Genomic DNA, 57,671 nt, shown 5'->3' on the forward strand with positions numbered 1-57,671 from the left:
TGTGTAGGCGTGGAGCTTGCTCACGCAAGAATCTTATATAACGGTGGTGAATATATGTGTAGGCATGGAGCTTGTTCACGCGAGAAGCTTTTAATTATTTAAATCTATTTATCACCCACAAAAAACGGCGCTAAACTAAGCACCGTTTTTAAAATCAATAAAGAAAATATTTACGCTTTTTTCTCTTCACAACTTGCTAGGTATTCGTCAAACGTACCTTGGAAGTCGATTACTTCTTTATCTTTAATATCAATGATACGCGTCGCTAATGACGAAACAAACTCACGGTCATGGCTTACAAAAATAAGCGTACCTTCAAAGTCTTTAAGCGCATTATTAAGCGCTTCAATAGCTTCCATATCCATGTGGTTTGTTGGCTCGTCCATTACAAGTACGTTTACGTCTTGCATCATTAACTTACCAAATAACAAACGGTTTTTTTCACCACCTGAACAGTTACGCGCTTTTTTGTTTGAATCGTCTGCAGTAAACAACAAACGGCCTAACATGCCACGAACCATTAAATCGTTATGCTTAGCTGTACGCCATTGCGACATCCAATCAAACAACGTTAAGTCGTTATCAAAGTCTTTTGTACTGTCTTGCGGGCAGTAACCAAAGCTCGCATTTTCAGACCACTTAATCTCGCCTTCATTACTTTTAAGCTCATTTACTAAACAGCGTAAAAAGGTTGTTTTACCCACACCGTTTTCGCCAATTACCGCAAGCTTCGCACCTGCTTCAAGTAAAAACTCGCCGCCGCTAAATAATGTTTCGCCATCAAAACCATGGCCAAGCTTATTAACTTCAAGCGCTTGGCGATACATTTTTTTACCTTCGTCAAAACTAAGTGACGGGCTCATACGGCTTGACGCTTTAACTTCATCAAGCTTAATTTTATCCATTTTTTTAGCGCGCGAACTCGCTTGCTTAGCTTTAGAAGCATTAGCACCAAAGCGGTTAACAAAGTCTTGTAGCTCGTCAATCTCGGCGCTTTTTTTAGCGTTTTCAGCTAAAAGTTGTTCGCGTTGCAGGCCTGCCGCTTCTAAAAACTTCTCGTAGTTACCAGGGTAAATACGCAGCTCGCCGTAATCAATATCGGCCATGTGCGTACATACCGAGTTTAAAAAATGGCGGTCATGGGAAATAATAATCATCGTACATTTACGTTTGTTAAGCTCGTTAGCAAGCCACGTAATGGTATGAATATCCAAGTTATTGGTAGGCTCATCGAGTAGCAAAATATCAGGGTTTGCAAATAACGCCTGCGCTAAAAGCACACGTAGTTTCCAACCTGGGGCAACGTTCGCCATTAGCCCGTAATGAAATTCTTTATCTATACCCGCTTCAAGCAAAATCTCTTCAGCGCGGCTTTCTGCCGTGTAACCGTCCATTTCAGCAAATACACTTTCAAGATCGGCTACTTTCATACCGTCTTCTTCGCTCATTTCTGGTAACGAGTAAATACGTTCGCGTTCTTGCTTTACTTTCCAAAGCTCCACGTCGCCCATAGTTACCGCGTCTACAACGCTGTATTGCTCAAAAGCAAACTGGTCTTGGCTTAGGTTACCTACTTTTAACCCTGGAGTAATAGACACATTACCCGCGCTCGGAACAAGCGCACCGCTTAAAATTTTCATGAAAGTCGATTTGCCGCAGCCGTTAGCGCCAATTAAACCGTAACGGTTACCGTTACCAAATTTAGCTGAAATGTTTTCAAACAACGGCTCTGCGCCAAACTGCATAGTAATATTTGCGGTGGAGATCAAAAAGTTAGTCCTAGAATGAGTACTGACAGGGACCAACTGCAGCAAAACGCCACAAACAAGACCAAGCAATAGGGTAAATTAGCTGGCGAATTATACAGATCACACAAAGGGAATGAAAGATAAAAGGTCGCCATTTTAAAGGCAATTTATATAAAGCGCTTAGTATAGTGTGTGCGGGTAAGGGGTTTAATTAAAAACAACACAAGCCATTATTTGTTGTTTAGTAATCAAACTACCAACAATAACAACCGCCTTATTTTAACTACAACTATTCAAATAAAGCCTTAAGAGCCGCTTTGTTTTTATTTATATACTTATTAATAATGGTAACTTCAGCCTCCGACACTGTTTTTTTACTGAGCATCAAATGTACCTGGTTTTTATTTACATATTTAATGTTGTCAACTAGCTGCAAATTAATGCCTCGCTTGCTAAAATAATCGCCAACTAGCGAGTCTTCAATTGCAAAATCAATACGCTGTTTATTAAGCATTTCAAAGCGTTTACTGGTTGCGCTGGTATATTCGATTTGTTTTTTGTATGTTGTTTTATACTGCTCAAATTCTTCACCGTAGTAACTTCCAAAGTTAGCGCCAACGCTAAGGCCTTGTTCAAAAATATCAGCTAAACTTTTAATGCTATGCGGATTATTTTTATTTTCGTATAAGCTCATCACCTCAGTTCGATAGCTATCGGTATAGTAAACATATTTTGCACGTTCTTTGGTATAGCTAGCAGCCCAACCTAAATCTATACGGCCGTGCCTAATTTCAGTAAAAGCACGTTTCGAATTAGGCAATAGCTCCACTTTAAAACAAAAAGGGGAGTCTTTAAAAATAATATTAAGCGCGTCTACCTCAGTGCCTTTAAATATATCACTCATTCCCATTACATAAGGCGGCCAAAAAGCATCATGGGAGGCAACAGTAAGCATTCTTTCACAGGCAAATACATTAAATGGAGCCGTCAACAGCAAACACAGTAATACGGTCGTTAATTTATTCATTGCGCCTCATGCAGTGTAATTTTTTGTTTGTTATTTAAACAGTATAAACCAGCTTTTATATAATGGTGCAGGAATGCCCAAAGTTGTTAAAAAATGCATTAAAAAAGCTAGCAATAAACTTCAATGCGAGAAGATTATTGCTAAATTCAATACAAACAGCGTATTAAGTATTATTGAATTTATATTTTAGGTTTGTGTATGCAAGTACAGCCAACAAGATTTATGTTATCTTTAAGCTTCTAAATTAAGGATTAATTAAATGATATATCTTGATTCAGCGGCTTCGTACCCACTACTTCCAGAAGTTAAAACATCTTTAATAGATGCATTCGATAGTTGTTATGCAAACTCTGCCTCAGGCCACATTTTAGGTGAAGCTGCTTTACAAAAAGTAGATAAAGTAAGAGAAGACCTTGCTGATATGATCGGCGCATATCCAAGTGAAATTATTTTTACTAGCGGGGCTACAGAGTCGAATAATATTGCCTTCAAGAGCATATTACTTAATAGCGATCATCCAAAAGATAAAAATCATATTATTATTAGTGCTATTGAGCATAAATGCATTTTTGCTATTTGCGAGTATTTAAAAGGCAAAGGCTTTGAAGTGTCTATTGTAATGCCTAATAAAGAAGGAATTATTGAGCCTAAAAGCATAGTAAGCCTGATCAAATCATCTACAGCACTTGTTTCTGTAATGCATGTTAATAATGAATTAGGAACGATTAATCCCATTTCCGAAATTGGTGAAATATGTTTTGAGCACAATATTCTTTTTCATAGTGATGCAGCGCAAAGCTTCGGGAAAACTGAGATTGATGTAGATGATCTGAATGTTGATATTATGTCGTTTTCAGCTCATAAAATCGGTGGCCCAAAAGGTATTGGAGCTGTCTATATTCGAGACTTGCGAAAACGCTCTCTAACACCGGTTATTCATGGTGCAGGGCAAGAGCAAGGAATTAGAGGCGGAACAGTAGCAGCGCCTCTAATAGTCGGTTTTGGAACGGCAATAAATACATTTCCACACAGTTATCTAAGCTTTGTTGATAAAGGGATACGTAACTACTTATTAAAGCAGCTTACTATTGCTGAAATCCCTTTTTCTATAAACGGTAATGAAAAAGTTTTACCGCATATGGTTTCTTTAACTTTACCTAAAATAAATGTAGGTATTTTGGTACGAGACAATGAAGAGCTCTTTTGTTTAGCTCAAGGCTCCGCTTGCTCTTCTAAAGAAATTGAAGCGTCACATGTTTTAACTGCATTAGGTCTGAGTCGTGAAGAAGCTGAATTTACTTTTCGCATAAGTTTTACGAACGAAATCACCACCGCAGATATTAATCTATTGATTTCAGCTATAAAAAAAGCGGCTATTTAGCCGCTTTCTTATTATTTATAGCATGTTACACAGGCTCCACCGCCTTCTGCTTCATCATAAATATCATCTAATTCGTTGAATTCACATACACCGTTAAAGTCGCCTAACAGTGCATTGCGACGCTTTTTCTTGTTAAAGCGAGCAACTTTCTTCTCGTGATTTTCAATAATTCTTTTTTGTACTGTTGGGTCTTCTAATGTTTCTAATGGCTGGCCTTGGCCCATCCAATAAAAGCGTTCACCTACAGTAGTATTGTTGTCATCGCCTTTTTCAAAAGCTTTGGCTTCTTCAAATAAATCAGGGTGCTTTTCCATAAGCTTAACCCATTCTATTTTTCTTTGATAAAAACAAAATGTACAACCAGAGCGAGAGCGCCATTTATAATATTTAGGCAGTTCTAAACCATTGCGCTGTAATATATTTTCGATGTCACTTCTTACTATGCCGTGTTCTCTGAAAGGAAACACAGACTCGATTGGCTTTTCAATTGTCATATAACCTACGCGTTCAGGCTCATCTGCTCTTATGCCAACATAATTTTTTATTTTGTAACCATCTTTAATAAAGCTATCTAACCACTGTTCAAAGGGTTTTAGCTTCATCTGAACAGTACACCACCGATCTCTTTGAGAAGGTAAGTAATTACCATGCTCTTTTAAAAGATGAGCAAAGTCTTTTTCACCACGCCCTTCAATATTATTTAAAGAGCGCGCATTTAAACGATGAATATAACCAAGCTTTTCTTCAAGTTGATCAATAAATTCATTAGTTTCTGGCAGTTCATAACCCGTATCAGTAAAAAAATATTCTACGTCTAATTCTGGGTAGGTTTCTTTCACAAATAGAGCCAAAGCACTACTGTCTTTACCGCCAGAGAGGCCTAAAACATGTTTAACTTTTTTCGTCATCTAGCACCTCAGTTTCTGTTTGATCCATCAAATTAGTTAACAAACTAGTTAGTGCTGCGAGTTGTTTTTCTTTTGGTATATTAGCAATAGATGTTTGAATATTATCAATCGCGGTTTTTACATCTTTATCTCGCTCTAGCTCGTGCTTAATAAATCCACCAAACTCCTGATGATTCCCTTCATTATCAGTTGTAATAAACGCAAGTGGTTTAGAGTTACCCTGAGTTTGTATATTACCGAAGGATTCAATTCGTCTAAATTGTACACATAAGTTCTGTAGTTCATCTAAGCCACTACGTAAGTGTTTATCTGTCCAATTACGCTCTGGTGTTCCAGCAGCTAAATTAATAATAAACTCAAATTTAGTTTTACCATCTATATGCTGTGAAATACGCTTAGCAAGTTCTTTAACATTAGGGCGCTTAGCAACCTTTTCAACAAAATCACATCGCTCTTTCAAGGCTTGGTTAAAGTCTTCGCCTAACATTTGAATAATAATTTGCTTAAATCCAGTTAGTAAAATATCGTGCTGAGCACTTAAATCTTCAATAGCTGTTTTTAAGTAGTTTCCAAGTTTATCTTCAAGTGTAGGATCATCTTTCTTAAAGCCAAATACTGCAGGTAAGTCATCTAAAATTAATTTGTAAGGGTCATTGGCAGCTATCACTTTATTTCTAAAGTCACGAGCTTGTTTTGTTAAACCGTTACCTTCATCACCTGTAAAACTTTCACCACTGGTTTTTTTAACCCATGTAGGAAGTTTGTGAACAATTCCTACTATGTGTTTAGCAATGTTTAAAATAGCAACATCATTTTTAACTTCACCAAGCGTTGCTTGCGCTAAGTTCTCCAGTAAGTGGCTTTGTATTTCAGATATTTCAAAATAACGAACACCAGCTTCATTCGGGTGCTTATAGATTTTATTGACTAATTCTTCATCTAATTCAGGTATGAAAATAAACTGGTTTGTTGAGTCCCAGTCGTAATAAGCAACTTGCCCTTCAAGAGATTTAAGTAAAGCTAAACCATAAATACGACACAAGCCGGCTGTTAAGCCAAAAGGCGGAAGCATCCAAAAATCATAAAGTTCGGCTAACGTAACTTGCTTGTTTTTCGAATTGTTTTTTATAAAGTTAAAGCCACTTTTAAACAATTCATACATTTCAGGATTAGCGGCTTGTGATTTTTTACTCCACTCGCTAGGGAATAAAAAGCCTTCAGATGTTTCACAGTGCCAACCTTTACTTTTTAAGCAAGAAAGATAAAGGCCTTTTTCAGGCGGAAAAGATTTTTCATCAAAACCGAGATCTTTTTCATCACCTTGGTCAAACATGGCATTCATTAACTTGCGGATAGCACTATTCGCACTACCAGAAGGTTTTGAACGATTTACTAGCTCATTTATGACTACCGGAGATTTACTAAATAGCTCATTTGCAATTTTTGAGGCGATAGATGTTAAAGGCGCTGCGTGTAACTTTTTACCACAATGAAACCAGTCAGCATTTTTATAAACATACTGCAGCTCATGATCTACATTTGTTTGTGCAAATTTAATTCTGTTCTCAAGTTCATTTTTAGCAATGAGGTCATGAGCTATTTTCTTCTCGTCTTTAAGTATCTGCTTTAAAGCGATTAACTCAATGGCAGCATTTTTAAGATTTGAAAAATCTTCAAATTTACCAACAATACTAAAGGGCATTGATTCTTCATGAGGTTTCAGTGCTTTAGCAATATCCTCATTCACACATAGAATAAATGTAGCGAAAGCTTCACCCGTTTTAGGGGGGGTAATAAATGGTTCAATAAGAGCAACATCATACTTGTTTATCAGCTTTGTAGTTGCCCAACGCATAGTGCCTGTTTTATGGTAATGCGCCGTCGCCAAAATATTTTGCGGTATATCACATATTTCTGTCCAATCAACACCATAGCTTATTGCTTCAATACGTTCATTAATCAAGCTGTTAATATCGATGTCACTACCTTGAAACACAAACAAAGCATCGTGTTTTTGTCGGTAAATTATAACCGTCCAAGTCTCAAGATCGGTCAAACATTGCATTATTTCCGCAGCTTGATAACCCCGGCTAACAAAATATTTTTTTATAAATTCGCGTTTAGCATGTAATTGATGATGAAAACCAAAAATAGTGAGTAGAGCGATTAGTTTAGTAATAGCAGTATGTAGTTCACCGCCTTTTTGTTCAGCTCTATAAATGGCATCACAGCCCTCTAACCATGCTTTGCTATCTTGCGAAGTAACAATTAAATGATGTAAGTTATGATGCAAATAGTCCCAATACATTTCAGGGCGATATAAACTTAACTCTTCATTAAGCTCATCATATTCTGCCTCTAAAAACTCTCTGAACCCATATTTTTCATGTGACGCTAAAAAGCCAAACAGGCTTCGTTCGTTCTGAGAAAAGCGACGACGAGAAACAGGGCCAAGCAATAAGCTCACAATTGGGTCGAGTGGTAACGTATTACTTAATGCATCAACATTTTTGTTTTGATTAGCAAATGCAGAGCTAACAACATCAACTAAATTTTCATATTTAGATTCAAGTGCATTAACAACTTTTGGAGCTCTAAAAATTGAATCACCAACCAAAACTAATGATTCATCAATAGAAGGATTAAAACTTAAATCTCTGTATCGGCCTTGAACCTTGCTCCACTCTTGTTGTGTTTTAACGTCTTTATTTTTAGCGTAATCAGAAAATGCTTGGTGTAGAAAACCAACCAGCAACACAGGGCGTTTAGCTTGTTGAACAATATCCGCAAGAGACTGAAATAAATGTAAGTCTTTATTTGCACGCGATTGATAGTCTAACGCTTTGCCCATTTCGTCGAGTAGTATTAGAACGCCGTCTTCATTATCATTCTGTTTTTGTAGAAGTGATTTAATCTTGGCTAAACATTCATCATCATCAAGAGCCAGAATATCGTCAGTATTATACTTAACGTTAAATGCATTCAATAGGCTAATTAAAATACTATTTGCAGGCGCTTCTAGGCCGCAAACATGCTTAATTGTTTTCCAGCCATTAGTAATGTTAAATCTATTATCAAACTCAGTTATTACTTTTTGAGATCGACTTAATTTGCTTAATGCGTAATTACGTTGGTCTGAATCAGTAGAAAGTAAGCAAGATAAAAATAAGGCTACAGTTGATTTACCAGAACCATAAGGACCGGTGATTGTGTATGCTCTTTGCGTACTACCTTCAAATTCACGGCTAACAGTATCAAGTACGTTTATCGCTGTACCATGTACAATAAAATCATCAATAAAAGGTTTTAGGTTTGCACTATCAACATCAATGCGAGTGGAGCTTTTATATCGTTGGTTAATTGCAATAATAGATTCAGACATTGTATTTGCCGTAATAGTCATTTAAGTAATTGATAGTATTGTTTTTTGCAGAATCAGAAACATTAACCTGCCTTAGCCCTAGTGAATCAACCCATGAAATATTTTTGTTAGTATGTTCTTGAGCTTCATCGAGTTTTTGCCCTAATCCAGATTCAGACAACCTAAATATACGTCCAGGTGAACACGGTTTAGTCAGTAATGAATCAAAGTCAATCGTACTCACGTTAGAGTCAACAGTTTCTACTTTGAAAAACTCAAGTAATGCATATATAAATACGTCAATAGGTAGCTCAGGTCTTTCTGTTAAATTACTAACATAAAAAGAACGACCATTGTCTTGCACTAAATTAAGCTCAGCAAGCGGAGAGGTGAAGTGATCTTCATCTATTCTTTTTGTTGTTGTCTTAACTTTCTTACTGTACATATTTAAAAAACAATCGATGTCTTTTTTTATAGTTGTAACATTACCAACTTCACTTTTAACTAAGCGTTTTGCATCTTCATAGCAATCATCAATCAGTTTTGATTTCTCAAAGTGCTGAACATTAGAGTAGTTAAAAAAGTAACGATATGCAGTTAAGTGCTCATCATTAAAGTTTAACCAAAAGTGCAACAACCATATAGAACCCGATAATTCTAAGTAAGGGTCTTTAGCATCATCACCAAACAAATACTGCCCTTTATCTTGAGTAACTTTATGTAGGGTTTTATTGTTTTCTCTTTCGCTTTTTATAATACCGCTCGACTCAGCCCAATACTGAATCGCTTTTACCATATTTTTACCAACACCAAGTTCAACAATAGAGTGACGAATACTTTCTTCGTCAGAACTTGAGAAATTACCATTTGAATTCAAATGATTAACCGCTTTGAATAGCCATCCATAGCGCAGAGGGAAAGTGTCGTGACCTGTAAACTTAGCTTTCATAGCTTTTTGAGTGCCTCTGGAGAAATTGTCCAAGCGACGATATTAACTTGAATTAAGATTAAGAGGAAGGCTTCAAGATAATTAATCAATAAAAAACTGTACTTTTATACAGTTTAATTTAATTTATCTCAATTCCCTTGTGGACGTAAGGTCTTTATTGTAAAGTTTTGAATATAAAGATAAATAATCAAATGATCTAGCCTGGCTTTCTACCTGTAGGCTCTAAGTGAATGGAAGCTATCATATTGATTTACATTAAAGGATTAAATATGCTGGCAAAAATTTTATCAAATTTTTCTGAAGATGAATTATTAAGTTTTCTCCCCAAAAACTCAATAAATTTCGCGTTGCAACTTGATGCGCATGAGAACCAAATTTCTGAAACCAAAGCTTATAATAAAAATAAACTTGCAGGTATTGTTGCCAGTGTTAAGCAGGTCGACTTCATTTTTGATGCTCAATTACGTATAAAACTAATAGAACGATTATCAGCACAACAACTCGCAGAGCTGTTTCCTAGCTTTGAACTTGAAGCAAAACACGTTACTCCAAAATACTATGATGCCATCATAAGTTGGGCTGAAGATAATCCTAAAAAGTTCGCAGCTTTATTAGGACTTTCTGCGTTATATGAAAGTCAATTAAGCCAAGATAATGGATTAGAAAGCATAAAGTGTATTGAGCCAAATTACGGCCTTTATCCATACCAACAAAACATTAGCAAACAGGTGTTTGCTGAACTTGCACAGAATAAAAAACGAGTACTAATTCACTTGCCTACAGGGGCAGGTAAGACACGCACCGCAATGAATATAGCTGCCGAACATTTAAGGCAGTCTGAAAGTAACTTGGTACTTTGGCTTGCAGACCGAGAAGAACTTTGTTCTCAAGCATATTCTGAGTTTGCGACAGCTTGGCAATCCCTAGGTAATCGCTCTACTTCCCTTTATGGCTTTTATTCAAGCTCCACAGAAAGCTTGAGTGGTATTGATTCAGGTTTTGTTGTTGGTGGCTTACACAAGTTCTTGAGTTTACGAAAAAGTGATTCTAGACAGTTACAACTTTTATATAGCAAGCTTGCTAAAAAAGTAACATTAGTAATTTTTGATGAAGCCCACAAAGCAGTAGCTCCTAAATTCCAAGAAGTTGTTCAAGACTTTATTGATGACAAAGCATTTCACGCCGACTTGATCGGTTTAACTGCCACTCCAGGCAGAAGCTACTCTGAGGATGGACTATCTGAAGAAGATGCGCGTCTAGCTACCTTTTTTTATAACAATAAAGTATCAATGCAAATATCAGGTTATCTCTCGCCAATAGATTACTTGGTTGAAAAAGGGTATTTGGCCAAAGCGAACTTTAAGTCGTTAAATTATGATCACTCAGGTATTGCTGCTTATGAGTTAAGGGATGCGGGCGGTGTTGAAACAATGACGACGTTAGCAAATAACATTGAGCGAAATCGTCAGATCCTCAATACTATTATTGATGAATGTAAACTTGAGTCACAAATTATTGTTTTTGCATGTACCGTAGAACACGGCATTAATTTGGCTACAGCGCTTGCCTACCAAGGTATAAAAGCAGCATCAATTGATAGTAAAAATGATACAGCAGAGAGCCGAAGAGCCAAAATTGCGCAATATAAAAATGGTGAGCTACAAGTTCTTGTTAATTTTAATGTATTAACAGCGGGCTTTGATGCACCTAAAACTAACGTTACCGTAATAGCTAAACCAATGAACTCCTTAGTACAGTACTTGCAAATGGCGGGTCGTGCTATGAGAGGCTATAAAAGTGGTGGTAACAAAGAGTGTAATATTTATACAGTTATGGATAACATACCTGAGTTTCAAAGTATTAGCCTCGCATTTGGTTATTGGAATGATATGTGGGCAGAAAAGGATATAAAATAATGAGTAATAGATTTTTAAGTGCTGAAACTGTTATTGAGTCGTTAAGAGATAATGGTTACAACAATACCGCATATGCGCTAGCTGAACTTATCGATAATAGCTTGCAAGCAACAGCTACCCGTGTAGAAGTTGGTTTTATAGAAGAGCAACTAAAAGCCCGTAAAAATTATACCGTATCAGAAATTTCCCTTTGGGATAATGGCGTGGGTATGGATATTGAAACGTTGCGGGTTGCTATGCAATTTGGTGGTGGAACACATCGTAAAGATACAGGTGGTATGGGTAAATTTGGTATGGGATTGCCAAATTCTTCTATCTCTCAGTGTAAACGTGTTGATGTATGGAGTTGGCAGGCAGGTGGAGAGCCTTACCATACTTACTTAGATGTTGATGAAATGAAAAGTGGTGCGCTTGAAGAAGTGCCAATACCCACAGCAAAAGCAATCCCTTCTAAGTACGAGAAAGCATTTTTTACTAAAAAACCGGAATCTGGCACCTTAATTATTTGGTCTAAGCTTGACCGTTTAAGCTGGAAAACGGGCAAATCTATTTATCGCCACTGCGAGCATCTTGTCGGTAGAATGTATCGTAACTTTATTAGTGATGACAACATAAAAATAGACAGCATTACTTACCGTAAATCAGCGGATGACAGGCTTGATGTTTACGATAAAGAAACTTTTAAAGCTAATGACCCAATGTATTTACTCAAGAATACTTCATTGCCGGAGTTACCTGGTAGTTATAAAAATGAAGCTTTCTTTGAGAAGATGGATGAAGAAGTCATTTCTGTTGAATATATAGATGAAAATGGAGAGCCTAAGCGGGATGATGTAACGGTTACCACTTCAATGGCTAAAAAGAATATCACTAATAGAATTATTAAAGATATCACAGGTAAGTTAGGCGCTACTCCGTGGGGGAAACACTGTGGGAAAAATATTGGTATATCAATAGTGCGTGCTAATAGGGAGTTGGTATTGAGAGACTCTTTTTTGAGCTCAGGCTTACGTGAAAGTAAAGGGCGCTTTATTGGTATCGAAGTATCTTTCCCGCCAACTTTGGATGCTGTTTTCGGTGTAACAAATAATAAGCAAGATGCTGTTCGACTTATTCCATATGAAATGAAATCTTTATTTCAACAAGCAGGGTTTGATTCTGAGCAAGAGTACTTAAGAGACTTAGAAGAGAACTCAGACTCTTTACTACAAGTTTTAAAAGTCGTTACGGTTATTAAAAAACACGTTACTATATTAACTAAGTCTTTAGAAACAATAAATGTACAAGGTAAAGCAGTCAAAGGGGAAGAGCCAAAAACAGTGTCTGAAGGTGCGGCATCTAAAGCAACGCAAGGTTCGGCACATCGTGAAACTCATGGTCATAAAACTAAAGAAGAAACACCAAAACAGCTAAAGAAGGAAGATGTTGTTGATCACCTCAAAAAAGCAGGTGGAATGAGTGATGAAGAAGCAGAAGAAAAGGCCGAGCGACTCATCCTTACAGGGAACCGTTTTTTAATTGAAGACGTAGCACGAGATTCTGAAGCATTTTTTGATGTATCAACAAGCAAAGGTTTAACGTTAGTTTTATTTAATACAAACCATGTTTTTTATCAAAAGCTTGTAAGCAAACTCGGTGGTGATGAGCTTGAAATAATGCAAACCACAATTGCTGGCTTTGCACGAGTGATGAATGAAACCACCGATGAACGACGTTTAGCCTATTTAAATACTATTCGTCGAGAATGGGGCTTAGTCATTAGTGAGTTTCTGCAAGGCCCTGAAGATGACGAGTTGGACGACTTTTAATGTCGAGCTTAATCTCAAATACTGAGCTGACACTTCAGCTTGAGGAGTTATTACCTAGTTGCAATGATTTAACTATCATATCTGCTTTTATGACCCAACCAGCGACTCGCTGGTTGGGTCAATTAACTTCTAACAACAAACCTAAAGTTCAATTGGTAGGTCGTTTTACACCGATTGATTTTGCAAAGGGTGCAAGTGACTTAAATGCACTCCGAGATTGTATTAACAACGGCTACCAAGTCAAAGCTCTCGTAAATCTGCACGCAAAAATTTATCAAATAGATCACGATACTATTTTTAATGGTAGCGCTAATTTAACGGGTAAAGGGTTAGCCTTAGTTAACAACGGTAACTTAGAATCATGTAGTAGAGTAAATGCCTGCGAACAATCCAAAGCATTCATCAATAAAATTGTCGAATCAGCCACTGATTTAACATTAAATATGCTTGATAAAATGCAAACTTATTTAGAACAATTTGATGATACTAATGAAACTGAGTTACCCGCTGTATGGCCTGAAGATATACTGCCACAAACAACAGAACTGTTTGTATCAGACTTCCCGTTAGGTAAACCTAGCGTTACTTTGAATGAATACCTACTCAACCCGTCATTACCCTTTGCTCAAATTGAATATGCTAAAGATGAGTTTGTATTAGCATCAGCTTTGTTTAAGCAAACAAAAGCATACAGTTGGCTAAAAACACAAATTATTGAGAATCAATCAGGACGAGACTTAGGTTTTGGGCAAATCTCAAGGTTGTTGCATGGCGCCTTAGCTGATGACCCCGCACCTTACCGACAAGAAATAAAAGATCTCCAAGCAAATTTATATTCGTACATAAAGCTTTATGCAAGTGATGAAATAGAAGTTTACATGCCAGGTAGACGAAGTGAAGTTTTGAGAATTAAAAAGGATAAATAATGGATTTAAAAGGCGCAAAAATTGTAAATTTTTATCAGATTAGTGGTGATGTACAATCTGAAGCATTAGCAGTTAATAAAGTTAAAATTCCTCATTATCAAAGGCCATATAGCTGGGATAACGAGATGGTGAAAAGACTGATTGAAGACTGGCATAGTCAAGATGAAACAGAATATTTTGCAGGCTCAGTAGTAACAGTTGCTGATATGGAAAGAAAAACTCATGACCTAATAGATGGTCAGCAACGCTTCACTACCATTTTTTTGACTAATTATGTTCTTTTCTTACTTTTACGTGTGACTACAAGACAAGCTATTGCTCAATCAAAAATACTGCATTTATCGAAACTTTTCGAACAACTTCAACAGTCTAGCGAATATCTTTTTACTAAAAAAATAGAGCAGTTTGACGGAAATGCTCTACTTGAGGAATTTCAGAGCATAGAAGAAATGGATGGTGAAGATAAGGAAGATGGTAGGAATAATTTTTCAACTAAATATAGAAACCTAGTCTATCTACCAGAGCTAATGGAAGATAGCAGCGATTTTCAAAATGTCCACCGAGATGAATTAACTACCTTTATAACTAAGCACTCAATGCTTTTAACATATGATAGAAAGTCATTTAATTCACAATTCTCAAAAGCTCTATCAAACGTATATATTACTTTAAATGATCAAAACAAGCCAAGGTTACGGATAGTGGAGGAAGATTTAACTAAAATTGAAAAACAATATACAAATGCAATCCAACAAATATTCGACTCTTTCATGGTACTTAACACAAAAGATAAACCTTTTGAAATTGCAAAGTCTCTTATTGATAAGATATCTTCGTTCTTGCACGAGATAAAATTATGTGTAGTACAAACTGGTAACCCGAAAGATGCGTATACTTTATTTGAAGTGCTAAATGATCGCTCAATGGATCTGGCTGATTTAGATTTAATTAAAAATCAGTTCTATAAGAAGTATTGCTTGAAAAGTGAAGAATGCGATAGTGTCATTGACTCAAAAATAGAAACTTTAGAAAACCAATGGGGTGATGAAATATACAGCGATACTGCTGACTATCGTAAAAAGTATATAACGTTCTTCGCCACAGCTTTTATGAGCGGTTCAACATCGATAGGTTATAACCAAAATGATAAGTATAGAGAAGAGGTGAAAAAGTACTTAGAAAATCAAAATGCATATAAGTCACAAGATATAACAATTGATTTTAATATTTTTCAAGCCTGTAGGATAATAGTTAGTACCTTTAACCTTAAAGATCGAGAAAGAGAAAAATTAGCTTTAAAGGCGGAATACAATAAAGATAGAAGCCCTGCTTTTAAATTAATATCACTTTTATGTGCACTTAAATACAATGGTGTTATGGCTGGATATTTTTGTCTTGTTCTTAAATATATACAAGACCATATTTGTTCTAGCTTCAGCCCTAATAAAGTTCAAGCCTTTTTGTATGAGCTTATTGAAAATAAGAATAGAGTAAAGTTTGAAAAATTAAATAGTCAGGCCATAAAGCTGTCTCATTTAGCATTGCTTCATAGAGATTATAAAGGTGCTAGAGAAATGGGCAATCGTTTGTTAAGTCAAAATAATAAAACTTCTTCAAACGTATACTACTCAGATTTGACTCCTCTGAATGATGAAAATAAAGATCTCTTTTATTCTTGGCTAGATAGCTGGCAATATAACTCTTCTGATATTAAAGTTAGGGTACTTTTTGCTAAGCTATTATCAACCTCTCTAGATGCTGACAAGCTAACGGTTAAAAGTATCAATATAGGAATATCAGAAGAGGATGTGTCGAAGTTGCATTTAGATCACATGGAACCAAGGTCTCCGGAACAATCTAACATCACAGCCTATTTTGCAGATGACTCTCGTGACTACCATGTAAATTCAATAGGGAATATGTTTCCATTACCTCAGGCACAGAATATAGATAAATCTAATAAGCCATTTTCCGAGTCGTTTAAATACCTTGAAAATTCAGGACTCGGTGGGCATTGGATTACTCAAAAAACACGAAAAATATTTGATGAGAATAATGATTGCAATGTTCCGAAGCAAGAGTTTTTCACAAAACGGAAAACATTATTAAAAGAAAAGTTTTATGAATCACTAAAATTAGATTAACTTTTAAATACCATAGAAACGATATTGCTTAAGGGTAAGTTTATTTGTTGATAGCAACTCATTTAAATGTATAAAAGATATTGTTTTATCTTTTCTAAGGTTAGATGTTTCTTTATTTAGGCGTTTATTAAACGCCTTTTGTTTTTTATAATCTTCAAACGTATCATCAATATAGTCAATTTTATTGAGGAGGAGCGGTCGTTTTTCTTTAATGACGTAATCAAAAAAGTCTACATCTTGATCTGCCATTTTTATTTTCACACGCTCTTTAAGTTGTGGAAGGGGGGAGTCATAAAACCCTTCGTAACCAAGCAGTGTTACCTTACCTGAATGCATGTGAATTTTAATAAGCTGAATATCATCAAGCTCACCGTACATTTGTAGTGCTGCGCCAATATATACGCGAAGTACTAAAGGTAGTAGGGTTATAAAGTCTTTATGGAGTGTTAATGCATGAGGCTGATCATTCTCAAAGTCGACTTTACCTGCGGGTAATATCTTCTCAGCTTCTAGGCACAATGATTCAATTAATCTACTATCTGCTATTTGAAAAAGTAACTCAGTGGCTTGGTGCTGCGCTATTTTGTAAGTGTCGAAGAATGCTTTTATATCACGTTTTAAGTCTTCAGGTTGTTGTGCGTAAGGCTTTCGCTTTTCAAACATGGCAAGTGCAAAGTAAAGAAGTAAATCTTCTTTACGCATTGTTTCAGCTGTTTTTAGCTCTTCTTCTTCAAACCATTTTAAGACAAGTTGCAGGGCTTTTTTATTTGAACCAATAACTTCTTTTATTTTGTCACTTTGCGTAAACTCATTGCTTGCTGGGCAGCGGCCAAGCGTTAGGCATGCAAGCCAAAACGATTCAAAAAGTTGCTGGTGTTGCGTAAATAAAATTCTCGCCTGTTCTTCATTTACAGGTTCTGGTGCTGTTAGGTGCTGCCACCTATAAGTACGTTTATGGCGATTCTGCAAAAAGTGTTGTTCGAGCTGCTTATCTTTAAATATGTAATAAATACCAGGGGCAACAGCAATGGCGTTTTCGTCAACGCTCATTTCTATAAATGCTTTAAGCTCTGATTGCGTGTAGTATTTTTGAAAGGTATTACGACTCGTAATTACGCCATCTTTATAAGGTTGAAACTGACTTATCAGCGTTTCGTTTCCGAGCATTGCTGATACAACAAGTAACTTTTGTGAAAGCTCCCATGCCCCAAGCAACGCTTCTATTCGCTCATCTCTGTCTTCTATTACATTAATTACAAAACCAATGTTAACAATGTCAGAAATAACTTTATCAGCGTCAGGGCGGTAGTTTAAATCCCAACCTAATGCATCTATTCCATGGGCTTCGAGTTCGCGCAAGTCGTCGCCTCTGCCGCATCCATAATCAAATATTGAATAGTCGCCATTCAAAAAGCCATTTTTAGCTAATGTTTTTAAAGGAGCAGAAAGCTCATGCCGTACAATGGCCGTTAAATGTCGATCTATTGTTTTATCATCATTAGGGCTTTGTACAGCAGAGCTTCGAAATAAACGACCATCAACTAGCTCATATCCTTTTTTAGTAATTAAACGTTCCCATGAGCCTTTAAAACCGATCATACGGGTATTTTCGTATAAGCCTGCTTGCTCACCTTCAGCAGTTAAGTCACAAAATAATTGGTAGTGTTTATTAGTTGGCGAAACCATGGTTTCTTTTCTGTGTAAAATTGGTGGGTTTTCGCTGTTATCGTACTTAGTGATTTTATGACTAAGCTTTGCTAGATCTACAGTTACGCTTTGTTTTAATGCGGGGTAAGAGCCCTGATAAAAAGTTGGGTAGCTTAATAACGAAAGCCTGAAGTCGTTTTTAAATAACTTAATAAGATCGTAATCGGCTTCATCAACCTTGAGTGCTTGAGCAACAACTTTAATAAATTTAACTAAATCGGCAGGTGCATCAGCAAATGCGTCTTTATGAAAATAAATAGCATCAGGTAGCTTTTTGGCTGTTTTTACTTTTTTTACAAGTTGCTTAAATTGCTCTGCGTTCATAGGTTAATAATTTGCTAAGTGTAGTGCCTGCACTTTACAGGGGCTTAATGTATCCAAACTATATAGTTCATCTTGTTGATTTACAATGCAAGGGCACTCAGCAATATAAAAGTCGATCCCTTTTTCTGTTTTTATACTTCTCAAGTAAACAGGGACTATAGGCATAGACGAGGGCAGCTTTTGTAATAGGCTTAAACTGGGGTAAAGCAATTTGTGTTTTGCTAGTGAATCAAACTTATCGCCATGTTTTGCTTCTATCACAAATAAATGTTCTTTACCGTCTCGCTTAGCAACAAATACAGCGTCGATTTCAACTTGGCCATTTATATGCTCAAGGGCAATATCTTCGTTAGCGAGTGGCTTAAAGTTAAACGTGAATGTACTTTGCCCCGTTGCTGGAACAACTATTGTTTTATCATCTTTTAAGTTAAGTGCTTCAGCCATTAACCCTGACGCTATAGCTAAATTAACTACGGAGGTTTCAGTAACTTTAGGCAGGAGCTGAAATGCAAATAAGCTTCTTATTGATACGTTTGGCAAAAATAGCTCTGGCTGTAATTGACCAAACAGCGCTTGATCGTTGAAAAAGAAATCGTTTACATCATTTGATTTTACAAGAGAGAAATAAGTTTGATTATCGCCTAAGCGAGAACCAAGCCTCAGCACCATTGTATTTTGCTCTTTTAAAAGCTTTGGTAGCTTCTTAATAGAATCTATCGATATTGATGCTGCAGTATTTGCTTTTAAATTGTTAGTACTTACGTATTTTTGAAAGCCTTGAGGAGAAGATACTTTTTGCTCTTTGGCTTGCATTTCTTGTAGTAAATCATGAAATATCACTTATTCATCCTTGATTTCAAAATAATAAAAGTACGCGCGACCGCGTTTTTCAAACTTAAGCTCGTCACGTTCTCGGCGATGCATTAACTCACAGTCTGATATTTTTAAGAGCTTCATCGTTTCTTTACTTGAAAACCACTCACCTTGTTGTTTTTGGTTAGACATTTAAGTTACTTAAATTATGTATAAATTTAATATACCTAACTCTAAGTACATCGACAAATTTAGCTTAAACGCGACAGCTAAGGCATCCCCCCGTGATCATACCCGAAATTGAATTAATGATGAGTAATTAACAGCATGGATGCTGTTAAAAGCGTAGCTTGGCCATGGATGGCCTATCTACGCTGGTTACGTTCATATCATTAATTTAAATTGAGGAAACAGTGTGATCCTCGGGGCGCCGTGGGGTTCCAAGGGGCGGTCGGCGGTATCCGCCCCTTGGTTGCCATCGCCAATGCGATATTAGTAAATTAAATTACAAACCAAAAGCGCGAGGTAAACTCCCGCCTACGGCTTTTCGCGCGAGCAAGCTGAGCGCCTACAGGTGTTTAGGTGGGCTTCGTAGCGTGAGTTTGAATAATGCGACATGTACCTTTTTTTAAGGTATAAAGTAAACATTATGATTATAGGAGCTCATCATGGATGATTTATTAAACCAAGGTTTAAGCCTTTTATTTGTTATCGGTAGTGTTTATTCGCTATTAGGTGTTTTGTTTTTCAAAATATGGCTTCATCAGAAGAATGCTAAATTACCTGTAGATCGTAAAAAGCTTAAACGTGTTGCAGCGCAGACACTTAATGAACAAGTTAATGATAAAGTTTTAGATGTAATTGGCTTAGTCTTTTTGTCTGCTTTGATAGTCACAATGCCTTTTGCTATTAAAGGAATCGCTGAAATGTTTGCCAGTGGCAAGCTCAATTACTTTTTAATTATCGTGATCGCATTGGGTTTAATCTATGTGGCACGAAAGCTTTGGGTTAAATCTAATGACTTAATAAAGCTAAAACTAGGGCGTGATGCAGAATTAGCTGTTGCTTCAGAGCTTATAGAATTACAGTCACACGGTTATCAGGTATTTCATGATATACAAGCTGATGGTTTTAATATTGACCATTTAGTTGTTGGGCCAAATGGAATATTTGCTATTGAAACCAAAGGCAGACATAAACGAATAAAAGACGATACAAATTACAAAGTTAAATTTGAGAATAACCATTTAGCATTTCCTTCTTGGTTTGAAAGTAAGCCGTTAGAGCAAGCCCAAAATCAAGCTAATTGGGTGAATAAATGGCTACGAGAGGCAACGGGTTTTAACACCCAAGTTTTGCCTGTTTTATGCTTTCCTGGTTGGTTTGTTGAGCTAAAGCAAAGACCAATCTTTCCAATCGTTTCTCATAAACAAATAGTTAAAACTATCCTTGCAATGCGACAAGTTAGCTTAAATCAAGAGCAGCAGCGTGCTATTTGCTATCAAGTGGTGCAGCGAGCCTTAAACGATAGTAAAGCCATTTAAAAGCTACGCTTTTCGCGCGAGCAAGCTTCGCGCCTACAGCCAATTTTAAGAACGCAGCTAAGAAAGTTCCCCGTGATCACACCCGAATTTAATCAATGATGAGTGATCAACAGCATGTATGCGCGTTAAGCGATGCTTACACAAGGACGTTTTTCATCGCGTTTACGTTCATACCATCAATTTAAATTGAGGAAGTTGTGTGATCCTCGGGGCGCCGTGGGTGACGAATGACCAAAGCGTAGCTTTGCAGCTAGAGGAAGTGGGAAGCATGGATGCTGACAGGAACCCGGTTTCAAGGATGAATTATTAGCAGCAGAGCTGATTTGAAGAAGACCGCCCTTTGGTTGCCATCGCCAACGCGATATAAGTAAATTATTTTATAAACCAAAAGCGCGAGGTAAACTCCCGCCTGCGATTTTGCGCGAGGTAAACTCCCGCTTACGGTTTTGCGCGAGGTAAACTCCCGCCTACGATTTTGGGGCGAATAGAGGGAGTTTAAATATAAATACCGGTTTATAGGATCTTATTACTCTTTGGTTTGTAGCTTTTTAGCGCGCTCTTCGGCGTCTATTAGTGCTTGAGATTTAGGTGGACGTTTTTTCTCTTCTATTTTTGGTTTTTCGTTCGAGTTTGGATCCCAACTTTCATCTAAAGATAAGTTAGCAAAGGGGTTACTGCTTTGTGTTTGCTTAGGCTCAGGTTTTGCTTCTGCTTTTATTTCTGGCTTTTTCGGCATTGGCTTTTCACCCGGTAGTGGCGCATTAGGATCAAAAGTGCGTATTTCGGGTTCTTTAAAGTCATCAGCACTTCTTATATGTTCGAGTGTAGATTTAGTTATATCTTCAGGGAGGGTTGTTGCTTTTTGCTCTTGAATATCGTTAAGGGCCACGCTTGGGGTGTTAATATTTAGCGGTTCAGGTATAGCTTCCTGTGTTTGCTCTAGCGAGCTGTTTATTAGTTCGTTTTGTTCAAGGTTATTTTGCAGTGGCTTGACTGGTAATTTTTCGCTTTTGGGCTGTTGTGTAGCTGTAGTTTGTACTGAATTTGGCTGCGACTCTTGGGTTGTTACAACACTTTGTGCTACTTCGTTATTTAATATTTGAGGTGTTGGCTTTGGTGCCGGTTTATTTTGCTTTATTGAAGTTGGGCTTTCATTATTTTTTATGTTTTTACTTAAAGTAGGTGGAGCTGTAAAAGCCATTGTTTCGGTTTTGCTTTGTTTTTTGCGGCGTAAACGAATTACTATGATGGCTCCCAAAAGTATAACAACTAATATGGCTAACGTGGGTAATAACAATGAACTGTCGTTTTGTGTAGTTGCTGTTGGTAATGGCAGCGGTGTGTTTGCAGGCTCTGCTTTTGGTGTTATTTTACTCTGTGTTTGCGAGGTGGCCGCTGGCTCTATTGTTATATTTGAGTTGTTGCTACTAGGCTCTGACTGGGTTGTGCTTGGCTCATTTAAAGGGGTAGCTAAAGGTTGTTTTTCTTCTGGTTTTATATCATTTGGCACTAAATCGTTTGTATTTAACTGCTCGTTTGTAGTGTTGTTAACCTGTTTGGTAATAGGCTCAATAACCGGGGCTGGTTTAACTACTTTTGGTTGTGGTTCGTCAATAATAGTAACTGGCTCTATCGGTTTTGGTTGAGTTTGTACTTTTTTAGGCTTATTACAGTTATTTTTATAGTCGCGCTCAGCATTACGGTATTTTCGAGAGGCTTTATTATGGCTGTTTTGCTGCATTTCTTGTTTAATCAAAATGCACATAGCTTCATTGTAAGCGGCGCTTTGCGCACTATAAAATAGAGCAAAGCAAAGAGTGAGTCGAACTAGTTTTATGATCATAGAGTAATAGGCGCTTAAATATTAATAGTTTGATTTTAAGCGCAAAATTAAAAATTATCTAGAGCGTAAAACGTGCTTTAATCTATTACCATAAGGCTGCGATATTCATCGTAAGCAAATTGGTCGGTCATGCCGCTAATATAATCTTGAATTAGCCTACAGCGATAATAAAACTCGTACGCTGCAAAGTGATCTGGCTCTTCTTGCATGGCGTCTATTGCGTGTTGGTAGCTATTTAGATGTTTTTTAGAGAGTTTTTTAACAAGGCGCGATTCGATTAATAAACGAGAGTCGCCATTTAGTGCACGTCTAAAGTCGTCTTTATTTAATTGCAGTAGCGGTTTGTAGCAATCGAGGAGGCCATTAATTATGCGGTAGCCTTGTAGTTCTAGTTTTTCGACCTCTTTATTTGAAAACACATGCTCAAGTGCGACTTGTTTTAGCGTTTTGGTCACTGCATGTAAGTGGCTTCTATCTTCTAGAAGTGCGTGATTAAAGTCGCCATGATAAATAGGCTCTATGTTTTCGATAAAGCGCTTAGCTGCGTGATTAACAAGTGGGTGCAGTAATGCTACGCGAAGGTATATAAAAAATTCGCTGTTAAAGTTATATGGCTGTGCTTTAGCTCGGTCTAATGCATAGTCGACGGCTTTATCGACAAAATTTTGATGCTCGGTATCGTTTATAGCTAGGTTTACGAGTACTTTTTTGTAATGAACTTTAAGTTTTTCGCACAGTAGTTCGGTGCTTATTATGTCTTTTTCTACGGCGTCTTCTATGTCGGCTAAACAGTATGATATATCGTCAGCGGCTTCCATTATATAACTTGCTGGGTGGCGGCAGTATGGCTCTATAACTAGTTCATTTTGTAGCGCTTCTACAAAGGCTTTTTCGCTGTAATAATAACCTACTTTTTTCATTAGGTAGTTTTTGTTTTGCGGAATGTCTTTTATATCAAGCCCTGCTGGGCGGGTGTACTTTAAAATACCAGCGCTTTGGCTGTAAGTTAAATTAAGCGTTTGCAAAGAATGAATAATACGTATGCCTTGGGCGTTGCCTTCAAAGTTACAAATATCAAGTGCAAGGTGTTTAAAAATAACGCCTATACCTGTGTTTGGCTCTTTGCATCGCTCAGGCGTTACGCTTGCTAAATTACGATTAAACCAGTGATTTATAGCGGCTTCACCAAAATGTCCAAACGGTGGATTACCTATATCGTGCATTAGGCAGGCCATTTCTACTAGGCTTTCGAGCGGTCGCTCTAGTCCTTTTAAGCCAAACTCAGTTTGCTGTTCAAAGCTTAAATTAGCAAAAATACGTTGTACTATAAATCGGCCAACTTGCTGGACTTCAAGCGAGTGAGTAAGACGAGAGCGAACGGCTGCATTGCGTTCAAGCGGAAACACTTGAGTTTTTTGCTGCAGTCTGCGAATAGCGGCACTATTTATTATACGACCACGGTCGCTTTCAAGCGCCATTTGCAAGTTAGAGGTGGTGCGATACATGCGTGCTGGTGTTATTTTTTTACTAAAATCGATTGTCATCTTCGTTCTTTTCCTAATTGATGACTGGCATTATTTTAGCAACCGTCATTCGTCTTTAATATACTGAGTTTAATCTATCAGTTTGTATCATAAAGTAACAACTTGCTTTAAAATAATTTTTTGAGTAATTGTTGTGCATTTATAGGTGTTTATAATGAAACAGTGGATTTTAAAGGCAGTATCAATTTGCCTAATGTTAGGCATGAGTAGTGCGTTTGCTGCAAAAGAGCAAACGGTGGTACTTATATCAATTGATGGCCTGCGTTGGGATTATATCGAAAAACACGGTGCGCCGAATTTAAAAGCAATGGCGGAGCAGGGCGTTCGCGCGCAAAAGCTAATGCCGGTTTACCCGACTAAAACATTCCCTAATCATATTTCTATTATTACGGGCTTATTACCGGTAAATCATGGCATTGTTGATAATAGTTTTTGTGATAAAGCACGTAAAAATGATTGCTACAGTATGGGCAAAGCACTGGGCGATAGCACATGGGTAAAAGGTATTCCGCTGTGGAACTTAGCAAAAATGCAGGGACTTAAATCGGCTACATATTTTTGGCCTGAGTCTGATGCGTTATTCAATGGGATGACTCCAGATTACTTTTATCATTATTCTAAGTACAGCGATTATCAAAGCCGTGTTGATCAAATTATGCAGTGGTTAAGTTTACCTAAAGCACAGCGCCCACGTTTTATTGCGAGTTACTTTTCGTTAGTTGATAGCATGGGCCACGAATTTGGGCCAGATGCACCACAAACACGTGATGCGGTTAAACAACTCGATGAATTAATGGGGCAGCTACAAACACGTTTAAGCAAATTAGAGCAAGATGTAAATTTAGTTATTGTGTCTGATCACGGTATGACGAGTATAGATCCAGATAAAAGCATTGATGTAACCACACTACCTAAAGATGAAAACTTTTTAGTTAAAAATACTGGCCCACGCTTACTCATTTATACTCAACCTGATGCTAAAAATGCAGATATTGAAGGCTATAAAGCACGTTTACGAGATGCGGCAGGCGGGCGCTATATAGTCTTAACTGACGAACAATTAGCAGCGTACCATTACAATAAAGGCACTCGCGTAGGCGATATTGTGGTGCAAACTACAGCGCCTGCAGTATTTACCAGTGGTAAAAAACCAACGTATTTAGGTACTCACGGCTATGCATATACAGAGGATATGGCGGCATCATTTATTGCTGTTGGCCCTGCATTTAAACAAGGTGTTAGCCTTAAAGAAGTAAGCAATCTTGATATTTATCCTGTACTTGCAAAAGTGATGGGACTTAAATTGTTAAGTAAAGTAGATGGCGATGGTAAAACATTAATGTCTGCTGTTAAGCAAAAGGTAGTTGTGCATTAATCTTCTCTAAAAGAGCGCATATGCGCTCTGAGGGGGAGAAAATATAAAAATTTAGAGTGGGCTATTTAGCCCACTTTTTATTGCGCTACTTATTTAAAGTTAGCAATACTTGTTTTTGTAGCAGTAACAGTACGGATTGCATATGCTTGGTTTGTAATACCAAATGCTGTGCCGTTTACGCTCCAATTAGGGTTAGAGAAGTAATCATATTGAGTTGCGCTGCCATAAACATGTGGGTAGGCCATAATACTTGCAAATTCGTTTTGTACACCGTGACCCATGCCATCAACATATACACCGCCAGACGTATCACCTTGCTTACGTGAATGCGCTAAACCTTGGTTATGACCAAGTTCGTGTACAAATGTAGTTGCACCACAATCAATGGCAGTAATTGAGTACATACGGCTGCTCATTGAACTGTATAGATTGCCATTAGTGCCTTGGCCAACCCATGCTAAACCACACGAGATAAGCCCGTTACCAGCACTTTGGCCTGTGCCTAATACAGCAATCATGTCGGCTTTCCAATCATTGCGCAAACCATCTACGTAGCTGCTATCGGTTACAGCATCTAACCATTGTTCAGACGGTGTTACTGCGTAATCGCCTAGATTTTGAGTGCCCACTAAGCGTAGTGTTATGTCTACACCGTTTTGACTATATACCTGATTACTAAAAGAAATTAACTGATTAATTTTAGTGGTAATGTTGCTTGTCGCAGCTGCTGATTGATCGGTATATAAAATACCTATATCGATTGTTTCTGCTTGCGCAACACTTGCTGCACATAATGCCGCAGTCAGTGCGGTTGCTGTGATTACTTTTTTCATTATTGTATTTCCTTACTCTTGTTGTGGTTGTAATTTAATTAATGACTTATTTTTTGCTATTAGTTTGATGGTACTTCTTCAATTTTAGGAGCAAATACGTCAACTCCTTTTTCCGTATTTGGTTTTAGTGAATTAGTGTCATACTCAATATGGCTTTTATATAAATCACGCTTTGCTGCAATCCAACCGTATTCACCTTTGCTTTCAAAAACATAATTGCCATTTGAGGTAGTAAATTGGCCATATATAGCGTCTTTACCTACGGTTAAAACTGTATTGTGCATACGCCCATCTAGTCCGATTACTTGGCCAAAAATACTTTTGTCGCCGTTGCTTGCTTTGCTTATGCTAGTAATTTCCGCTGTATAGGTTTCTGCTGTTTGCGGGATCGCTAAATCAAAGTTATCGCCTACTTCTAATGACCGCAGAGTAGGTAAGTCAAATTCAATATAGGCTTCATTGGTTAAGTCTGTAGGCAACACTTTGGCACTTTTTAATATTTTTTTTGCCTGATCAGATAGTTTATTTATTGCATCAAAGCGCTCAGGCATTGGGTCCTGAAATACTTCAGTGGGTTTTATTGTTATTGGATCTTTACTCATATCTATTGGTTGAGGGGCTTTGTTATTGGAGGCAAATTTAGAGTCAGCAGGGACTAGATCAATTGCGACTGGAACAATTGGTTTTACTGTCTCATTTGGAACACTTGAAAATAGGTAAATAGCATATGCCGATAAGGAAATAGCAATAATCAAAGCAACATAACGTTTCATTTGTTTCTCTTATGGGGTTTAAAGTTAATTAGTTGTTATGTTTTATATTATAAGTTTGATTAGATCAAGTTTATAAATGTAATCGAAAAGTAGTGAATGCTATTTTTATAACTCACTGTAAAAATTATGTTTACCTTTTTTTGAGTGATAGTTGAAACTAAATTTATTACTTTTTTACAGTGTTTATGCAGGCTGCAGTAGTTTTTTTAGGTACTTATTTTGTTTTTATAATTACAATTATACAGGGCACATTTGCCCGTTAAAAAAACTTAAATTCAGTGTGAATATTTTTCATCAGTGGTATCACAATAGCTAATTGCAAAGCATGAATAGGCAAAGTATGTTATTTGCTGCATAGACAGTATTAAGAGGGATATATGAAAGTGTCAGATCAGTTGCTAAACCGAATTACAGCAGGGCTTGTGGCTGTAATTATAGGTTTTTCGAGTTCAATTGCACTGATTTATCAGGTGGTGATTACCCTTGGTGGCACATCCGACTTAGTGGGTAGTTGGGTTTTAATGCTAGGTTTAGTAATGGGCACAACTTCAATTGGTTTGTCGTATTATTATAAGGTACCTGTTTTAATTGCGTGGTCTACTACGGGGGCTGCATTACTTATTTCAAGTGCACAAGGGTATAACTTAAATGAGGCTGTTGGGGCGTTCATACTCAGCGCATTACTTGTGTTTTTGTCAGGGATTACGGGCTGGTTTGAAAAAATAATGAATCGTATTCCAAGCGAACTTGCTTGTGCGATGCTGGCGGGCATATTAGTTACGTTTGGCATAGATGTGTTTAATTTTATGAACGAAATGCCTCTAGTGATTGGTTTAATGGTTGTTATGTACTTTATTGGTAAGCGATTTTTTTCCCGCTTTGCTATGTTAAGTGTGCTTATTATAGGTGTATTGCTCGCCTGGAAAATGGGTCATATCAATACCGGTGAATTGCATTGGGAAATGAGCAAATTTGTATATATTGAGCCTGTATTTCACTTGCAAGCGTGCATTAGTATAGGTTTACCACTTTATATAGTTACTATGACTTCGCAAAATTTACCGGGTATAGCCGTTTTAAAAGCGCATAAATATAAAGCTCCTGTATCCGCATCACTAAACGTGACTGGCTTTGTAAATATGTTTACAGCTCCGTTTGGGGCGTACTCTATTAATTTAGCCGCGATTACCGCTGCAATTTGCATGAGTAATGAAGCAGATAAAAATCATGATAAGCGTTATTGGGCAAGTATTGCTGCGGGCGTATTTTATATTTTAATGGCGCTATGTGCTGCGACCTTAGTGGGTGTTGTGGCAAGTTTACCGCAAGCCCTTATATTAGCTCTTGCGGGTATTGCATTGTTTGGCACTATTGCAAATAGCTTACAGCAAGCGTTAAGCGGTACAGAATATACGGAGGCGGCAATTGTTACTTTTTTAGTTACTGCGTCTGATTTGACAATGCTTGCAATTGGTTCTGCTTTTTGGGGAATTATAGCAGGTGTATGCACTGTTATGATCACCCAAAAGGATTAAACATATCGTGCAATAATTGGGCTGATAAAACTCTTTTTTTGTCGTTATTATTTTAACCTTGTTACTTTCATTTTTATTTTACCTGCATTAGCGCCATAAAAGCGGCTTAAGTCGTTTGCAAATGGGCAAAACTCGCCAGATTTATCTATTTTAATATCGGCGCCGTTGGCTATTTCAAAAAGGTGGTTGTCGCTTTTATTTATAGCACCAATAAGTGAAAACCATTGTGCGCGAGGAAATCGTCTGAATGGTTCAAGCACAGCCATTGGGATTTCTTTTACGCCAAGTTGTACGTTATCGCGGTTCCAGCCTAATGGGGGGCACTTTATGCCATCATCAAACCAGTATTGATTTGGGTATGGGGTAAAGCGGTACGTAGCGCCTTGCTCTAGCATAAGGCCGGTTGCATTGTATTGCTCAGAGGCAAATACCATTACATCTTGGCTTTGGTTAATACTGAGTACACTCATATTTTGATTAGCCAGCTCTATATGTTGGCTTAAACCAATAAAGCTAAGCGTGGTGTTGTCGTTATAGCTAATTTTGTAATGTCGCTTTTTAAGCGATTCTGGGCGGTAGCTGGTTAGCTTATTAATACGTTCGGCTACGCTGTAGTGTACTAAAGGTTCTAGGTTGCTGGCTTCGTCATCAATTAATACACAGCATTGCCTATCTATTAATTTAAAAAACGGATTAAACCAAAAATAATTTTGTTGATGGCTTAATGCGAGTGGGTCAGGCGTTACGGTTACGTCATCTTGCGCTACTAAGTTGCTATCGGGGAGTAGGGTTTCGTAATCTATGTCGTGGCTAGTGAGTAACGATATATTAAGTGGTTGCTCTATTAACCACTCAAGTGCATAGCGCAAGCAAATATCGGCCAGACCATCGCGGTAATAACCGCCGCCAATGTCTGAATGCGCACCTGCAAACCACAGTTCGGTAATATTATTTTGATGATTCATGAGTGTGGGTTCAAACGCGCGGCGTTTTTCATCAAGAGCTACGCAGTGCAGCGCTTGAGTAATATTGTTTGCAATGGTGTGGTTTTCAAAAATAACGTGCTCTGCGCCGCGTGTTGCTTTACTTACCTTTGATAAGCCAATAGAAGCGACAGTGTCAAACACACATATATAAACGCTATTGTTTATTAGAGGTTCTAAACATTTAGCAAAACGTCTGGCAAGCGCGGCGCCTCGGCTAAAACCCGTTAGCAGTATGGTATCGCCTATTAGGTAGTGAGTTTTAAAGTCGTTAAGTGCTTGATTTAAAATACTGGCTACGTCATCACCGCGAGGAGCAAGAGCTTGATTTAGAATACGTTTAAGCCGGCTACCTTTAGTACCTATACCTTGATAATAAAAACTGAGTTGGTTAGCAAAAGGAGTAATAGGGGAGTTTTCGAGCTTTCCACCTAGTAGTAAGTGTAGTTTGAGGATATTAGAGATACTAGAGTCTTCTTTAAAATGCTCTGAGCTAAACTGTTGTGCATCACGGGGTTCGCTCCCTGTGCCGTCAAAGTTGAAAATTAGCGTTTTGCCCGTCATAACCCAATTTCCTTAGTTGTTTTAAATACTCTACACAGACAATGTTAAAAATTAAAGACAGTGATAACGCTCACTGCCTTTAATTGAAATCGCCTTTAATGTAACTTCATTTTTGGGCGCACCACACGCAGTACTTTTTCGCTTATCCATAATGCAAAGGTTTTTGCACTGCCATGTATGGCGCGTTGGTGCATGCGATACAGTGATATATACATAAAGCGGGCAATTTTACCTTCAATAAAAAAGGTATTACTGGTGAGATTACCCATTAAATTACCCACAGTACTGTAGCTTGATAAATTAACAAGTGAGCCATGGTCGCTATACTTAAAGGCTCGCAGTGGCTGCTGTTTTAGCGTGGCTATTAGGTTTTTTTCGACGCACTGCGCCATTTGGTGCGCCGATTGTGCGCGTGGTGGTACTTGCTTGCCATCGGCCTGAGTAAATGCACAGCAATCACCTAATACAAAAATGCTTTCGTCTACGGTGCTTTGTAAAAACTCGTTTACTTGAATTTGATTACTACGTGTCAGCTCAAAAATACCTAAGTCTTTTATAAAATCAGGTGCTTTTACGCCTGCTGCCCACACCATAATATCGGCATCAATGTGTTCTTCGTCTTTTGTGATAAACCCTTGTGCAGTGCCTTCTTTTACTTGTGTTTGCTCGCGCACGGTTACGCCAAGTTTTAATAGCTCACGTTTAGCACTTACGGCAATACGTTCTGGTAATGCTGGTAAAATACGTGGGCCGGCTTCTATTAAATGAATATGTAAACGCTTAGACGACATATTTGTTAAGCCATAAAGCTTTAATAGCTCAGATACATGATAAAGCTCAGCTGAGAGTTCAACGCCTGTTGCACCGCCGCCTACAATGGCAATATTAAGTGATTGCTGTTGGTTATCGTCTTGATGAAGACGTGTAAAGCTATCTAGTAATGAATGCTGAAAGCGCTCTGCTTGTTGGTTTGAGTCTAAAAAGTAGCAGTGGTCTTTTATACCAGGGGTATTAAAGTCGTTACTTACGCTGCCAATGGCAATGACTAGGTGGTCGTAGCGCACGGTGCGCTTTGGTAAAATTGTGTGGCCAAGCTCATCTAAAAGTGGTGCAAGGGTAACTGTTTTATTGCTTTGATTTATATTGCAAAAAGTACCAAGTTGAAAGTTATAGTGGTGTTTTGCAGCATGGGCTGAATATACAACGCCATCTAAATCGGGGTCAATAGAGCCTGTCGCTACTTCGTGCAGTAACGGCTTCCATATGTGGGTACGGTTTTTGTCTATTAGTAGAATTTCAGCCTGTTTTTTCTTTCCTAATTTATGACCTAATTGCGTTGCGAGTTCTAATCCGCCAGCACCACCGCCAATAACGACGATTTTAGGTGTAGTAATATTCATAACGTTGCCCTCAAAAATAATATACCCAAATAATCTGTATTATTTTTAGTATTTTGAGGTCACTTGGGTATAAAAAGTTATTTTTGGCAAACGTGACTATTTATTTTTACGCTATTAGTTTGCGCTTAAATAAAGGATATGTCAGCAAAAAATGCTGAATAAAGGCATATAAGTTATACTCACTTTCTTATCGTTTAGCTGTGCAGTTAAATTGCTGTTAAAAACACCGAAAAGGACATTTATGACCACGCCATTAACCCAATCACTTGAGCAGCACTTTGGTTTTAGCCAGTTTAGAACAGGGCAGCAGCAAACTATTGAGCAGCTTTTAAATGGGCAATCGTCGTTAGCTATATTTCCGACCGGCTCGGGTAAATCGTTGTGCTATCAATTAACTGCGTTGCATTTACCAAACTTAACGTTAGTGGTTTCGCCTTTACTTGCATTGATGAAAGATCAAATTAGCTTTTTAAATAGCAAAGGTATTTACGCGGCAAGCCTTGATTCGAGCCAAGATCAAATGCAAAGCAGCACCGTAATGAATGATGTGCGAAACGGTAAAATTAAAGTATTAATGGTGTCGGTTGAGCGTTTTAAAAACGAGCGCTTTAGAGAGTTTATAAGCCAAGTGGCGCTTTCTATGTTAGTGGTAGACGAAGCGCACTGTATATCTGAATGGGGCCATAACTTTAGACCCGATTACTTAAAACTACCGCGATACCGCGAAGAGCTGAATATTCCACTGGTATTATTACTTACTGCCACAGCCACTAAAAAAGTAAAACGCGATATGAGCGAGCGTTTTAATATTGCGCCAGAGTGTATTGTACAAACGGGCTTTTACCGAGAAAACTTAGATTTAAGTGTGTTGAGCGTTAAAACCGCCGATAAAAACACCGAGCTTACCAACATTGTTCGCGCGCAAAATGGCCCTGGTATTGTGTATGTAACGCTACAGCAAAGTGCTGAGCAAGTAGCTAATGTGCTAAGTGCGCAAGGTGTGCAGGCGGTGGCGTATCATGCGGGGCTTGAAGATACGCTACGCTGGCAAATTCAAGATGACTTTATGGCGGGTAAAATTAACGTTGTTGTGGCAACCATTGCCTTTGGCATGGGCGTTGATAAGTCAGATATTCGCTTTGTTATTCATTACGATTTACCAAAATCGATTGAAAACTACAGCCAAGAAATTGGCCGTGCAGGGCGCGATGGTAATCCATCAAACTGTTACACCCTTGCCAATTTGGATGGGCTAAATACGGTAGAAAACTTTGTATATGGCGACACCCCTGAGCTTAGCGGTATTGAATACGTAATTAACGATATTCGCCAAAGCCACCAACAATGGGAAATGCAGGAGTACAGCCTTTCAAGTGAAAGCAATATTAGGCAACTGGCACTTAAAACCTTACTCGTACAGCTAGAAATGCAAGGCGCTATAACGCCACAGTATGCCTACTACGCTGACTTTAAATATAAATTTTTGGTTGATAAAAACGAGCTGCTAAGTCAGTTTGATGAGCAGCGACAAGCTTTTTTAACGCAAATATTTAGCCATACCGATTTTAAAAAAATATGGGGCACGCTAAATTTTGACTCCCTTACACAAGCCGCGCAGGTTGATCGCAAACGCGTAGTGGCAGCTCTTGACTACCTAGCCGAAAAAAACCTAATAACGCTCGAAACCAAACGTATTACCCAAGTATACAAAGTGCATAGCGAGGTTATAAATAACCCTGAACTTGCCCAACATCTTCACGGCTACTTTACCGACAAAGAACAGGCCGAAATTAAACGTATTGCTGCGCTGGTGCGCTTTTTTGAGCTGCAAAGTTGCTTAAGTTATAACTTAGCGCGTTATTTTGATGATCAAAATGCACTACAGCAATGTGGGCATTGTAGTGTGTGTAGAGGCCATGCGGTTAAGCTTGAATACTCTATAGAGCCTGCCTATATTGACGAGCAACTTATTTATCAAAAAGTGGATGAGTTTTTAGCGCATATGGCAGGTAAAGGTAATCATAATGTGGGTATTGAAACTCAGTGCCGCTTTTTAGCGGGGATGAGTGTGCCATTATTTGCACGTAATAAAGTGCGCCAGCTGAGTGGTTTTGCACTGTGCGAACAAATGCGTTATAGCGATATTAAAGCAAAACTACTAGCGCGCTGAACTAGTTACTGTATCCTAGTGGCTTATTCAAAAAAGTAAGTCACTATGCCTCATATTGTCATTCCTGTTGAAAATATTTCTACTACCCCAGAGCCTGTTACGTGTGCTAACTGCCAAGCCTGTTGTTGCCAATTAGAAGTGCGCATAGTAACCGACACCGGCGTGCCATTTAACTACATTGAATACGATAAATGGGGCAGTGAAGTAATGAAACGTGCTGAGGACGGTTGGTGCCAAGCACTCGACCGTAATACGCTTATGTGCTCCATTTACGAAAACCGCCCATTAGTTTGCCGTGAGTTTGAAATGGCCTCAGACGAGTGTATTACCGAGCGCGATTTAGCGGGTATATAGTCCCTATTATTAAAATACATAAACAACAAAGGGGCTTAAGAGCCCCTTTGTTTATTACTTACTATAAAAATTAAACTTTAAAGTAGCTAATATACTTTTTAAGTGTGTTTGAAAGGTCAGCTAATGCAACAGCTTCTTGTGCGTTACTGTTAAGCGACATGCTGGTTTCTTTGGACATACTGGCAATTTCTTCAACGCCGGTACTAATCTGTGCCACGGTGGCTACTTGGCTTGATGTTGCATCAACAATTTCCAGCACGTTACTTAATGAGTCGTTAGCTTGTTGCTGTATTTGATGCAATAACTCGTTTGCCTCATGGGTAAGCGTTAGGCCATTTTCCACTTGCGGTACTGTGGTTTCCATAGCTGTTACCGACGCTTGTGTGTTTTCTTGTACTTGCAAAATCATCTTTTCAATATCGCCTGTTGCATCACCAGTACGCTGGGCAAGTTGCCTTACTTCGTCAGCTACAACAGCAAAACCTCGGCCAGTTTCGCCCGCTCTTGCAGCTTCTATCGCTGCATTGAGTGCAAGCAAGTTTGTTTGGTCAGAAATGCTGCGGATCACACTTAAAATATCACCAATGTGTTTTACATGTTCTTGCAACACGTTTACTTGGGTAACCGTGGCTTTAACGGTTACAGAAATTTGCTCAATTTCAGCCGCTACTTTCTGCACTGCTATGCTACCTTGCTGCGATAATTGTGCAGTTACTTTTGAGTTATCTTCTGTTTGTCTAACAGAGCCTGCAACAGCATTTATACTGCGGCTCATTTCGCCTAAGCTGTTTACTGCCGAGTTTGTGTAGGTTACTTGTGCGTCAGCTGCAGTGAGAGCTTGCTGCGAGCCAGATGCTACGCTTGCAGAGTGAGTAGAAAGCTCTTCAGATGAATTAATAATGCTATCTACAATAGTTTTTAGTTTAGATTGCATAACCCCTACAGAAGCCATCATGCTATTTGGACAACACGACTGTACATCACCTCTTAAATCACCTTGGGCGATAAGGGCTATTACTTCGGCGGCTTCTTGTGGTTCGCCACCTACTGATTTTCTGATAAGTTGGCTAATAACATACGCAACGCTTACACCTATTAAAATAGCAAGCGCGGTGAGCGAAATCATCCAAATTTTAAACGAGCTGGCAATATCGAGAGTATCAATAGTAGTGGTTTGATTTGCTTGTTCTTGTAGGTTTATAAATTGGTTTATAACATTTAGCCACTGGGTAAACGCAGGGCGCGCATCGGTTAATAAAATACGCTTAGCTTCGTTTAGGTTTCCTGCATTTTTAGCATTTATAACACCTTGAATAAAAGGCTGAGTGCGCTGCTCTATTTGATTTATTTTATTAATTAAAGCGCGCTCTTCACTACTCATTTCATTCATAAGCTCTGCCATAGCGCGGCTTGACGTTTGGTAAAATGAATTTAGCTCTTTAATATTATTTAAAACAGTGCGTAAACTGCTTTGTTCGGTAATTAACACTACATCGCGAATTGCTATTGCACGGTCGTGCACACTGCCCCTGAAGTTTATTGCGTAGCGCTGTTTTACCGAATTTACATCGGTCATATGGGTAATGTTATTATTAATAAGGCTAACGCGTGAAATTCCAATAATGGTTAAAATAAGCATCATTGATAAAATTACGCCAAAACCAGTAGTTAAACGCATGTTTATGGTCATGATTGATTCCAAATGTGAGTCAATACGCGCAAGGGCGGCTTGTATTACTAGTGAAAATTTTTAAATAATAACCATATTATGCCCTATAAATTAAAGTTTTATCACCAGTAAGTACTTATTTGTTAATTTTATTTACATATATAATTAAGGCCTGTGACCTTTTTGATTGAAATCCGTTCAAATTAGGGGGTAATCGAGGTGCGAGGTTTATAACCTAGGAGGGTAACTGCTGCGTTACCCTACTGCCACCTTATATGTAAGAATAAGTAAAAACCTAGCAATAAAGAGTAAGTCTTGCCTCTAGTACTGTATATTCGGCATTTATGCTTATTCTGCGTTGTTGCCTATTTATGGTGAGTGATCACACCACCTCGGTAGATAAATAATCCCTAATAATATGAATTTATATATGTATTTGAAATAGGATCTCGGGTCTGTTGATCTTTGCGGATTAAAATTTGTTCAAACTAGGGGCTATTTAATCGCGGCGCGAGGTTTGTAACCTAGTGGGCTAAGTAAAAACCGAGCAACAAAGAGTAAATAGCCCCTAAAAAGAACCCTTTGGGCAGCGCCTGTTTGGCATTAATGCTACGTTATCGCCCATTTATGGGGAATAACCACACTAAATAGGCTCTGCCTTGCCTAAATACCAAACAGGCTGCTGCAAATTTAACCTTGAAAGATCAACAGACCCTAGACGTTTTTTAATCACTAAATATGAACTTTTAGACTAAGAAGGGGTTTTAGCCCCTTCAAACAAGTTTATTATTTAAAACGTACTACCAGCTCATGTAGCTCATCGGAAATATCTTTGAGATGATCTAGTGATGTGGTTGCTTTATGCGCTTCTTCGGCGCTGCTATCTGCTAAATTTGATATGTTAACTACTTGCTTATTTATATCTTCTGAAACATAAGACTGCTCTTCGACCGCAGTGGCTATTTGTGCCGACATATCTGAAATTTCACCAATAGCCGATACAATGCCTTTAAGCATTTCTGCACTTTCTAACACTTTTTCTAGGCCCTCTGTTGCATCAATATTCCCTTTTTCTGCGGTTTTCACAGCTTCATTCGTTTTAGCTGTTAAGGATGAAACTATATTATAAATTTCACTTGTTGAGTTTTGTGTATTTTGTGCAAGGGTTCGTACTTCATCTGCTACAACAGCAAAACCTCTGCCATGCTCACCTGCTCTTGCTGCTTCTATCGCGGCATTTAACGCTAAAAGGTTTGTTTGGTCGGCTATTTGCTCAATCATATTAGCAGCGTCAGCAATTCTCTTAGTTTGATCAGCGACTTCGGTAATAGAAGTACTTATAACTTGTACTGTTGCTCTTAACCCATCAATAGATTTACTTGTGATAATTGAAATATCTTCGCCTTTTTTTGCTAAATCAAACGCTATTTCTGCTTGGCGGGCGGTGCCTGATACGTGCTTTGTAACTTCTGTAATGCTAGTAGACATTTCATTTATTGCTGTAGCAACTTGGCTTGTTTCTGATTGTTGTTTATCTATACCTGTTTTTGCATTTTGTACTTGATGATAGGACTCTAAAGATTCACGAGAAACACCTTGCGCCGCATTTTCAATACGACTAATGACAGTTGTTAAATGAGCATATTGGCTAATTATTGCTACTTCTAACTTACCAAGTAAACCAGTCTCTTTTGTGTAAGACTGTACAGCTAGTTCGTGTGAAAAAGAACGAGTTAGACTCTTTGATAGACTTTCTAATTTCTTATTATTAGATACATGACTCCAAATAGCATAAAAAATAACTGAAATACTTATTACCGATTGTGCTGCTATAAAAGACTCAAAATAAAACAATGCAAATGAAATAATAAACATAGTAGTTAAAAATAAATTTTGCAGTGTAATCGGTATTGGTTTGTACAGACCTTTTCCTGCATTGATCCGCGCATAAAGCTGTTCAGCTCTTTTAATGTCTTCAGGTTTTGGGTTTGACCTGACAGACTCAAAACCAACAATTTTTCCATTTTCGGTTACAGGTGTTACGTAAGCATCCACCCAATAATAGTCGCCGTCTTTACAGCGGTTTTTAACTAGCCCCATCCAAGGTTTACCTGATTTTAAATGACTCCACATTACTTCAAATGCGAGAGGGGGCATGTCTGGATGCCTTACAATGTTGTGGGGCTGACCAATTAATTCATCTTTAGAAAAACCACTAATTTTTGCAAAAGCATCATTACAATCAGAGATATTACCGTGTATGTCGGTAATTGAGATAAGCTTAGTTTCAGGTGGAAATGTTTTATTTTTGTTTGTTATTGGAAGGTTTTTGCGCATAGTTTACTAAATCCCTTTGTTAGCTATATGTTTAGCTACTTATTCTGTGTACACATAATGATACTTAACTTTGCAGATTATAGTTGAATTTAAAAAAAATACTTAAAAATGTATAGAATGCACTTATCTTATCAGATCTGATTGCCTAAATACTCAGCATACAGCGCAAATCAATTGTAATAGGTCAATATGATCCAGTTAAACTACAAGAGTGTCTGTTATCAAAATAGCTAGGGCGTGTTGACCTTTGTGGATTGAAATTTGTTCAATCTAGGGGCGATTTAATCGCGGCGTGAGGTTTGTAACCTAGTGGGCTAAGTAAAAACCGAGCAACAAAGAGTTAATCGTCCCTAGAAAGAACCCAACGGGCAGCGCATGTTTGGCATTTATGCTGCGTTATCGCCTATTTATGGGGAATAACCACACTATATAGGCTCTGCCTTGCCTAAAAACCAAACATACTGCTGCAAATTCAACAACCAAAGGTCAACACGCCCTAGGGTTTAGGTTCAGTAATTGTGGAAGAAGTAGTAGGTGGGTTAAAAAGCCAATTGATTTAACTGGCTTTTTGATTAGGGTTTAGTCGTATTTTGCTTCAAGCTCATTAGCAGTATGAAACTTCTCATGGCTTTGTAATTGCTCATCGTATTTAACGAGGTTTTTAAAGTGCGCTAATTGACCTGAATTTTTAACAATTTCAACAATAAACGACATCATAAAGTCAGCGCCCGTTAGGGTATCGCCCACCAAATAACGTTTACCTTCTAGGCGGTCGTTAAAATAGCTAATTACTTTAACTGTTTCTGCGTCGGCATAATTTTCTAAAAACTCTGTTTTAGCGCCGTCTTTTAAAACAAACATTTTAAGTAGTAATGGCAAAATAGCTGAGCTTTCAGCGAAGTGTAACCATTGCTGATAATCAATGTAGTCAGCGGTGCCTGCTTTTGGCGCAAATTTTCCGTTACCGTATTTAGTAATTAAGTAGTCGGTAATAGCGCCCGATTCGGTAACGATTAGGCCTTCGTCTTCAATAACAGGCGATTTACCTAATTGATGAACTTTTTTAAGTTCGTCAGGCGCTAAAAAGGTCTCGGTATTGCGCTGGTAAGCCACAATTTCGTAATCAACATCTAGCTCTTCTAAAAGCCAAATAATACGTTTTGAGCGCGATTTATTTAAATGGTGTAGTTTTATCATGTCAGTCCTTGTTGGCGTTACAATATAGGCTGTAACGCCTTAATATTTATTAAAGTGGTTCGTTAATTTTAACCACGGTTTTACCAAAGTTTTTGCCGCAAATCATATCGTTAAATGCGCTTACAGTGTTTTCAATACCTTCAACCATGTGCTCGCGGTACTGTACTTTGCCTTGTTTAAGCCATTTTTGCATGTCTTGTGCAAATTCATCGTAGCGGTGGCCGTAATCGTCAAAAATAATAAAGCCCTGCATTTTAATACGCTTGGTAAGTAATTGGCCCATTAGCATACCCATACGATCAGGGCCTTCAGGCAAGCTTGTAGAGTTATACTGCGATACTAAACCACACAGTGGTACACGAGCTGCGGTATTAAGTAGGGGTAATACGGCATCAAACACTTTACCGCCCACATTTTCGTAATATACATCTATGCCGTTATCACAGGCTTTTTCTAGCTGGTCTTCAAAGTCATCGGCTTTGTGATCAATACAAGCATCAAAGCCTAGTTTTTCAACTGCGTGGCTACATTTTTCACTGCCACCAGCAACACCCACTACTTTACAGCCTTTAAGTTTAGCTATTTGGCCAACCGTAGCGCCAACGGGGCCTGTTGCCGCAGCAACCACTACAGTTTCACCTTCTTGTGGGTCGCCAATATCTAGTAACCCCATGTAAGCGGTAAAGCCTGGCATACCTAAAATACCCAGTGCATACGAAGGGTTCTCTGGCTCTTTACCTAATTGCATTAAGCCTTCGCCATTACTAATGGCGTAACTTTGCCAACCAGTGTAGGCAAGCACCCACTCGCCTTCGCTAAATTTATCGTTTTTAGACTCTTCTACTTGGCACACGGTAGCGCCTACCATTACATCGCCTACATTTACCGGATCGGCATACGATTTAGCATCGCTCATGCGGCCACGCATATAAGGATCAAGTGAAAGGTATATGGTGCGTAGCAATACTTCGCCATCTTTAAGCGCTGGTAAATCTACTGTTTTAAGGTCAAAGTTTTCATCGGTAGGGGCGCCATGCGGGCGTGATGCTAAAGTAAGTTGACGACTAGTTGCAGACATAAAAATCTCCTCTTAAAGTGAATTTACTTAGCGAATGTTTATGCGTTAAATCTCTATTTAAACTAAACAGTAATGCGCGCTAAGTCGTGTGAATATATATTTTTACCTTAATACATGAGCTTTGGGCGAGGTGATGGTAATTCAAGCTTTGCAGAGTATTTATTCTAAATGGTTTATTTTAGCTTGCTAAAAATATGGCTATCGTAAAATACACCATTTTTATAAATGGCCTGTTTGAGAACAGCTTCAGCTTCAAAGCCGCATTTAGTCAGTGCCTTTATTGAGCCGGTATTACCAGTAAATACAGCGCCAAAAATTCTATTTAGATTTGAGTTTTTAAACGCGTTATCGCAAATTTTTGTAATAGCGTGTGTCATTATACCTTGCCCCCAAAAGTGGCTATTAAGCCAATAGCCTATTTCGCCACTGCGGCTATATTCAAACTCTCCGGGCGTTACACCTATACACCCTGCAAATTGCTCATTTACAATAATTGCTTTAATAATCCCATTCTTAGAGCCTTGGTTTATCCACCAATCGGCATCGGCCTGCGTATACGGGAACGGAATTTTAGACGATAGAAAACGCGTAACCTGTTCATCGTTTAGGGTTTTAATAATGTGTGGCGCGTCCTTTGGTTGAAAATCTCTAAGCGTGATCATATTGGTAGTAAATTATGAGTTGAATATAGGGTAACTTAGCAATCATTTAAACCGTGTACAATCATTTAAATTAGCCACTTTAGCGCTATAACTTTGTTTTAAAGTACTCTACTATAAGAAAAATATGATACCTGTTTAAGATGCCATTATGCACCCACACATAGCCGCCCTTTATAATAGTGCCCAAAAGCCAAGTCGTTTAATTATAGGATTAATGAGCGGTACCTCGTTAGACGGGCTCGATGTTGCACTGTGCAAAGTAACGGGCGCAGGCTTAAATACTCACATTGAGGTTTTAAATTTTACCACCGTTGACTACAACGACGATTATAAAACTAAAATAAAGCAGGTATTTGCCAAACGAGAATGCGATTTAGAGCTTGTTACTTTATTGCACCCGTGGGTAGGTAAACTCCATGGCGATATGGTTAACCAGTGCTTAGCAAAGTGGAATATAAACCCAGTAAATATTGATGTAATAGCGAGTCACGGGCAAACAATTTACCATTGCCCGCAGTCGCAACATAATCACAAAAGCTTTACTAATGGCACATTACAAATTGGTGATAGCGACCAAATAGCCGTTAGCACGGGCATTACTACCATTGGGGATTTTAGGCAAAAGCACATAGCCGCAGGAGGCGAGGGTGCACCACTTGCGGTATATGGCGATTACTTATTTTTTGCAAACCCTAATGAAAACCGTATTTTATTAAACATAGGTGGCATTGCTAATTTAACGCTTTTACCTAAAAGCGGTGATGCAAGCAGTGTATTTAGCTCCGACATTGGCCCAGGTAATACCATTATGGATGCATACGTGCAGCAGCACTTTAAAGGCATGAACTTTGATGATGGCGCAAAAATAGCAAAAGCAGGTAAGGAAAATAACCCCTTATTAAATGCATTGTGTAGCAACGCGTTCTTTAAACTTGCGCTGCCTAAAACAACGGGGCCAGAGATATTTAATTTAGCGTATTTATATGCCGCACAACAGCAAACAAATACGCAGCATTTAAGTCATGAAGATGTAATGGCAACTTTAAATATGTTTAGCGCGAGGGTAATTGCAAACGCGTTAAATGAATGCGCGCAAAATGCTAAAGAGTGCGTTGTATACGCAAGTGGTGGCGGTATTCATAACCCATTATTAATGGCGCAGCTTAATACGCTATGCCCGAGTATAAGAGCGTTTAAAAATACCGACGATTTAGGCATAAACCCTGATGCAAAAGAGGCTGTGTTATTTGCTATTTTAGCAAACGAATGCTTAGCCGGTGAGCAGCAACACCTTAATAACACTGCACAGGGTATTGCTGGAGTGACTATGGGTAAAGTAAGTTTTGCTGATTAATAACTTATAAGTCGGCAAAGTACAGCCAACACTAAAATAGCGATAAAAACGTAGAACTCATACTCGCAAAGTAGCTACGAACGCCCTGTGACTTGGTAGGCTCAGTTTTTATTTGCGCAGGAATATAGCCTTGCTCAAATGCTTTAATGTACACATCGAGTTGCTGGCTTTCTTTTAAGGTCGTGTTTTTTCCGTGCAGCATCATTTGAACTACAAAACACTGGCTTTGTGTAATGTTACTTAAAGTAAGATTTACAGTACCAGATTCAAGGTCTGCATTGCTCAGCGTTTTTTCAGTAAAATACTGCGCCCCACGCGCACTGGGCTGCGTTGCACTTAGTGAAATAACATCGCTCTCATTTGCGCCGTCAGGCAACACACACTGCAGCGTAATGTTATGCGCAGCATTGGCTTTTAGCGATAGCTTTTCATATTCCATAGCGTGGCCCATCGCCGCAGACATAGGATCATCAAATGATTGCTGTGCAAATGTTAATTGCACCAAGGGTGTACTCATCTTACTTAGTCTTCTTGGGTTTATTCATTTATCGGATAGAGATTATCGCGGATCAACGTTACAGATTTATGACTAATTGCATTGATTAGTACAATTATTGAGTAGTTTGATCAAAGAGGATCTTTGTTCTCTCTCATAGATTTCTTTTCATAGGGGACAGAGTTTTGTTGTTAGGCATAAACTAATTAAACAGAGATTCCCAACTAAAATTCCATACTTTATCTTTTTTGACTTATTGTCTGAACTCGTATTAAAAGAACGGTATTAGCAGCCAAGAAAATTGACGCTAAATAAATGTTCTGAGGCGGTTTTGAGCGGAGTATAGTCATTCAGGTGAGTCGCCATTAACTAAGTAATATTAAGAGGGCTCTTTCCTCTTTTCAACATATTCAAAAAACCTACAAAAAGTATAATATTTATAGCTGGCAATAATTTATACTATTTGATAACAATAGTAGCTCACGAAATAAGGACGTTTCTCGTAAAATATGGGAAGTGTACCCTGATTTAGTTGCTATACGCTTGGTCTAGTTTGGTTGTGATTCACTATTAGGAGTAAACTTTGAAAAAAGGGATTTTGTTATTTCTACTCACTATACTTGGCAACATTAATTCTGCGAACTCCGCAGAGACAACCTGGAAAAGCCAAGGTTATGGTTACGTTTTTCATACTGTGGATGATAAAACAACAGTCTTTGATTTAACAACAAAGCATTGTCTGGAAAATCACTTTATCACCGATGAGTTTGAACAAGTCTCGTTTATTGAAGAAACACAAAAAGTGCATAAAGATACTCGTTTGCTTAACTTTGGTGGTTTGTTTCCTTTAAAGCTAACGAAACTAGACAGTTTACCTTATCAATGCCAATCCAAAAAAATTGTTAGTATAAAAGACAAGAACTATAACTTTAATGCCAGTATTGTTCTTGACGTTCTAATGAATAATTTTGAAGAGCACTATGCATCTTCAAAAGATAAAAATATTAATTGGGTGGAGCAGAGAAAACTTTGGCAAAAAAGAATAACCTCAAAAACTACGCAAGGTGAGCTATTTAGTATCATAGATGACTTTCTTAAAGAATTACGCGACGGTCATGCCATATTACTCAATCAAGAACTTGATAGGCTTTCACATTACTCACCAAGAAAGTGGTCATTTTGGGATGAATTAAAAGCGCACTCAGTAAATTACCCTCAATACTCAACTTACTGGGAATTACATGCCGCATTAATTGAAAAGTCTCAGGAAAACATTAATAATTACATTGATAAAAACTATTCCACTCTTCAATATCACGATAATTTTACCTTAGCAAAAACGCCTCAAAATATTGCCTATTTAAAAATAAGTAACTTTGATGATTTCTCAAATAATGACGTAAAAGCAACAAAAGAGGTTATGAAGATATTTACGCCTATCATCAAACAAAGCAATGGCTTAATTATTGACTTACGTTTTAGTATGGGTGGAAGTGACTTAGTCGCATTTTCTATTTTATCTTACTTAATAGATTCAGAATTAGCCTTGGGGGGGAAGCAGTTTAAAACATCGACAGGCTACAGTGAACTTCAAAAAATTGTTGTCGCCCCATCAAAAATTAATAATTACACAGGAAGTATTGTTGTTCTAACTAGTCAAAAAACACCTAGTGCGGCTGAAGTATTTCTTTTAGGTTTACAAGCAAGAGGCAACGTTACTTTTATTGGTGAAAGAAGTTACGGAGCTTTTAGCGATGCGTTAACAAAAGCTTTGCCTAATGGTTGGGGGATCACATTATCAAATGAAAGGTATCTCAATTCTCATGGGGAAAATTATGAAAACATTGGATTGCCTGTAGATCATGAATTTGTATTTCTTAATATGAACAATATTGAAAGCGGAAAAGATGCACAGCTCAATGAGGCAATTAAAGCTTTTAGATAAGTGTATCCGGTGTATAACGAGGCGTCACTAATTTCCGCAATTGACACTTTTAAGAAGTTCGGCTGAGAGTGATAATCGGTCATTGAGACTGGCTAAATAGCGTTGTTAATAAATTGGTTAAACTGCTCTTTGCGCATATATTTATGAAAATGAGCGCCGAGCGCATATTGTTCTATTTAATTTTCTTTAAAGTTTTAGAAAACTTCGTGATAGTAATACCTTAGGTTATTTGTTAAAACTATATAATGTAGAAAAATGAGCGTAGCGTCGGCAGAAATATGCGCGATGAGCGCACTATTAAATTGTTAGCAGTATCTGAGGTTACGGATGAACGAATTAGATTTGCAGTCTTTTAATATTAAAATCATCGGCCCAGGCCAAGAATACTTTCAACCAATTAAATCTGAAGAGGCTAATAACTTTTCTGAGAAAGGTTTGTATTTAAGTATTTCAGAAGGTTTCTCTGCACCAGAAGTAACTCAAGTCCTTATATCTATTGGCAGTAATGTTATTGCGGGTTTAAGTGTTTATTATATATCTAAGCTATTTGATAAAATATTTTCAGCTAAGTCTAAAGCCAAAAGTGAAGGTCGTGAAATTCAAATTAGTGTTTCTATTCAAGAAAAAATTCATATTAAAAATGTAGAAAGCTCAATTGAAATAGAGAAAGCTATAGATATAGTTTTAACAAAAAAACGGTAAAAGTAAAATACTGCTAACAAGCGCATCAAGTCTGACGTCACACATTGTCCGATTTTTTGCTTAAAAGAAAGAGCGCAAAAAAGCGTCCAACATGCTCCGCAGCTTATGCGGGCGTTGAGGCTGTATAATTACTCTTTTTAGGAACATATCTTACTATTTTTAATTGATTACTTTTTAATCTTGAATTCATTCGCTGAAGCGAATGGGGTCAAATCTTGACTTCATACATCAAAGTTTACCAGTGACCACTATACATGGCACATTAGCGAAGTTTGTAAGAGTACACCGAGCAAATTAATTATATCTCTAAATGTTTAATGTACTTGAGTGTTTAGCAAAGTACGGGAAGTCCAGTTGGATAAAAAAATAGTTGTTTAAAACATAAAAGGAATTAAAAATGAAAAACGTAAATCCATGGATTATATCTGCTCTTATTTTAACTTTATTAACTAATATTTTTAGGATCTGGTTTGGCAACACTATGATCTGTTTTTTTATTGCACTAATACTTTCTTTAGCATGTATACCTTTAATAAAAGCAGTGCAGGGGAAAGGCAATATAAAAGGCGACTAAATAGATTTGTTATTGCATAGTTAAATTTCCTAAAAGCCGAACTAAAACATTTAAGTTGTTAGCATTTTAATACAGAGGCTTTATAGTTTTAGCTAGCTAAATTTTTGCACTTTTTAAAAGTTCCGGACTTTCTATAATTTTCTCAGGTTATTAAATTGTAAGGTAATAAAGTGCCAGCTTGCTGGCACTACATGGAAGATGAGTTGTTTATCTAGAACAAAAGCCGCTGCCGTCGCCTGCAGAGGGTAATGAACCATTAAGCTGCGCCGTCATATTTGCTATGCGATAATCCATAAACTCAGTTAACCCATAAAACCTATCAACGGTTGAGGTTAAGTTTTTTTCAAAAAAAGATGAGCCATAAAAACTGGTAGGGTCGTTTTGTACGTGCTCACGAATTAGGTCGGCTATTTCATTTACGCGAGTACTAAAGGTGTCGCTTGAAAGTGAGCCATTAATAAGCTGTGTTAAGTAACTGTGGTATGTATCAAGGTTACTTTGATCAGCAAATACATTAGCAAGCATTGGGCGTTCATTTAATGCGCCACTTACGGGCTCATCTATATAAAGCTCTCTTATATCTACGCTGTTACAGTCCATATTAAAGGTGCCGAATGATTCGTTAAAATCCCATGGCAAAATACTAAATACGCCGTCTTGGTCATAAATATAATAGTTATGAGCAAGTGTACCGTGGTAACTATCAAGGTTAGATAAAGAAGTGCTTACCGACATATAACGCAGTAATGTGTCTTCATCTATGGCAGTGCTTTCACCTGCATCGAGCGATTTTACAAAGTTAACAAAGGCGCCGTTATCGGTGCTACCTTCGTTGGTTTGCAGGTTTATATCGGTGTAGCTTTGTATATCGTCACCTAGCCATAATAAATCGCTGCCTACGCCATCTGGTTTGTATAAGTCGCCATTACTATTTGCAAAGTGTTTTTCTAAAAACTCACCATCAATGGCCTCTACCATTAAGTACAACCCAAATAGCTCACCGTTTACATAAAAGTTAACGTAAGCATGCTCAGGTGTTGGCACACCCATTTCGTCCATTAGATCGTAGGCGATTACTTCACGCATATAAGAAGGGTCGTTAAACGAGTTTTGTAATGTGAATTTTTTCAATCCAAAAAACGTTTGCCCCGACACATATTCGTTTATATCAACTTTAAAACTGTAGCGGTCACTGCTTGAGTTAGCTACGGTGCTTAAACTAGAGCCGCCTTTAGTACGAATTGCCACGCTGTCTAGCGTTACCCCGTTAAAGGTAATACTGGTTTCGTGGTACTGCTCATCAAGTGGGTTGTCTAGGATGTCTTGCCAGTTTTCGTTGGTAATTGTAATAGAAAGCGTATTAACAGCTGTGGGTGTAAATGCGTTTGCAACTGTATTTTCACTACTTGGGGTAGGTGTTAAAAACGCATGAGTAAAATCGGTACTGTTACTTAGGCCATAACTAAAGCCCGTGGCTACATCGCTCTCGTCCCAATCAATGTAGTCAATTACTTCGTCGTTGAGCATTAAGCTTAGCTCGTCTTCTTTGCCTAGCTTAAAGGGTACGTAGTAAGTGCCTGGATCTTCGTCGGTGGCATAAATAGTAATGTATTGACCTGCGTATAAATCTATGTCGGGCAGGGTAACGGGGTCTATATCGTCGCTTTCATCAATAACTTGGTAGTTGGCTAAGTTAATTGTATTGTCGCTGTTATTGTATAGCTCAAACCAATCGTTACCATCGTCTGCGGCGCTTGCCACCACTTCGTTAATAACGAGTGGCCCGTGAGTTGCTTTGCTGTTTTGGCTAAGCTCTGTTGGGGTTAATACCGCAGTTGCATCGCTGCCATCAGGGTAGCGATGCAACTGTAACCACTTAGTGCTTGCCCTTTTTTCCAAGCGAGTTGTTCTATAATTACGTTGTTACTGTATAGGCTTACGGTATCACTTGAGCCCAACTTAAACGCTACGCTTGGCAGGTCATCTAAATCGTCGGTACTTGCGTAAATACGGTAAAACTCACCGGGCGATAACGTAATATCAGGCAATGCAAACTGCTCGTTACTGTCATCACTCAGGGTGTAGTCTGCTAGGTAAACATCAGTGTTACCCGTTGCATAAAGTTCTATCCAGTCCTCACCGCCGCTACTATCTTTTGCTACTACTTCGTTTATACGCAGTGGGGCATCTTCAGCAATTAGAGTTGTAACAAGTGTAGAGGTGTCGGCTGTTTGGTTAGCTGCGCCCTCTGTTGGCGTAAGTGTTTGCGCAGTGCCGGTACCATCGGTGTACAAGCCGTAACTAAAGCCTTCAGCGGCTTCGCCTTCTTCCCAATCAAGTACAGAAACGGCAGTGTCGTCTTCGTATAACGTGACTGCATCGTCGCTACCTAATTTAAAGGTTACGTAATAGCCGTTGTTGGGCGGTGTGTCGGTTTCATCAATGGCTTGAATAACAATAAACTCACCTTGCGAAAGCGAAACGGCAGGTAAAGTTTGGGGCTCTCTGTCGGCGTTGTCATCAACAAGCGAAAATACTGATAAGTCGGCTATGTCTGCAGTGGCGTAGAGTTCTATCCAGTCGTAGTTGGTATCACTTGAGCTTGCAACAATTTCGTTTATAACAAGTGTGCCGGTGCTGGTGGTTGTTTCAGTTTGATCAGTGCTTTGCTCTGAGTTGGTGTCGCTACTTTGTTCGCTACCACCACAACCATACAAAAAGGCAGTAGAGGCAATAACTGAATAAAATAGCATGGGTTTTATGTTCATGGATGTGATCTTTTTTATTTTATTAACGTCGCAAAACTATAAAAATAAAAGGTGCAAATAATGTGTAAACATTTAGTAAGTTATGTTTTTTGATGGTCTTATGGCTGGTTTCTGACTATATGTTAACTGCAAACTTAGCAATAATAGAGTGCGTGTGTTTAAACGTAAAAAAGCAGATACCTAATTAGCATCTGCTTTTTAATTTTTAACAAAGAATATTTAATTAAGCTTGAGGTTTAATTAAGTACTTCTCGCCGGTAGCTTGTTTAGAATAAGCGGCAATTGACTCTAGTTTTAATACCTCAGCGAGAGTAACCTCATGTGTATAATTGCTTGCAAAGGTGGTTGTTATTTCATCTGCTACACGTTTACGCATTTTCATTACAGTTTCAGTGCCTAATTTACCTAAGGCATTAAATAGTAAAAAGCCACTTACAGCCCATGCAAAACCAAAATTACGATTAAGTGTAATAGGCCCGCGATCTAACGCACCATAAATATATGCTTGTTTGAACGTGTCTGAGCCATATAGGCTGTGTTCTTTCATATCGCGTGCGGCCGCTACTTCCATACAATTTAGTATATCGCTTGTTAATTGGCCGCCACCAATTGGATCAAACGAAATAGTCGCGCCAGTTTCAATAATGGCCGCTGTTAAATCGTCAATAAACGTATCACTGCTTGAATTTACAACGTATTTAGCACCCATATTACGCAGTAGGGTTTCTTGCTTTGGCTTGCGTACAATATTAATTAAATCAACGCCATCGGCAATACAAATGCGGTTTAGCATTTGCCCTAAATTAGAAGCCGCTGCTGCATGAATAATAGCTTTATGGCCCTCTGCGCGCATGGTTTCTACCATGGCTAGTGCAGTAAGCGGATTTACAAAAGACGACGCTCCCTCTTTAGCGGTAGTGCCTTCTTTTAATTCTAAACAGCTTTGTACTTTAGTACATAAATACTGACGATACGTACCACCACCAATAACAGCCACAGTTTTACCCATTAATGCTTGTGCCGCTGGCGATGAACCCGCAGCCACGACTGTACCAGCACCTTCATTACCTACGGGTACAGCTTTGCCTACGCGTTTTTCAAGCGATGACATAAATTGCGAAGGTACATTTGCTGTAATAACAGGGGTGTGATCAGTTCCCGTTTGTTTTGCTGTGCTCATATCGGCTGCGCTAAATAGCACACCTAAATCAGATGGGTTCAGCGGTGCGGCTTCTATACGCACAACCACTTCATCGGCCTGTGGTGTTGGCACATCAATATTTTTTAAAGTAAGCGTTAGGGTGTGGTCGTTGTTAATTGTTGAAGTAAGTTGTGTATTTGTATCTGTCATAATACTGTTCCTATAAATTGAGAATGGGTAGCGTATAGCGTAATTACTTGCTTTGAGCTGCCTTTATTTGTGCTGTTACCTTTTGCATAAACTCAGGCATATTTGCTTGGCGATCTGCCTCTATTTGCTTTGCAATGGTCGATTGACTCATCTTTGCTTGCCACTCTTTCATACCAGGGATTTCGGCCAGTACATCCCAATTAAGCTCTTTTGGCGTAAATGCGTTAACCACTGTATTTACGTAGTAAACGTAAATATCTGCCATGCTAAATTGTTCGCCTGCTATCCACGGCGAAAAATGCGTTAATTCACAAAGGGCGTTTACACCGCGCGTTAATAGCTTGCGAATGTCGTCTTTTACGTGTTCAGGGGCAGGGGAACCTGTAAATACATACGGGATTAAGCGTCTGCTTGGCAATTCAAAGTAAAGCTCACTTATTTTCATAATTTGGCGAACAAAAGCACGCTCGGCTGAATCTTCAGGGTATAGCGTGTTGCTTGGGTAGGTTTCTTCAAGATAGTCGCAAATAACGCTCGACTCAGCAATATTTAGCCCATCAGCGGTGGTAATGGCTGGTACTTTTCCCATAGGGTTTATAGCTAAAAACTGCTCGTCGTTGTTGTATATAAGGTGCTCATTAAATGGCAGCTCTTTGTGTAAAAGTACATGCTTAACCAAGTTGTAATAGTTACTAGCTGCGAAGCCGTGCAAAGTAATCATAATGTAGCCTTTGGTTTTAAGCTTTAACTATTGGCGTAAAATAAATTAAAGCGTGTAGATAAGTTAAGGTTATTATTACTTGTTTTAATTTGCTTATATATAAGGGAAAATGCGAATCACTTTTGTCTTTAAGACAATAAAGCATTTTATTTAATGGAGAGGCAACTTGGATCAACTAAAAGCCATACGGTATTTTATTAAGGTGGTTGAAACGGGCAGTTTTACCAAAGCCGCCAAAGCTTTTGATGTGCCGCCTTCTTCGTTGTCGAGGCGAGTTGCTGATTTAGAAAAAAGCCTGGGGGCGACGCTTTTAAAGCGCTCGACCCGCATAGTTAAATTGACCGAAGTTGGGCAAATTTACTATAACGATGTTCAGCAAATATTAAATCAGCTAGAGCAAAGCCACGAAACTGTACGCAGTTATCAAACAACACCAATGGGGCGATTATGTATAAGCTCAATGGTGAGTTTTGGTGACAAAATATTACTGCCGCTACTTGATGAATTTAGCGCGCTATACCCCGAAATTATATTAGATGTTAGCTTAAGTGATGAGCTGTCGACACTCGGGCGTGACGATGTTGATATTGCGATTCGCGGTGGTTATGCGCCAAATGAGCGCGTGTTGGCAATAAAATTAATGGATAACGGCTTTATTCCTGTTGCGTCACCCCGTTATTTACAAAAATACGGTGTACCTACTAATGTTATGGAATTAAAAGGCCACAGTGGCCTTTATTTTAAAACGCCAGCGGGGCCAACGCCTTGGTTATGTAAAGTGGATGAGCAATGGCTCGACGTTTCTGGGCCTGCGGTCGCTATTTCAAATAACGGGTCGTGGCTGGCTAAAAAAGCGTGTAATGGCGAAGGGATTTTAATGTCGACTCGGTGGGCGCTTAAATCCTACCTTGAAACAGGTGAGTTGCAAGAGCTTAAGTTTGAGCATGAATTAGCGATAAGTCAAAATGCGACTATGGCGGTTTATTTGTTGTATCAAAAGCAGCGCTATTTAGTGCCAAAGGTAAAAGCGGCGGTCGACTTTTTAGTGCAAAAGATAAAAGAAACAGATGAAGAGTAATAAGCGAGCAAAATATCGCTTAAGAGTTAGGCGTGTTGTAAATAAATAGAGTGGTGAATTGCCGGATGTCGCTGCGCTTATCCGACCTACGTTTATTCGATTTAGATTTATGCTTATTTAACTTATTAATGAGTTGTTTGTATAAATAATAGGTAAAAATACGCCTTTAGGCTAAAGCTTTTAACTAAGCGCCCGATAAATTACTTAATAGGGTTTGGCGATTAGGGAAAATCATGGTTAATAACATATTTGGTAGCCAGGCTAATTTAAGCACTTTACTTGCGCAATCAGTTAATAACACTAGGCAAACCTCAAGTGTTGTACAGAGCGATGTTCCAAACATAACTAATGAGCAACTTAATCAGCTCAATAACGCAAAAGCTGATCAGGTTTTAAAACAACAACTTACCTCGTTGTTTACTATTTCAAGCACGCCTAGCTTGAACAGCTATAAACTCTCCAATGAAGATCTCGCCTTACGCACTGTAATAAGCTCTCAGCAAGAAGGGCTATTAAAAAATGAGAGTGGCGCAAAGTTAATTGAGCGACTAAATTCGTCAGTCAAAAATATTCAGGGCGCTTATACTAATACCAGCGATATTTTGTTGAGTTTAGGCCGGCTGGGACATGAGCAAAAAACATTTTTAGCTTCAAGCCAGCAACGTGTTGAGCGCTCACTTAATCCATATATGGAAAGCGTTACTAGATCTAACTTTGAAGACGACGATAACTACCAGTTTGAGCTCTCGGTAAAAACTAAAGAAGGTGATGTTATAAACATTACCTTTAACTCATCGCAAGGTTATGACAAAGAAACAGGTGAAGCGATAGATGGCTTTGGCATAAGTTACGAAGTAGAGGGTGATTTATCAGAGGCTGAGCATAAGGCACTTAAGCAGATACTCACTGGTGTTGGTGAAATGGCTGATGAATTTTTTAAAGTGAGTGAAAATTCGTATAGTCGCTATGTATTGCCGAACCAGAGTGATATAAATTTAGACTTTTTATCTGATTTTGATAATCAACAGCTATCGGGCTTCAATGTATATTTTTCAACAACTGATGGCGAAACTGTTGACCCTTCAGAGAATACATTTAATTTAAGTTATGATATTGATGAAGAAACGCAGCAGCAAGCGCTTGTGTTTAATTCTCAAAGTGGACAAAGTGAAATTGATTTTACGCTGGATATGTCGACCATTGGCGCTAAAGATACAAATCAAATGAAACAGTATTTAGCATCTTTAGATCAAAACTTAGAAGATAGTCGAGTTAATAGTAACGATAAAAAGCTAAAATCGGCGTTTGGTAATAAGGGCGACGAGGTGATGCAGCAAAGCTTTGAGTTGTTTAAAGGCGCTTTTACAAGTATGTCATCTGCGGCTGAGCGTTATAGCAGTTTAGAGTCGTTAGCAACACGAGAGTTTAACGATGGGCGCGCTATGGTTGCCGATTTAGTTGACAACATGATCACAAGCGATCCGCGTTACCAAGGGCTTGGCAATAAAGCGCCAAATACATTGGGTGCAGGAGTGTCTAAGCTTGCTGACTTTAATGCTGAGTTTAGCTTTTTGATGGACAAAGGTGACTATCAGCCTGAAAGTAAGATTGAGTTAAGTCAGACAACCGAGCAAGAAGAGTATGGTCAGTTAAGTGGTGTAACTCAAAACAAAACGGGTAGCTCTAGTTTTAGGAACCTTAATTTAAAAACAAGCCCAGATTACTATGATAAAAAAGAAAGCTATGACATTGGTACGGCAGTTAAGAACAACGAATTAGTTGGGCTTGATCAATCTCACGAAGTTGATGTTGATAAAAAAACTTACCAATTCAACCCTGAGATATCTCGATACGAACTAAAAATGGCTATGACAGAGCAAACTGCTAGCGAAAGTAATATTCGGCTTATCAATGATATTTGGCTCGAAAAAAACGAAGACAGCTACGATATGCACAAAAAAGAGCGTGTAGGAGGAGGTGCAGAGCAGGATGACTTTAAAAAAACAAACCGTCACTCACATAATAAGCTAGTTACGTTAATTGGTGATTTAGATAAACTTGCTGATGACAAAAAAGCAAAACAAGAGTACTTAACCGATTTAGGGGAAGTAAATTTTTTTATGGGTAAATATATTTAACCTATGCTTTATTCACTCCACTTCACAATAAATCTTGGGTATAGTCGTTAAATGCCTCATTTAATACTTAATTAAGAGTAACCTTATGTTTAAACAATTAATTTTATTGTGCGCGTTAAGCATGCCGCTTCTAAGCTGCGCTGCTACAGCGCCATTTTCGGGCGAGATAAGTACGCAAGCATTGCTAAGCGATTACGACAAATTTAACGAGCAATACAAGGCGTATACACCAACAGCACAAGATATAGCCCTAATGCAAAAGCTTGAAGGCAAAGAGCTAATTGTATTATTTGGAACGTGGTGCCACGACAGTGAGCGCGAAGTGCCGCGTTTAATTAAATTACTAGATGAATCCAAAGTTGAACTTGCAAGCATCGAATATGTGGCCGTAGGTTATAACAAACGCGATGATGCCGGAATAGCCGAGGCCAACGACTTGCAATACACACCTACGTTTATTGTTAAACAAAATGGCAAGGAGTTAGTACGTGTAGTTGAAAAGCCAACGGGTACGTTAGCGCAAGACTTAACGCAGGGCTTGTGAGTAGAGCTTAGAGATATAAAAACTTACCGATTTAGCTGATAGGTTTATAAGTTAGCTGGTGGGTTGTTATGACTAGCCCTTGAGTATTTTAATGTGTGAAGTCGAGGTTTAACTCCTTTGGCTGAGCCAAAATAGGAATTTAGCTATGGTTTGTATATTAATTAAAACAAATAAAAAACAAATTAATCTACAAGCTCGTTGTAGTATTTTTTAATATGACTAAGGATCTACGTAAAAATTTAATTGCTGCGATTCTTAGTCCTTTAATTGCATTACCAGCCCTTGGTTTTTGTTATTTTTATGCGGGTCTCGAAAACTATACTTCTGTTAGTTCATTAATTTCAGGTGTTGGTTTTGGTGTATCAATAGGGATGGGAAGTTTATTTTATTTTTATCCTTTAATGTTCATTTACGGATTACCTACTAGCTTATTACTCCAAAAGTTAATTTATTTAAATTACCGGTAGTTTTAATCTTAAGTATATTTCCTGTTTTTTTACTTAGTCTATTTAGTGAATTTAATCGTGAAACATTGGTTCTTCATTTATTAGTACTTTCAATGGGTTTAACTAGTTGGCTTATATATAATAAATTAAGGTAACACCACTACAAGCGATAAATGTCACACAACCTTTCTCTTACGTGACTTACAGCTCAGAACCACTATTCACTAAACAGGCTTTTCTCGAATGCTTGCGCAGAATGTGAAGACGGTCTGTCTTTATAATGCAGTTGATATAGTGGCCGAGAGAGTTGCTCGTTATTTTTTTGGCTCAGGCGTGTTAATTTACCTAGCTGCACTAAATCTTCTGTGACTACATTTGGCAATAAAGCGACCCCCATACCTTGAGTGACGGCCCTTGCTATGGCTTCGTTGCTGCCCAATTGCATACTGTGCCCTGCTTTTACGCCATGCTCTGCTAATAACTTTACCGACATTTCTAAAGTGCCCGAGCCCGGCTCGCGCAGCAGCCAAAATTGATTGTTTAACCATGCTTTTAAGTTTTTAGCGGGCTTAAAGTTACTGGGTATAACGACACTCATTAAATCGTTTTGCCAGTGTTTGCTTATTATATGTGGCTCGGTAGGTGTGCCCTCAACCAGTGCTAAATCGATGGTGCATTCAAGTAATGCGTGCTCAATTTGCGCGGTATTAGCAACTTGTACTTCTACTTTTATATGGGGGTACTGGGCGCAAAATTTGGCTAAATAAGGCGGTAGCCAATAACTTGCAATGGTGGTGCTGGTGCCTATAACGAGTGTACCGCGCTTAAGCCCTGTGCGTGATTTAATATCTTCAATGGCGGCTTTTTCAATAGCAAAAATACTTCGAGCATGTTCAAAAAGTGCTTGTCCGCCTTCACTTAAGGTGAGTTTTTTACCCTTAGATGCGCGCTCAATAAGTTGTATATTTAGCTGATACTCAAGTTCTTTTAGCGCTTTAGATACCGCAGGCTGGCTTATAAAAAGCGCCTCAGCTGCTGCTGAAAAACTGCCTAATTTAGCAACTGTATGAAATACCCTAAGTGCATGTAAATTCATTGTATAACCTTAAATTGCATAACTTTTAACTGTATAACTTTAAGTTATCAAATCATTATTTTAATATATTGGAGTTATATTTTGAGCTTTCTTACAATTAAGTCAACACATCAACATTGTTTAATTGAGGGAATATTATGCTTAGCGCTATTAAAAATGGTTTTCAGCCTTTGGGTATTAATACTAAGCAGTACAGTGATACGCGCTGGTGGTTAGGTATGCTGCTAGTGGTTATTTTAGCGGGGGCATCTGTTGCATTAAGTAAGTTACAAATAATGCAAACTGCGCAATTTAGCTCACTCACTATTGGTATTGTGCTTGGCATTATTGTGGGTAACAGTGTGTTTTCGCGCATTGCTACGCAAACCGATGTTGGTGTTGATTACGCTAAAAGTATATTGCTTAAAGCGGGGGTTGTGTTGTTTGGTTTTAGAATAACCTTTACGCAAGTAGCGGGCGTGGGTTGGCATGGCCTATTAACCGATGTGGTAATGCTGTTAGGTACGTTTATATTAGCAGTGCAGCTAGGTAAGCGCGTATTTAAGCTTGATGAGCAAACAACCATACTAATAGGCGCGGGTAGTTCTATTTGCGGTGCTGCAGCAGTAATGGCAACTGAGCCGGTTATAAAAGCACAGGCACATAAAGTATCGGTAGCGGTAGCGACGGTAGTGGTGTTTGGCACGTTAAGTATGTTTGCCTACCCAATAATGTTTGAGTTTATGGGGTTGAGTGAGAACGCGTACGGTATTTTTGTTGGCTCAACTATTCATGAAGTAGCGCAAGTGGTTGCAGCGGGCACAGCTGTTAGCCCCAATGCGGCCGACACCGCCGTGATAGAAAAAATGCTACGCGTAATGATGCTTGCGCCATTTTTAGTGGGCTTATCGTTTTGGCAAAGTAAAAAGCATGCAAAAGCAAACAACAACAGGCACAGCAGCGAGCAAAAAGCGGGTATTACAATCCCTTGGTTTGCAGTGCTATTTATAGTGGCAAGTGGGGTGCATTCGTTATCAGCTATTCCTCAAGGGGCTACAAACGCCATTGTATGGTTTGATAATATATTACTTACCATCGCGATGGTGGCTTTAGGTTTGCGCACACATGTTGGCGCTATTCGCCAAGCAGGTATTAAACCGCTGTTATTAGCAGGTTGTTTGTTTTTATTTTTAACCTTGGGTGGCTTTGCCATTAATGTAGGTATTGCTGAGCTGTTTTAAATATAATCTGCTGGAGGTAAATTGGCTTAAATAGGCCAATCTACTTCGTTTAAGTGATCGAGTTGGGTATTGGTATTTTTATTACCTTGCCACTTATTAGTATAAGTACCATTTGGGTCAAACTGTGTGGTTTGCTTTTGTATATTAAAGTGGCGTCCGCCTCGCGGATCAACCCCAACACCTGCTATGTACTGCCAGTTGCCCCAGTTTGCTGCTACATCGTGATCAATGAGTTGTTGCTCAAAGTAGGCTGCGCCGTATCGCCAATCAAGACTAAGTTCATTCACTAAGCAGCTTGCTGCAATTTGCCTTGCACGGTTTGAAATGTAACCCGTAGCGTTTAGCTCGTTCATAATGGCATTTAC

General features: G+C 38.4%; 45 protein-coding genes (1 of these 45 running past the window's edge). 19 read left to right on the top strand and 26 right to left on the bottom strand.

Annotation, left to right across the window (positions count from 1 at the left end; all coding sequences use genetic code 11):
- Window positions 1-170 precede the first annotated feature (170 nt).
- The gene (locus tag V6260_RS13880; protein WP_341594734.1) at window positions 171-1,769 is read right to left on the bottom strand and encodes an ABC-F family ATPase; all 1,599 of its coding nucleotides are present in this window, start codon (window positions 1,767-1,769) and stop codon (window positions 171-173) included.
- A gap of 268 nt (window positions 1,770-2,037) precedes the next feature.
- Window positions 2,038-2,775, bottom strand: coding sequence for a substrate-binding periplasmic protein (locus V6260_RS13885; RefSeq protein WP_341594735.1), 738 nt, complete (start codon window positions 2,773-2,775; stop codon window positions 2,038-2,040).
- Window positions 2,776-3,034: 259 nt separating this feature from the next.
- Between V6260_RS13885 and V6260_RS13890 the strand changes: the two genes are divergently transcribed.
- Window positions 3,035-4,156, top strand: coding sequence for a cysteine desulfurase family protein (locus tag V6260_RS13890; protein ID WP_341594736.1), 1,122 nt, complete (start codon window positions 3,035-3,037; stop codon window positions 4,154-4,156).
- An 11-nt stretch (window positions 4,157-4,167) separates the two neighbouring features.
- Here V6260_RS13890 and V6260_RS13895 read toward each other — a convergent pair whose 3' ends face one another.
- From V6260_RS13895 to V6260_RS13905, 3 genes are read right to left on the bottom strand one after another with little or no spacing between them, the layout of a single operon-like run.
- A complete protein-coding gene (locus V6260_RS13895) occupies window positions 4,168-5,064 on the bottom strand; it encodes a phosphoadenosine phosphosulfate reductase family protein (protein WP_341594738.1) in 897 nt (298 codons plus the stop codon).
- Window positions 5,048-8,446 (bottom strand): hypothetical protein, encoded by a 3,399-nt coding sequence (locus V6260_RS13900; RefSeq protein WP_341594739.1) that lies wholly within the window; start codon window positions 8,444-8,446, stop codon window positions 5,048-5,050. Before V6260_RS13900 ends, V6260_RS13895 begins: the two co-directional genes overlap by 17 nt.
- Window positions 8,439-9,374 (bottom strand): DUF4007 family protein, encoded by a 936-nt coding sequence (locus V6260_RS13905; protein WP_341594740.1) that lies wholly within the window; start codon window positions 9,372-9,374, stop codon window positions 8,439-8,441. The genes V6260_RS13900 and V6260_RS13905 overlap by 8 nt, the downstream gene beginning before the upstream one ends.
- Window positions 9,375-9,643: 269 nt before the next feature.
- Between V6260_RS13905 and V6260_RS13910 the strand changes: the two genes are divergently transcribed.
- The 4 genes from V6260_RS13910 to V6260_RS13925 are packed head-to-tail and all read left to right on the top strand — an operon-like array spanning window position 9,644 to window position 16,168.
- A complete protein-coding gene (locus V6260_RS13910) occupies window positions 9,644-11,290 on the top strand; it encodes a DEAD/DEAH box helicase (RefSeq protein WP_341594741.1) in 1,647 nt (548 codons plus the stop codon).
- On the top strand, window positions 11,290-13,098 hold the full coding sequence (locus V6260_RS13915; protein ID WP_341594742.1) for an ATP-binding protein: 1,809 nt from the start codon (window positions 11,290-11,292) through the stop codon (window positions 13,096-13,098). The genes V6260_RS13910 and V6260_RS13915 overlap by 1 nt, the downstream gene beginning before the upstream one ends.
- A complete protein-coding gene (locus tag V6260_RS13920) occupies window positions 13,098-14,024 on the top strand; it encodes a phospholipase D-like domain-containing protein (protein WP_341594743.1) in 927 nt (308 codons plus the stop codon). Before V6260_RS13915 ends, V6260_RS13920 begins: the two co-directional genes overlap by 1 nt.
- Complete coding sequence (locus tag V6260_RS13925) at window positions 14,024-16,168, top strand: DUF262 domain-containing protein (protein ID WP_341594744.1); 2,145 nt, start codon at window positions 14,024-14,026, stop codon at window positions 16,166-16,168. Before V6260_RS13920 ends, V6260_RS13925 begins: the two co-directional genes overlap by 1 nt.
- Window positions 16,169-16,171: 3 nt before the next feature.
- Here V6260_RS13925 and V6260_RS13930 read toward each other — a convergent pair whose 3' ends face one another.
- From V6260_RS13930 to V6260_RS13940, 3 genes are read right to left on the bottom strand one after another with little or no spacing between them, the layout of a single operon-like run.
- On the bottom strand, window positions 16,172-18,199 hold the full coding sequence (locus V6260_RS13930; protein ID WP_341594745.1) for a DNA phosphorothioation-associated putative methyltransferase: 2,028 nt from the start codon (window positions 18,197-18,199) through the stop codon (window positions 16,172-16,174).
- A 3-nt stretch (window positions 18,200-18,202) separates the two neighbouring features.
- Complete coding sequence (locus tag V6260_RS13935; RefSeq protein ID WP_341594746.1) at window positions 18,203-19,039, bottom strand: DUF6997 domain-containing protein; 837 nt, start codon at window positions 19,037-19,039, stop codon at window positions 18,203-18,205.
- The gene (locus tag V6260_RS13940) at window positions 19,040-19,204 is read right to left on the bottom strand and encodes a hypothetical protein (protein ID WP_341594747.1); all 165 of its coding nucleotides are present in this window, start codon (window positions 19,202-19,204) and stop codon (window positions 19,040-19,042) included. It lies immediately after the preceding gene.
- A gap of 476 nt (window positions 19,205-19,680) precedes the next feature.
- On the opposite strand from V6260_RS13940, the gene V6260_RS13945 reads away from it, so the two are divergent.
- A complete protein-coding gene (locus V6260_RS13945; protein ID WP_341594748.1) occupies window positions 19,681-20,556 on the top strand; it encodes a nuclease-related domain-containing protein in 876 nt (291 codons plus the stop codon).
- 526 nt (window positions 20,557-21,082) lie between these two features.
- On the opposite strand, the gene V6260_RS13950 is transcribed toward V6260_RS13945, so the two are convergent.
- Window positions 21,083-22,399, bottom strand: a complete 1,317-nt coding sequence (locus tag V6260_RS13950; protein WP_341594749.1) for a cell surface protein — start codon at window positions 22,397-22,399, stop codon at window positions 21,083-21,085.
- A 77-nt stretch (window positions 22,400-22,476) separates the two neighbouring features.
- Entirely contained in the window at window positions 22,477-23,943 is a 1,467-nt protein-coding gene (dgt, locus tag V6260_RS13955; RefSeq protein ID WP_341594750.1) for a dGTPase, read from the bottom strand.
- 154 nt (window positions 23,944-24,097) lie between these two features.
- Between dgt and V6260_RS13960 the strand changes: the two genes are divergently transcribed.
- Window positions 24,098-25,318 (top strand): ectonucleotide pyrophosphatase/phosphodiesterase, encoded by a 1,221-nt coding sequence (locus tag V6260_RS13960; RefSeq protein WP_341594751.1) that lies wholly within the window; start codon window positions 24,098-24,100, stop codon window positions 25,316-25,318.
- 89 nt (window positions 25,319-25,407) lie between these two features.
- Here V6260_RS13960 and V6260_RS13965 read toward each other — a convergent pair whose 3' ends face one another.
- Both V6260_RS13965 and V6260_RS13970 read right to left on the bottom strand, forming a co-directional pair.
- Window positions 25,408-26,151: a zinc-dependent metalloprotease family protein gene (locus V6260_RS13965; protein ID WP_341594752.1), complete on the bottom strand. Its 744-nt coding sequence runs from the start codon at window positions 26,149-26,151 to the stop codon at window positions 25,408-25,410.
- A 59-nt stretch (window positions 26,152-26,210) separates the two neighbouring features.
- Window positions 26,211-26,924, bottom strand: a complete 714-nt coding sequence (locus V6260_RS13970) for a hypothetical protein (protein WP_341594753.1) — start codon at window positions 26,922-26,924, stop codon at window positions 26,211-26,213.
- A 377-nt stretch (window positions 26,925-27,301) separates the two neighbouring features.
- Between V6260_RS13970 and V6260_RS13975 the strand changes: the two genes are divergently transcribed.
- The gene (locus tag V6260_RS13975; RefSeq protein WP_341594754.1) at window positions 27,302-28,459 is read left to right on the top strand and encodes a benzoate/H(+) symporter BenE family transporter; all 1,158 of its coding nucleotides are present in this window, start codon (window positions 27,302-27,304) and stop codon (window positions 28,457-28,459) included.
- A gap of 47 nt (window positions 28,460-28,506) precedes the next feature.
- Here the strand turns inward: V6260_RS13975 and V6260_RS13980 are convergent, their stop codons facing one another.
- A complete protein-coding gene (locus tag V6260_RS13980) occupies window positions 28,507-30,006 on the bottom strand; it encodes a DUF2235 domain-containing protein (RefSeq protein ID WP_341594755.1) in 1,500 nt (499 codons plus the stop codon).
- Between the two features lie 95 nt (window positions 30,007-30,101).
- Window positions 30,102-31,406, bottom strand: a complete 1,305-nt coding sequence (locus V6260_RS13985) for an NAD(P)/FAD-dependent oxidoreductase (protein ID WP_341594756.1) — start codon at window positions 31,404-31,406, stop codon at window positions 30,102-30,104.
- Window positions 31,407-31,647: 241 nt separating this feature from the next.
- On the opposite strand from V6260_RS13985, the gene V6260_RS13990 reads away from it, so the two are divergent.
- Window positions 31,648-33,576, top strand: a complete 1,929-nt coding sequence (locus V6260_RS13990; RefSeq protein ID WP_341594758.1) for a RecQ family ATP-dependent DNA helicase — start codon at window positions 31,648-31,650, stop codon at window positions 33,574-33,576.
- A 45-nt stretch (window positions 33,577-33,621) separates the two neighbouring features.
- Window positions 33,622-33,930 carry a YkgJ family cysteine cluster protein gene (locus V6260_RS13995; protein ID WP_149592732.1) on the top strand — a complete coding sequence of 103 codons (309 nt, stop codon included), beginning with the start codon at window positions 33,622-33,624 and terminating at the stop codon, window positions 33,928-33,930.
- 70 nt (window positions 33,931-34,000) lie between these two features.
- Here V6260_RS13995 and V6260_RS14000 read toward each other — a convergent pair whose 3' ends face one another.
- From V6260_RS14000 to V6260_RS14020, 5 genes are all read right to left on the bottom strand, one after another.
- Window positions 34,001-35,620: a methyl-accepting chemotaxis protein gene (locus tag V6260_RS14000; protein ID WP_341594759.1), complete on the bottom strand. Its 1,620-nt coding sequence runs from the start codon at window positions 35,618-35,620 to the stop codon at window positions 34,001-34,003.
- Window positions 35,621-36,385: 765 nt separating this feature from the next.
- Window positions 36,386-37,936 (bottom strand): PAS domain-containing methyl-accepting chemotaxis protein, encoded by a 1,551-nt coding sequence (locus tag V6260_RS14005; protein WP_341594760.1) that lies wholly within the window; start codon window positions 37,934-37,936, stop codon window positions 36,386-36,388.
- Between the two features lie 579 nt (window positions 37,937-38,515).
- Window positions 38,516-39,133, bottom strand: coding sequence for a glutathione S-transferase (locus tag V6260_RS14010; RefSeq protein ID WP_341594761.1), 618 nt, complete (start codon window positions 39,131-39,133; stop codon window positions 38,516-38,518).
- A gap of 49 nt (window positions 39,134-39,182) precedes the next feature.
- The gene (locus V6260_RS14015) at window positions 39,183-40,211 is read right to left on the bottom strand and encodes an NADP-dependent oxidoreductase (protein WP_341594762.1); all 1,029 of its coding nucleotides are present in this window, start codon (window positions 40,209-40,211) and stop codon (window positions 39,183-39,185) included.
- A 173-nt stretch (window positions 40,212-40,384) separates the two neighbouring features.
- Entirely contained in the window at window positions 40,385-40,873 is a 489-nt protein-coding gene (locus V6260_RS14020) for a GNAT family protein (RefSeq protein ID WP_341594763.1), read from the bottom strand.
- Between the two features lie 148 nt (window positions 40,874-41,021).
- Between V6260_RS14020 and V6260_RS14025 the strand changes: the two genes are divergently transcribed.
- On the top strand, window positions 41,022-42,227 hold the full coding sequence (locus tag V6260_RS14025; protein ID WP_341594765.1) for an anhydro-N-acetylmuramic acid kinase: 1,206 nt from the start codon (window positions 41,022-41,024) through the stop codon (window positions 42,225-42,227).
- A 31-nt stretch (window positions 42,228-42,258) separates the two neighbouring features.
- Here V6260_RS14025 and V6260_RS14030 read toward each other — a convergent pair whose 3' ends face one another.
- Window positions 42,259-42,744, bottom strand: a complete 486-nt coding sequence (locus tag V6260_RS14030; protein ID WP_341594766.1) for a hypothetical protein — start codon at window positions 42,742-42,744, stop codon at window positions 42,259-42,261.
- A 562-nt stretch (window positions 42,745-43,306) separates the two neighbouring features.
- Between V6260_RS14030 and V6260_RS14035 the strand changes: the two genes are divergently transcribed.
- From V6260_RS14035 to V6260_RS14045, 3 genes are all read left to right on the top strand, one after another.
- Window positions 43,307-44,668: a S41 family peptidase gene (locus V6260_RS14035; RefSeq protein WP_341594767.1), complete on the top strand. Its 1,362-nt coding sequence runs from the start codon at window positions 43,307-43,309 to the stop codon at window positions 44,666-44,668.
- Window positions 44,669-44,995: 327 nt separating this feature from the next.
- Window positions 44,996-45,370: a hypothetical protein gene (locus tag V6260_RS14040; RefSeq protein ID WP_211001008.1), complete on the top strand. Its 375-nt coding sequence runs from the start codon at window positions 44,996-44,998 to the stop codon at window positions 45,368-45,370.
- 397 nt (window positions 45,371-45,767) lie between these two features.
- Window positions 45,768-45,944 (top strand): hypothetical protein, encoded by a 177-nt coding sequence (locus V6260_RS14045; protein WP_341594769.1) that lies wholly within the window; start codon window positions 45,768-45,770, stop codon window positions 45,942-45,944.
- Window positions 45,945-46,151: 207 nt separating this feature from the next.
- Here V6260_RS14045 and V6260_RS14050 read toward each other — a convergent pair whose 3' ends face one another.
- The 4 genes from V6260_RS14050 to V6260_RS14065 form a co-directional block, all read right to left on the bottom strand.
- The gene (locus V6260_RS14050) at window positions 46,152-47,843 is read right to left on the bottom strand and encodes a CotH kinase family protein (protein ID WP_341594770.1); all 1,692 of its coding nucleotides are present in this window, start codon (window positions 47,841-47,843) and stop codon (window positions 46,152-46,154) included.
- A complete protein-coding gene (locus V6260_RS14055) occupies window positions 47,768-48,712 on the bottom strand; it encodes a lamin tail domain-containing protein (RefSeq protein ID WP_341594771.1) in 945 nt (314 codons plus the stop codon). Before V6260_RS14055 ends, V6260_RS14050 begins: the two co-directional genes overlap by 76 nt.
- Before the next feature lie 223 nt (window positions 48,713-48,935).
- Window positions 48,936-50,063 carry a zinc-binding dehydrogenase gene (locus V6260_RS14060; protein WP_341594772.1) on the bottom strand — a complete coding sequence of 376 codons (1,128 nt, stop codon included), beginning with the start codon at window positions 50,061-50,063 and terminating at the stop codon, window positions 48,936-48,938.
- A gap of 43 nt (window positions 50,064-50,106) precedes the next feature.
- Window positions 50,107-50,784, bottom strand: coding sequence for a glutathione S-transferase family protein (locus V6260_RS14065; RefSeq protein WP_341594773.1), 678 nt, complete (start codon window positions 50,782-50,784; stop codon window positions 50,107-50,109).
- A 166-nt stretch (window positions 50,785-50,950) separates the two neighbouring features.
- Here V6260_RS14065 and V6260_RS14070 point away from each other — a divergent pair, with 166 nt between their 5' ends.
- From V6260_RS14070 to V6260_RS14085, 4 genes are all read left to right on the top strand, one after another.
- On the top strand, window positions 50,951-51,862 hold the full coding sequence (locus V6260_RS14070) for a LysR family transcriptional regulator (protein WP_341594774.1): 912 nt from the start codon (window positions 50,951-50,953) through the stop codon (window positions 51,860-51,862).
- A 233-nt stretch (window positions 51,863-52,095) separates the two neighbouring features.
- Window positions 52,096-54,000 carry a hypothetical protein gene (locus tag V6260_RS14075; RefSeq protein ID WP_341594775.1) on the top strand — a complete coding sequence of 635 codons (1,905 nt, stop codon included), beginning with the start codon at window positions 52,096-52,098 and terminating at the stop codon, window positions 53,998-54,000.
- Between the two features lie 85 nt (window positions 54,001-54,085).
- Entirely contained in the window at window positions 54,086-54,544 is a 459-nt protein-coding gene (locus V6260_RS14080) for a thioredoxin family protein (protein ID WP_341594776.1), read from the top strand.
- 215 nt (window positions 54,545-54,759) lie between these two features.
- The gene (locus V6260_RS14085) at window positions 54,760-55,011 is read left to right on the top strand and encodes a hypothetical protein (RefSeq protein ID WP_341594777.1); all 252 of its coding nucleotides are present in this window, start codon (window positions 54,760-54,762) and stop codon (window positions 55,009-55,011) included.
- A 196-nt stretch (window positions 55,012-55,207) separates the two neighbouring features.
- Here V6260_RS14085 and V6260_RS14090 read toward each other — a convergent pair whose 3' ends face one another.
- Window positions 55,208-56,086 carry a LysR family transcriptional regulator gene (locus tag V6260_RS14090; protein WP_341594778.1) on the bottom strand — a complete coding sequence of 293 codons (879 nt, stop codon included), beginning with the start codon at window positions 56,084-56,086 and terminating at the stop codon, window positions 55,208-55,210.
- A gap of 137 nt (window positions 56,087-56,223) precedes the next feature.
- On the opposite strand from V6260_RS14090, the gene V6260_RS14095 reads away from it, so the two are divergent.
- Complete coding sequence (locus V6260_RS14095; RefSeq protein WP_341594779.1) at window positions 56,224-57,306, top strand: YeiH family protein; 1,083 nt, start codon at window positions 56,224-56,226, stop codon at window positions 57,304-57,306.
- 26 nt (window positions 57,307-57,332) lie between these two features.
- On the opposite strand, the gene V6260_RS14100 is transcribed toward V6260_RS14095, so the two are convergent.
- Window positions 57,333-57,671 carry the 3' end of a DASH family cryptochrome gene (locus V6260_RS14100; RefSeq protein ID WP_341594780.1) on the bottom strand. The gene runs 969 nt beyond the window's last position, so only the last 339 of its 1,308 coding nucleotides appear in the window; its start codon lies off the right edge, out of view; the stop codon is at window positions 57,333-57,335.

Origin of the sequence: Pseudoalteromonas aliena (assembly GCF_038155085.1) — a bacterium.
Classification (GTDB): domain Bacteria; phylum Pseudomonadota; class Gammaproteobacteria; order Enterobacterales; family Alteromonadaceae; genus Pseudoalteromonas; species Pseudoalteromonas aliena_A.

What these genes read in the sequence shown, in the direction of transcription:
- V6260_RS13885 (WP_341594735.1), bottom strand. Translation starts at nt 2,775, where the DNA reads ATGAATAAATTAACGACCGTATTACTGTGTTTGCTGTTGACGGCTCCA.
- V6260_RS13890 (WP_341594736.1), top strand. Translation starts at nt 3,035, where the DNA reads ATGATATATCTTGATTCAGCGGCTTCGTACCCACTACTTCCAGAAGTT.
- V6260_RS13895 (WP_341594738.1), bottom strand. Translation starts at nt 5,064, where the DNA reads ATGACGAAAAAAGTTAAACATGTTTTAGGCCTCTCTGGCGGTAAAGAC.
- V6260_RS13900 (WP_341594739.1), bottom strand. Translation starts at nt 8,446, where the DNA reads ATGTCTGAATCTATTATTGCAATTAACCAACGATATAAAAGCTCCACT.
- V6260_RS13905 (WP_341594740.1), bottom strand. Translation starts at nt 9,374, where the DNA reads ATGAAAGCTAAGTTTACAGGTCACGACACTTTCCCTCTGCGCTATGGA.
- V6260_RS13910 (WP_341594741.1), top strand. Translation starts at nt 9,644, where the DNA reads ATGCTGGCAAAAATTTTATCAAATTTTTCTGAAGATGAATTATTAAGT.
- V6260_RS13915 (WP_341594742.1), top strand. Translation starts at nt 11,290, where the DNA reads ATGAGTAATAGATTTTTAAGTGCTGAAACTGTTATTGAGTCGTTAAGA.
- V6260_RS13920 (WP_341594743.1), top strand. Translation starts at nt 13,098, where the DNA reads ATGTCGAGCTTAATCTCAAATACTGAGCTGACACTTCAGCTTGAGGAG.
- V6260_RS13925 (WP_341594744.1), top strand. Translation starts at nt 14,024, where the DNA reads ATGGATTTAAAAGGCGCAAAAATTGTAAATTTTTATCAGATTAGTGGT.
- V6260_RS13930 (WP_341594745.1), bottom strand. Translation starts at nt 18,199, where the DNA reads ATGAACGCAGAGCAATTTAAGCAACTTGTAAAAAAAGTAAAAACAGCC.
- V6260_RS13940 (WP_341594747.1), bottom strand. Translation starts at nt 19,204, where the DNA reads ATGTCTAACCAAAAACAACAAGGTGAGTGGTTTTCAAGTAAAGAAACG.
- V6260_RS13945 (WP_341594748.1), top strand. Translation starts at nt 19,681, where the DNA reads ATGGATGATTTATTAAACCAAGGTTTAAGCCTTTTATTTGTTATCGGT.
- V6260_RS13950 (WP_341594749.1), bottom strand. Translation starts at nt 22,399, where the DNA reads ATGATCATAAAACTAGTTCGACTCACTCTTTGCTTTGCTCTATTTTAT.
- dgt (WP_341594750.1), bottom strand. Translation starts at nt 23,943, where the DNA reads ATGACAATCGATTTTAGTAAAAAAATAACACCAGCACGCATGTATCGC.
- V6260_RS13960 (WP_341594751.1), top strand. Translation starts at nt 24,098, where the DNA reads ATGAAACAGTGGATTTTAAAGGCAGTATCAATTTGCCTAATGTTAGGC.
- V6260_RS13965 (WP_341594752.1), bottom strand. Translation starts at nt 26,151, where the DNA reads ATGAAAAAAGTAATCACAGCAACCGCACTGACTGCGGCATTATGTGCA.
- V6260_RS13970 (WP_341594753.1), bottom strand. Translation starts at nt 26,924, where the DNA reads ATGAAACGTTATGTTGCTTTGATTATTGCTATTTCCTTATCGGCATAT.
- V6260_RS13975 (WP_341594754.1), top strand. Translation starts at nt 27,302, where the DNA reads ATGAAAGTGTCAGATCAGTTGCTAAACCGAATTACAGCAGGGCTTGTG.
- V6260_RS13980 (WP_341594755.1), bottom strand. Translation starts at nt 30,006, where the DNA reads ATGACGGGCAAAACGCTAATTTTCAACTTTGACGGCACAGGGAGCGAA.
- V6260_RS13985 (WP_341594756.1), bottom strand. Translation starts at nt 31,406, where the DNA reads ATGAATATTACTACACCTAAAATCGTCGTTATTGGCGGTGGTGCTGGC.
- V6260_RS13990 (WP_341594758.1), top strand. Translation starts at nt 31,648, where the DNA reads ATGACCACGCCATTAACCCAATCACTTGAGCAGCACTTTGGTTTTAGC.
- V6260_RS13995 (WP_149592732.1), top strand. Translation starts at nt 33,622, where the DNA reads ATGCCTCATATTGTCATTCCTGTTGAAAATATTTCTACTACCCCAGAG.
- V6260_RS14000 (WP_341594759.1), bottom strand. Translation starts at nt 35,620, where the DNA reads ATGACCATAAACATGCGTTTAACTACTGGTTTTGGCGTAATTTTATCA.
- V6260_RS14005 (WP_341594760.1), bottom strand. Translation starts at nt 37,936, where the DNA reads ATGCGCAAAAACCTTCCAATAACAAACAAAAATAAAACATTTCCACCT.
- V6260_RS14010 (WP_341594761.1), bottom strand. Translation starts at nt 39,133, where the DNA reads ATGATAAAACTACACCATTTAAATAAATCGCGCTCAAAACGTATTATT.
- V6260_RS14015 (WP_341594762.1), bottom strand. Translation starts at nt 40,211, where the DNA reads ATGTCTGCAACTAGTCGTCAACTTACTTTAGCATCACGCCCGCATGGC.
- V6260_RS14020 (WP_341594763.1), bottom strand. Translation starts at nt 40,873, where the DNA reads ATGATCACGCTTAGAGATTTTCAACCAAAGGACGCGCCACACATTATT.
- V6260_RS14025 (WP_341594765.1), top strand. Translation starts at nt 41,022, where the DNA reads ATGCACCCACACATAGCCGCCCTTTATAATAGTGCCCAAAAGCCAAGT.
- V6260_RS14030 (WP_341594766.1), bottom strand. Translation starts at nt 42,744, where the DNA reads ATGAGTACACCCTTGGTGCAATTAACATTTGCACAGCAATCATTTGAT.
- V6260_RS14040 (WP_211001008.1), top strand. Translation starts at nt 44,996, where the DNA reads ATGAACGAATTAGATTTGCAGTCTTTTAATATTAAAATCATCGGCCCA.
- V6260_RS14045 (WP_341594769.1), top strand. Translation starts at nt 45,768, where the DNA reads ATGAAAAACGTAAATCCATGGATTATATCTGCTCTTATTTTAACTTTA.
- V6260_RS14055 (WP_341594771.1), bottom strand. Translation starts at nt 48,712, where the DNA reads ATGAACATAAAACCCATGCTATTTTATTCAGTTATTGCCTCTACTGCC.
- V6260_RS14060 (WP_341594772.1), bottom strand. Translation starts at nt 50,063, where the DNA reads ATGACAGATACAAATACACAACTTACTTCAACAATTAACAACGACCAC.
- V6260_RS14065 (WP_341594773.1), bottom strand. Translation starts at nt 50,784, where the DNA reads ATGATTACTTTGCACGGCTTCGCAGCTAGTAACTATTACAACTTGGTT.
- V6260_RS14075 (WP_341594775.1), top strand. Translation starts at nt 52,096, where the DNA reads ATGGTTAATAACATATTTGGTAGCCAGGCTAATTTAAGCACTTTACTT.
- V6260_RS14080 (WP_341594776.1), top strand. Translation starts at nt 54,086, where the DNA reads ATGTTTAAACAATTAATTTTATTGTGCGCGTTAAGCATGCCGCTTCTA.
- V6260_RS14085 (WP_341594777.1), top strand. Translation starts at nt 54,760, where the DNA reads ATGACTAAGGATCTACGTAAAAATTTAATTGCTGCGATTCTTAGTCCT.
- V6260_RS14090 (WP_341594778.1), bottom strand. Translation starts at nt 56,086, where the DNA reads ATGAATTTACATGCACTTAGGGTATTTCATACAGTTGCTAAATTAGGC.
- V6260_RS14095 (WP_341594779.1), top strand. Translation starts at nt 56,224, where the DNA reads ATGCTTAGCGCTATTAAAAATGGTTTTCAGCCTTTGGGTATTAATACT.